At 62.5% G+C, this 55,184-nt stretch carries 55 protein-coding genes and 1 tRNA gene (2 of these 56 only partly in view); 26 read left to right on the top strand and 30 right to left on the bottom strand.

Going from position 1 to position 55,184, the window contains the following annotated elements:
• The 4 genes from J2X24_RS06115 to ygfZ all read right to left on the bottom strand — a co-directional run.
• On the bottom strand, window positions 1-461 hold the 5' portion of the coding sequence (locus J2X24_RS06115; protein WP_209718099.1) for a DUF805 domain-containing protein. 136 nt of this gene lie to the left of the window's left edge; only the first 461 of its 597 coding nucleotides appear in the window; the start codon lies at window positions 459-461; its stop codon lies off the left edge, out of view.
• 10 nt (window positions 462-471) lie between these two features.
• The gene (locus J2X24_RS06110) at window positions 472-1,062 is read right to left on the bottom strand and encodes a DUF805 domain-containing protein (RefSeq protein ID WP_209718097.1); all 591 of its coding nucleotides are present in this window, start codon (window positions 1,060-1,062) and stop codon (window positions 472-474) included.
• 27 nt (window positions 1,063-1,089) lie between these two features.
• Window positions 1,090-1,644 (bottom strand): DUF805 domain-containing protein, encoded by a 555-nt coding sequence (locus tag J2X24_RS06105; protein ID WP_209718095.1) that lies wholly within the window; start codon window positions 1,642-1,644, stop codon window positions 1,090-1,092.
• A 231-nt stretch (window positions 1,645-1,875) separates the two neighbouring features.
• Entirely contained in the window at window positions 1,876-2,703 is an 828-nt protein-coding gene (ygfZ, locus tag J2X24_RS06100) for a CAF17-like 4Fe-4S cluster assembly/insertion protein YgfZ (protein WP_209718093.1), read from the bottom strand.
• Between the two features lie 80 nt (window positions 2,704-2,783).
• Here ygfZ and J2X24_RS06095 point away from each other — a divergent pair, with 80 nt between their 5' ends.
• Window positions 2,784-3,785 (top strand): glycosyltransferase family 9 protein, encoded by a 1,002-nt coding sequence (locus tag J2X24_RS06095; RefSeq protein WP_209718091.1) that lies wholly within the window; start codon window positions 2,784-2,786, stop codon window positions 3,783-3,785.
• 76 nt (window positions 3,786-3,861) lie between these two features.
• The gene (locus J2X24_RS06090) at window positions 3,862-5,190 is read left to right on the top strand and encodes a dihydroorotase (protein WP_209718089.1); all 1,329 of its coding nucleotides are present in this window, start codon (window positions 3,862-3,864) and stop codon (window positions 5,188-5,190) included.
• A 91-nt stretch (window positions 5,191-5,281) separates the two neighbouring features.
• Here J2X24_RS06090 and J2X24_RS06085 read toward each other — a convergent pair whose 3' ends face one another.
• Both J2X24_RS06085 and J2X24_RS06080 read right to left on the bottom strand, forming a co-directional pair.
• Complete coding sequence (locus tag J2X24_RS06085; protein ID WP_209718087.1) at window positions 5,282-6,103, bottom strand: hypothetical protein; 822 nt, start codon at window positions 6,101-6,103, stop codon at window positions 5,282-5,284.
• Window positions 6,104-6,171: 68 nt separating this feature from the next.
• Complete coding sequence (locus J2X24_RS06080; protein ID WP_209718083.1) at window positions 6,172-7,647, bottom strand: hypothetical protein; 1,476 nt, start codon at window positions 7,645-7,647, stop codon at window positions 6,172-6,174.
• 209 nt (window positions 7,648-7,856) lie between these two features.
• Here J2X24_RS06080 and J2X24_RS06075 point away from each other — a divergent pair, with 209 nt between their 5' ends.
• From J2X24_RS06075 to J2X24_RS06060, 4 genes are all read left to right on the top strand, one after another.
• Window positions 7,857-8,606 (top strand): enoyl-CoA hydratase-related protein, encoded by a 750-nt coding sequence (locus J2X24_RS06075; protein WP_209718079.1) that lies wholly within the window; start codon window positions 7,857-7,859, stop codon window positions 8,604-8,606.
• A gap of 78 nt (window positions 8,607-8,684) precedes the next feature.
• Entirely contained in the window at window positions 8,685-9,215 is a 531-nt protein-coding gene (locus tag J2X24_RS06070) for a GNAT family N-acetyltransferase (protein ID WP_209718077.1), read from the top strand.
• Window positions 9,216-9,246: 31 nt separating this feature from the next.
• Window positions 9,247-10,470 carry a CCA tRNA nucleotidyltransferase gene (locus tag J2X24_RS06065; protein WP_209718075.1) on the top strand — a complete coding sequence of 408 codons (1,224 nt, stop codon included), beginning with the start codon at window positions 9,247-9,249 and terminating at the stop codon, window positions 10,468-10,470.
• Between the two features lie 30 nt (window positions 10,471-10,500).
• Window positions 10,501-11,226: a type 1 glutamine amidotransferase gene (locus tag J2X24_RS06060; RefSeq protein WP_209718073.1), complete on the top strand. Its 726-nt coding sequence runs from the start codon at window positions 10,501-10,503 to the stop codon at window positions 11,224-11,226.
• Here the strand turns inward: J2X24_RS06060 and hemF are convergent, their stop codons facing one another.
• Window positions 11,227-12,105, bottom strand: coding sequence for an oxygen-dependent coproporphyrinogen oxidase (gene hemF / locus J2X24_RS06055; RefSeq protein ID WP_209718071.1), 879 nt, complete (start codon window positions 12,103-12,105; stop codon window positions 11,227-11,229).
• 18 nt (window positions 12,106-12,123) lie between these two features.
• On the bottom strand, window positions 12,124-12,585 hold the full coding sequence (locus J2X24_RS06050; protein ID WP_209718069.1) for a tRNA (cytidine(34)-2'-O)-methyltransferase: 462 nt from the start codon (window positions 12,583-12,585) through the stop codon (window positions 12,124-12,126).
• A 428-nt stretch (window positions 12,586-13,013) separates the two neighbouring features.
• On the opposite strand from J2X24_RS06050, the gene petA reads away from it, so the two are divergent.
• Genes petA through J2X24_RS06035 form a run of 3 tightly spaced genes read left to right on the top strand, consistent with a single transcriptional unit; the run spans window position 13,014 to window position 15,729 of the window.
• Window positions 13,014-13,556: a ubiquinol-cytochrome c reductase iron-sulfur subunit gene (gene petA / locus J2X24_RS06045; RefSeq protein ID WP_209718066.1), complete on the top strand. Its 543-nt coding sequence runs from the start codon at window positions 13,014-13,016 to the stop codon at window positions 13,554-13,556.
• 11 nt (window positions 13,557-13,567) lie between these two features.
• Window positions 13,568-14,857 carry a cytochrome b gene (locus tag J2X24_RS06040; protein ID WP_209718063.1) on the top strand — a complete coding sequence of 430 codons (1,290 nt, stop codon included), beginning with the start codon at window positions 13,568-13,570 and terminating at the stop codon, window positions 14,855-14,857.
• 5 nt (window positions 14,858-14,862) lie between these two features.
• Window positions 14,863-15,729, top strand: a complete 867-nt coding sequence (locus J2X24_RS06035; RefSeq protein ID WP_209718060.1) for a cytochrome c1 — start codon at window positions 14,863-14,865, stop codon at window positions 15,727-15,729.
• 197 nt (window positions 15,730-15,926) lie between these two features.
• Here the strand turns inward: J2X24_RS06035 and ychF are convergent, their stop codons facing one another.
• The 9 genes from ychF to lgt all read right to left on the bottom strand — a co-directional run bounded on the left by ychF (window position 15,927) and on the right by lgt (window position 25,671).
• Window positions 15,927-17,039 carry a redox-regulated ATPase YchF gene (gene ychF, locus J2X24_RS06030; protein ID WP_209718058.1) on the bottom strand — a complete coding sequence of 371 codons (1,113 nt, stop codon included), beginning with the start codon at window positions 17,037-17,039 and terminating at the stop codon, window positions 15,927-15,929.
• A gap of 70 nt (window positions 17,040-17,109) precedes the next feature.
• Window positions 17,110-18,429, bottom strand: a complete 1,320-nt coding sequence (locus J2X24_RS06025) for a glycosyltransferase (protein WP_209718055.1) — start codon at window positions 18,427-18,429, stop codon at window positions 17,110-17,112.
• A 150-nt stretch (window positions 18,430-18,579) separates the two neighbouring features.
• Window positions 18,580-19,218 carry an aminoacyl-tRNA hydrolase gene (pth, locus tag J2X24_RS06020; protein WP_209718052.1) on the bottom strand — a complete coding sequence of 213 codons (639 nt, stop codon included), beginning with the start codon at window positions 19,216-19,218 and terminating at the stop codon, window positions 18,580-18,582.
• Between the two features lie 133 nt (window positions 19,219-19,351).
• Window positions 19,352-19,954 (bottom strand): 50S ribosomal protein L25/general stress protein Ctc, encoded by a 603-nt coding sequence (locus tag J2X24_RS06015; protein ID WP_209718049.1) that lies wholly within the window; start codon window positions 19,952-19,954, stop codon window positions 19,352-19,354.
• A 163-nt stretch (window positions 19,955-20,117) separates the two neighbouring features.
• Window positions 20,118-21,386: a hypothetical protein gene (locus J2X24_RS06010; protein WP_209718046.1), complete on the bottom strand. Its 1,269-nt coding sequence runs from the start codon at window positions 21,384-21,386 to the stop codon at window positions 20,118-20,120.
• A 243-nt stretch (window positions 21,387-21,629) separates the two neighbouring features.
• Window positions 21,630-22,565, bottom strand: coding sequence for a ribose-phosphate pyrophosphokinase (locus J2X24_RS06005; protein WP_209718043.1), 936 nt, complete (start codon window positions 22,563-22,565; stop codon window positions 21,630-21,632).
• 159 nt (window positions 22,566-22,724) lie between these two features.
• Window positions 22,725-23,501: a peptidoglycan editing factor PgeF gene (gene pgeF / locus J2X24_RS06000; RefSeq protein ID WP_209718041.1), complete on the bottom strand. Its 777-nt coding sequence runs from the start codon at window positions 23,499-23,501 to the stop codon at window positions 22,725-22,727.
• A 178-nt stretch (window positions 23,502-23,679) separates the two neighbouring features.
• Window positions 23,680-24,747, bottom strand: a complete 1,068-nt coding sequence (locus tag J2X24_RS05995; protein ID WP_209718038.1) for a class I SAM-dependent methyltransferase — start codon at window positions 24,745-24,747, stop codon at window positions 23,680-23,682.
• Window positions 24,748-24,750: 3 nt separating this feature from the next.
• Window positions 24,751-25,671 (bottom strand): prolipoprotein diacylglyceryl transferase, encoded by a 921-nt coding sequence (lgt, locus tag J2X24_RS05990; RefSeq protein ID WP_209718346.1) that lies wholly within the window; start codon window positions 25,669-25,671, stop codon window positions 24,751-24,753.
• A 182-nt stretch (window positions 25,672-25,853) separates the two neighbouring features.
• Between lgt and J2X24_RS05985 the strand changes: the two genes are divergently transcribed.
• The 3 genes from J2X24_RS05985 to proC are packed head-to-tail and all read left to right on the top strand — an operon-like array spanning window position 25,854 to window position 27,492.
• Complete coding sequence (locus J2X24_RS05985; protein WP_209718034.1) at window positions 25,854-26,111, top strand: accessory factor UbiK family protein; 258 nt, start codon at window positions 25,854-25,856, stop codon at window positions 26,109-26,111.
• Between the two features lie 11 nt (window positions 26,112-26,122).
• On the top strand, window positions 26,123-26,689 hold the full coding sequence (locus tag J2X24_RS05980; RefSeq protein WP_209718031.1) for a type III secretion system chaperone family protein: 567 nt from the start codon (window positions 26,123-26,125) through the stop codon (window positions 26,687-26,689).
• Window positions 26,690-26,691: 2 nt separating this feature from the next.
• Window positions 26,692-27,492: a pyrroline-5-carboxylate reductase gene (gene proC, locus J2X24_RS05975; protein WP_209718027.1), complete on the top strand. Its 801-nt coding sequence runs from the start codon at window positions 26,692-26,694 to the stop codon at window positions 27,490-27,492.
• A gap of 118 nt (window positions 27,493-27,610) precedes the next feature.
• On the opposite strand, the gene J2X24_RS05970 is transcribed toward proC, so the two are convergent.
• A complete protein-coding gene (locus J2X24_RS05970; RefSeq protein WP_310002542.1) occupies window positions 27,611-28,651 on the bottom strand; it encodes a phytase in 1,041 nt (346 codons plus the stop codon).
• Window positions 28,652-28,783: 132 nt separating this feature from the next.
• On the opposite strand from J2X24_RS05970, the gene J2X24_RS05965 reads away from it, so the two are divergent.
• On the top strand, window positions 28,784-31,027 hold the full coding sequence (locus J2X24_RS05965; protein WP_209718022.1) for a TonB-dependent receptor plug domain-containing protein: 2,244 nt from the start codon (window positions 28,784-28,786) through the stop codon (window positions 31,025-31,027).
• A gap of 51 nt (window positions 31,028-31,078) precedes the next feature.
• Here the strand turns inward: J2X24_RS05965 and J2X24_RS05960 are convergent, their stop codons facing one another.
• Window positions 31,079-32,434 carry an ATP-binding protein gene (locus J2X24_RS05960; RefSeq protein WP_209718343.1) on the bottom strand — a complete coding sequence of 452 codons (1,356 nt, stop codon included), beginning with the start codon at window positions 32,432-32,434 and terminating at the stop codon, window positions 31,079-31,081.
• A gap of 36 nt (window positions 32,435-32,470) precedes the next feature.
• Window positions 32,471-33,163 carry a response regulator gene (locus J2X24_RS05955; RefSeq protein WP_209718019.1) on the bottom strand — a complete coding sequence of 231 codons (693 nt, stop codon included), beginning with the start codon at window positions 33,161-33,163 and terminating at the stop codon, window positions 32,471-32,473.
• 205 nt (window positions 33,164-33,368) lie between these two features.
• Here J2X24_RS05955 and J2X24_RS05950 point away from each other — a divergent pair, with 205 nt between their 5' ends.
• Both J2X24_RS05950 and J2X24_RS05945 read left to right on the top strand, forming a co-directional pair.
• A complete protein-coding gene (locus tag J2X24_RS05950) occupies window positions 33,369-35,462 on the top strand; it encodes a PAS domain-containing hybrid sensor histidine kinase/response regulator (RefSeq protein ID WP_209718016.1) in 2,094 nt (697 codons plus the stop codon).
• A gap of 87 nt (window positions 35,463-35,549) precedes the next feature.
• On the top strand, window positions 35,550-36,836 hold the full coding sequence (locus J2X24_RS05945; RefSeq protein WP_209718013.1) for a NupC/NupG family nucleoside CNT transporter: 1,287 nt from the start codon (window positions 35,550-35,552) through the stop codon (window positions 36,834-36,836).
• 13 nt (window positions 36,837-36,849) lie between these two features.
• Here the strand turns inward: J2X24_RS05945 and J2X24_RS05940 are convergent, their stop codons facing one another.
• The gene (locus J2X24_RS05940) at window positions 36,850-37,305 is read right to left on the bottom strand and encodes a PaaI family thioesterase (RefSeq protein ID WP_209718010.1); all 456 of its coding nucleotides are present in this window, start codon (window positions 37,303-37,305) and stop codon (window positions 36,850-36,852) included.
• A 27-nt stretch (window positions 37,306-37,332) separates the two neighbouring features.
• On the opposite strand from J2X24_RS05940, the gene J2X24_RS05935 reads away from it, so the two are divergent.
• The 5 genes from J2X24_RS05935 to J2X24_RS05915 all read left to right on the top strand — a co-directional run bounded on the left by J2X24_RS05935 (window position 37,333) and on the right by J2X24_RS05915 (window position 41,329).
• Window positions 37,333-37,581 carry a DUF3253 domain-containing protein gene (locus J2X24_RS05935; protein ID WP_209718006.1) on the top strand — a complete coding sequence of 83 codons (249 nt, stop codon included), beginning with the start codon at window positions 37,333-37,335 and terminating at the stop codon, window positions 37,579-37,581.
• Window positions 37,582-37,752: 171 nt separating this feature from the next.
• Window positions 37,753-38,889, top strand: coding sequence for an MlaE family ABC transporter permease (locus J2X24_RS05930; RefSeq protein ID WP_209718003.1), 1,137 nt, complete (start codon window positions 37,753-37,755; stop codon window positions 38,887-38,889).
• 13 nt (window positions 38,890-38,902) lie between these two features.
• Window positions 38,903-39,715 (top strand): ABC transporter ATP-binding protein, encoded by an 813-nt coding sequence (locus tag J2X24_RS05925; RefSeq protein ID WP_209718000.1) that lies wholly within the window; start codon window positions 38,903-38,905, stop codon window positions 39,713-39,715.
• 13 nt (window positions 39,716-39,728) lie between these two features.
• Window positions 39,729-40,664, top strand: a complete 936-nt coding sequence (locus tag J2X24_RS05920) for an MlaD family protein (protein ID WP_209717997.1) — start codon at window positions 39,729-39,731, stop codon at window positions 40,662-40,664.
• Complete coding sequence (locus J2X24_RS05915; RefSeq protein WP_209717994.1) at window positions 40,661-41,329, top strand: ABC-type transport auxiliary lipoprotein family protein; 669 nt, start codon at window positions 40,661-40,663, stop codon at window positions 41,327-41,329. Before J2X24_RS05920 ends, J2X24_RS05915 begins: the two co-directional genes overlap by 4 nt.
• A 6-nt stretch (window positions 41,330-41,335) precedes the next feature.
• On the opposite strand, the gene J2X24_RS05910 is transcribed toward J2X24_RS05915, so the two are convergent.
• The 6 genes from J2X24_RS05910 to J2X24_RS05885 form a co-directional block, all read right to left on the bottom strand.
• Entirely contained in the window at window positions 41,336-41,977 is a 642-nt protein-coding gene (locus J2X24_RS05910; protein ID WP_281064929.1) for a 3-oxoacid CoA-transferase subunit B, read from the bottom strand.
• Window positions 41,974-42,702 (bottom strand): CoA transferase subunit A, encoded by a 729-nt coding sequence (locus tag J2X24_RS05905; protein ID WP_245344458.1) that lies wholly within the window; start codon window positions 42,700-42,702, stop codon window positions 41,974-41,976. Before J2X24_RS05905 ends, J2X24_RS05910 begins: the two co-directional genes overlap by 4 nt.
• An 80-nt stretch (window positions 42,703-42,782) precedes the next feature.
• Entirely contained in the window at window positions 42,783-44,006 is a 1,224-nt protein-coding gene (locus J2X24_RS05900; protein WP_209717988.1) for an NAD(P)/FAD-dependent oxidoreductase, read from the bottom strand.
• Window position 44,007: 1 nt separating this feature from the next.
• Window positions 44,008-44,943 (bottom strand): bifunctional 5,10-methylenetetrahydrofolate dehydrogenase/5,10-methenyltetrahydrofolate cyclohydrolase, encoded by a 936-nt coding sequence (locus J2X24_RS05895; RefSeq protein ID WP_209717985.1) that lies wholly within the window; start codon window positions 44,941-44,943, stop codon window positions 44,008-44,010.
• Window positions 44,944-44,958: 15 nt separating this feature from the next.
• Entirely contained in the window at window positions 44,959-45,789 is an 831-nt protein-coding gene (gene hutG / locus J2X24_RS05890; RefSeq protein WP_245344457.1) for an N-formylglutamate deformylase, read from the bottom strand.
• Window positions 45,790-45,816: 27 nt separating this feature from the next.
• Window positions 45,817-46,677, bottom strand: a complete 861-nt coding sequence (locus J2X24_RS05885; protein WP_209717982.1) for a glycoside hydrolase family 16 protein — start codon at window positions 46,675-46,677, stop codon at window positions 45,817-45,819.
• A gap of 80 nt (window positions 46,678-46,757) precedes the next feature.
• Here J2X24_RS05885 and J2X24_RS05880 point away from each other — a divergent pair, with 80 nt between their 5' ends.
• On the top strand, window positions 46,758-48,587 hold the full coding sequence (locus J2X24_RS05880; protein WP_209717980.1) for a monovalent cation:proton antiporter-2 (CPA2) family protein: 1,830 nt from the start codon (window positions 46,758-46,760) through the stop codon (window positions 48,585-48,587).
• A 57-nt stretch (window positions 48,588-48,644) separates the two neighbouring features.
• Window positions 48,645-49,073, top strand: coding sequence for a DUF6766 family protein (locus tag J2X24_RS05875; RefSeq protein WP_209717977.1), 429 nt, complete (start codon window positions 48,645-48,647; stop codon window positions 49,071-49,073).
• A gap of 20 nt (window positions 49,074-49,093) precedes the next feature.
• On the opposite strand, the gene J2X24_RS05870 is transcribed toward J2X24_RS05875, so the two are convergent.
• From J2X24_RS05870 to J2X24_RS05860, 3 genes are all read right to left on the bottom strand, one after another.
• Window positions 49,094-49,744 (bottom strand): YoaK family protein, encoded by a 651-nt coding sequence (locus tag J2X24_RS05870; RefSeq protein ID WP_209717975.1) that lies wholly within the window; start codon window positions 49,742-49,744, stop codon window positions 49,094-49,096.
• Window positions 49,745-50,297: 553 nt separating this feature from the next.
• A tRNA-Val gene (locus J2X24_RS05865) sits at window positions 50,298-50,372 on the bottom strand.
• Window positions 50,373-50,430: 58 nt separating this feature from the next.
• Window positions 50,431-51,105: an HAD-IA family hydrolase gene (locus J2X24_RS05860; RefSeq protein WP_209717972.1), complete on the bottom strand. Its 675-nt coding sequence runs from the start codon at window positions 51,103-51,105 to the stop codon at window positions 50,431-50,433.
• 87 nt (window positions 51,106-51,192) lie between these two features.
• On the opposite strand from J2X24_RS05860, the gene glmU reads away from it, so the two are divergent.
• The 4 genes in view from glmU to J2X24_RS05840 are tightly spaced (at most 36 nt apart) and all read left to right on the top strand, a layout consistent with a single transcriptional unit that may run on beyond the window.
• Entirely contained in the window at window positions 51,193-52,566 is a 1,374-nt protein-coding gene (glmU, locus tag J2X24_RS05855; RefSeq protein WP_209717969.1) for a bifunctional UDP-N-acetylglucosamine diphosphorylase/glucosamine-1-phosphate N-acetyltransferase GlmU, read from the top strand.
• Complete coding sequence (gene rpiA, locus J2X24_RS05850) at window positions 52,563-53,255, top strand: ribose-5-phosphate isomerase RpiA (RefSeq protein WP_209717965.1); 693 nt, start codon at window positions 52,563-52,565, stop codon at window positions 53,253-53,255. The genes glmU and rpiA overlap by 4 nt, the downstream gene beginning before the upstream one ends.
• 36 nt (window positions 53,256-53,291) lie before the next feature.
• Window positions 53,292-54,665 (top strand): glutathione-disulfide reductase, encoded by a 1,374-nt coding sequence (gorA, locus tag J2X24_RS05845; RefSeq protein WP_209717962.1) that lies wholly within the window; start codon window positions 53,292-53,294, stop codon window positions 54,663-54,665.
• Window positions 54,662-55,184, top strand: partial view of an O-antigen ligase family protein gene (locus tag J2X24_RS05840; RefSeq protein WP_209717959.1) — the beginning only. 857 nt of this gene lie beyond the right edge of the window; only the first 523 of its 1,380 coding nucleotides appear in the window; the start codon lies at window positions 54,662-54,664; its stop codon lies off the right edge, out of view. Before gorA ends, J2X24_RS05840 begins: the two co-directional genes overlap by 4 nt.

Genomic DNA, 55,184 nt, shown 5'->3' with positions numbered 1-55,184 from the left:
AGCGGCCAGTAGGCGTCCCACAGCCGGGCAAAATCAAGGGACGGACCGGCCATGGCCTCGGCCGCCTGGCTGGCCTGCATCGTGGTTCGCATGATGTCGCCGGACTGGAAGATGTAAGCCAGTTGCTGTCCGGCCATGCTCAGGCCGGTCGGGAGGATGACCCACCAGCCGGAACGGTTGATGTCGTGCAGGCGGCGAACCTGCACGGCCAGTGCCGGCAGGAACAGTACGAGGCCAACCAGGGACATGACGCCGACGCTGGTCAGGATATGGATGAAGATTTCCACGCCCGGCGTCTGTCCCTGGAAGACCGGAACAAGCGGCGTCAACATCCAGGCGTAGAGGCCCCCATAGACGACCCATAGCAGCAGGGTAAAGGCCCAGAATTCGGCGCGGCCGCTGCGGCCCTTGAAATCGGCGTAGCGGGCCAGGGGGCGAAGCGGCAGGAGAAGTCCCGACATTCTGGCCTCCTTAGAACACGGCCGTGTTGCCGCGGCCCTTGGGATCGGGGCCGAAACGGTTCGGGCCCGGCGTACCGTCGGTGACATAGAAGATCAGCATGACGATCTGCGAAATCAGCACGGGCAACAGGATGCACAGCGTCATGGAGCCGAAGAGCTTCATGGCGATCTCCAGCCCCTGCGCGTCGGTGATTTCATTGCCGCCGTTACTCGCGCTGATCATCTGGAACAGGCTGGTCCCGAATACGATGAAGAACAGGATGAAGCCCACGATCATCACGATGACCGGCATGACGATCCACCATCCCGACCGGTTGATGTCGTGCAGGCGGCGAACGCCGACGGCCAGTGACGGCAAAAGAAGCGCGAGGTTGACCAGTTGGATGACCGGCATCGCCGTCATATAGCGTTGCATGAACAGTTCCGGCTGGTTTTCGGCCAGGTGGATCGAGCTTCCGATCGTGAACAGCAGGACACCGCCCAGCGCGATGCCGATGATGATGCGGAACAGCACCCAAAGCCAGAATTCGCTGCGCCGGGACCGGCCATTGAAGTCGGCATATTTCACCAGCGGTTGAAACATCAATGGCACTTTGCTCATGGCATCCCCCTTGGACAGTTCAGCAACTCAGAAAACGCCGGCGTCGGCCGAGGCGCCTTTCGGATCGGATCCGAAACGGTTCGCACCCCTGGTGCCGTCCGTGACGTGGAACACGAAGGTCACGACGCTGGCCAGCCAGGCCGGAAGCCAGACCCAGAGAAACATGGGCGCCAGGGCCGTGAACATGTCCATGATGGCGGTTTCATCCTCGGCCTTGATGGCCTGCATGTCGATGTCCTTCATGGCGGCGATAAAGGCCGTTCCGTTGAAGACAAAGTAGATGATCAGGGCGACGATCAGCACGGCCAGCGGAAAGATCACCCACCAGCCAGTGCGGTTGATATCGTGAAAGCGCCGGACGCTGACGGCGAGCGTCGGCAGGAACATGGCCAGCGAAAACAGATTGGTGGCGGCTTCCATCGGCGCCTTCAGGCCGGCAATGGCACCGACTAAACCCAGTGCGATGCTGACGAGGAACTGGAAGAGGAAGAAAAGCCAGTATTCGCTGCGGCGGGCGCGACCGTTGAAGTCCACATATTTGACGAGCGGCTGAAACATCAGCGGTGTAGCGGTCTTGGCCATTGGTTTCTCCCGTTATGCGCGGGAGGTGCCACCAGACGTCCCCCGAAGCGCCCGAGCAGAGACTAAGCCGTTTTCTTGCATTCGGCAACCTCGGGCAACAACGTGATCACGATCCTTCAAATAAAGACACATGCCCAGTTACACAGGCTACGACGGCTGGGATGGGTTATTTCAAGTGTTAACCATAAGGTTTAATACGAGAAATTTGTGTAAAACGTATGTTTTACGGGGCTATTTTGTGTGTACTATCTCGGCCAGCCAGGGCGCTATGTTCAGTTTCAAAGTCCCTGAGGAGGTCTGCAGATCGCCGTCCATGCGGTCAAGGCGCATCAGGCCCAGGCCGAAAGCACCGGCCTGGCCCAGGGTTTCGCCGGCACGCAATTCACCTTTCAACACCTCGGCGCCGGCCGGATGGGGCAGGGACGCGACGTAGCCGAGGATACGGTTCTTGATCTGCCCGCGCCGTTTCATGCGCGACGTCAGTTCCTGTCCGACATAACAGCCCTTGTGAAAATCTATTGCATCGAGGACGTCGAGATTGGCGTCGATGGCGTAGAGTTCGTCCTTGCCGAAGTCATGGCCCGGGTCGCTTAAAGAGCGGGCCATGCGGAATTCCGCCCAGGCGGCGGCATCAGTCGTGGCGTGGTGCTCACCGTAGGCGAATCCGAAACCGGCGGCGATGATGTCCCCCCGGGCGTCGGGCGAAAAGCCGGCCGGTAGGGTGTCACCGAAGGCTACGAACACCGCGCGTTCCAGGGGCTCGATCGTCACCCTGGCGCGCAGCCTGTACATGTTCAGTTTGGCCAGCAATTCATCGCGTGCCGACAGGGGCACGTCGAGCCACACCTCCTCAGGGGCCACGGCCTTGATGATGCAGTCGGCGTACATCTTGCCCTGCGGACGCAGGAAGGCGCCATAGTACAGACGGTCCTCGCCCGACAATGCGGCGGCGGCAATGCGGTCGATATGCGCCGTGCACAGGCCTTTGAGAAAGCTGGCCCAGTCGGGGCCGGTCAGGCGCACCAGGGCGCGGTGGGGCAGTTCGGCGATGGCTGTCATGTAACGGTGCTTTTATGGCGTAGGGGACTTCTATAGCGCATGCTTGCGATTTAACGCCGATACCTTAATTAGTAGAGTGAATGAAGACGGCATTCCCGATCCTCCTGCTGGCGATTGCAGAGCCCGCGAAAGCGCTGGCGCTGAGCGGAGTCGTGTGCCGTTTGCGCCAGGAAATTCCGAATGCCCGCATTACCCTGGTTACGACCAGGCTGTCGGCGGAACTGTTCCAAGATGATGACCTGGTCGACGAGTTGCAAGCGATCGACGGCGCGATTTTTCAACTGAAGACGCTGGGGGTCCTGACCGATCTCAGCCGCCGGTCCTGGGGCCTTTGCGTCGATATCGGCCCGACGATGATTTCGCGGCTAATCCCGGCCAAGACGCGATTTACCCTGAACGCCAACGATCCGGCCGGGCCGTTGACGCAGCTGTGCCGCGCGCTCCGGCTGGACGAGGCGGAGGTCGCACCCTCACTGCGTGTATCTCCCGCGCGCCAGGCAGGCGTGCGGACCTTTCTCGACAATGGACGCGGCATCGCGCCGCTGATCGTCATGGCGCCCGGCGCCGGCTGGCTGGGGCGGCGCTGGCCGACCGAACGCTTCGCGGTGCTGGCCACGCGGCTGATGCGCAATGACGGGCCGTTCGCCGGCCACAGCCTGCTTATTCTCGGCTCGCAGGACGATTATGAAACCGCCGTGGCGCTGCGCATGGCCACGCCGCGCGCCCGCGTGCTGGAACTGACCGGAAAGCTCGACCTCTTAAGCGCCTACGCCGCGCTCAGGCATGGCTCGGTCTTTGTCGGCAATGACGAGATCTGGCTGCACCTGGCAGCGGCATCAGGCATCGAGACCTTCGCGCTGATGGGGCCGTCGGACGACGCGGTGGCGCCGATCGGCGACAATGTCCATATCATCCGTGGACCACGCAGTTTCTCGGCCATTCAGGCCGCTGACCCAAAGTTGAAGCTAGACATTTGTCACATGCTCGATTTATCGATCGACACGGTTTATGACGGCATCGTCCGGGTGACGGAATCAAACGGCCGCGCGCGTAAAGCCGCCGCCGAAGCCGTCGCCGAATAGCTTCTTTATCTTTGTCGCGCTTTTAGTCCAAAAACCGCATGACACTTTTTGGAAAGCGCTTGCCTTGGAGGGCGCCATGCCCCGTACTTTCGACCTGATCATCCGCAACGCTGATATCATCAACCACGCCGGCCGCGGCCGTGGGGACATCGGCATTTCCGGCGGTAAGTTCACGGCCTTCGGCGACCTGTCCCAGGACGGCGCCGCCGAAATCTTCGATGCCACGGGCCTTTTGGCCATGCCGGGCGTGATCGATACCCAGGTGCACTTCCGCGAGCCTGGCCTGGAGTGGAAGGAAGACCTTGAGACCGGCAGCCAGGCCGCTGTGCTCGGCGGCGTGGTCGCCGTGTTCGAAATGCCGAACACCAATCCGACCACCACGGACCCCGACGCCTTCGCCGACAAGCTGAAGCGCGCCCATCACCGGATGCATTGCGACCATGCCTTCTATGTCGGCGGCACGCATGAGAATATCCATAACTTGGCGGAACTTGAGCGCCTGAAGGGCTGCTGTGGCGTCAAGGTGTTCATGGGCGCATCGACCGGCACGCTTCTGATCGCCGACGATGCCGGCGTCGCTCAGGTCCTGGGCGCCGTTAATCGCCGCGCCACCTTCCATTCCGAGGACGAGTACCGGCTGGCCGAGCGCCGCCCGCTGGCGCGCGAAGGCGACTGGACCAGCCACGACTTCGTCCGCGACGCCCAGTCCGCCATCCAGTCGACCCAGCGCTTGGTGCGGCTGGCGCGCGAGGCCGGCAAGCGCATCCACGTCCTGCACGTCACGACGCGCGAGGAGATCGAGTTTCTGGCCGGGCATAAGGATATCGCCACCGTCGAAATCACGCCCCAGCACCTGACGCTGGTCGCGCCCGAGGCCTATGAGCGCCTCAAGGGTCTGGCGCAGATGAACCCGCCGATCCGCGACCAGTATCACGTCGACGGCCTGTGGCGCGGCATTTCGGGCGGTATCGCCGATGTGCTGGGGTCGGACCATGCCCCGCACACCCTGGAGGAAAAGGCCAAGCCCTATCCGCAATCGCCGTCGGGCATGCCGGGCGTGCAGACACTTCTGCCGGTCATGCTCAACCACGTCGCCAATGGCCGCCTGAGCCTGGAGCGGCTGGTCGACCTGACCTCGGCGGGCGCGCAGCGCGTCTTCGGTGTCGCCGGCAAGGGCCGGATGGCGGAAGGGTATGACGGCGACGTCACCCTGGTCGATCTCAAGGCCAGGCGCGTTCTCCAGCATAAGGACATGCGCTCGCGTTGCGGCTGGACGCCGTTCGACGGCATGGAGGTCACGGGCTGGCCCAAGGCGACCATCATTCGCGGCACGGTCGTCATGCGCGACGACGAGATCATCCGGCCGTCGCAGGGCGAAGCATGCCGCTTTATGGAATCGCTGTAGCGATATCCTGAAAAGTGCCAAGAAGCGTCTCTGCGGTTTTCAGGTAAAATATCGCGACAAGGCAAAAGATCAGGTCCGAATGATGCGGGCATCATTCGGACCTGATCCCCAGCCGCTCCTTGAGCGTTGGATCGGCCGGCTTGAGCGGGCAGGCAGCGATGACGGCCTGACGCCGCGCGGCGTCCTTTGTGGCGTCGATGGCGCGCGACACGAAGAGGTTCGGAGACAGCGCCTGTTCGACCGGTCCGGCCCACTGTGTAGTATCCAGCGCCAGCCCGGGCAGACACTGGATGGCGGCGGGGCGAGACAGGACTTTGAACAGGTCGATAAGGTTCGCGGAGCGATCCGCGCGCTGATGCAAAAGCCACGCTGTGCCGCCGTGCACGATGACCTCGGCATTGACGGGCAGGAAAACGCGCCCGTCGCCTAAAGGATGACCTTCGCTGAAGACGGCGGACTTCGAATCCTCGATGGCGTAGATCGTGACGTAGCCGCGATGGGCGCCGTTGGCCAGGCCGACGCGAAGGCCGTCGAGGTGGCCGGCCGACAGGGTCTGACGCGCGGCGCTGGTGTTGAGCAGGACGGCGCGTCCGGGCGCCACGGTTCGCCACAGAGCTTCGCTGTAATCAGAGCCGGTCGCTTCGCTGACCGCCAGAAGCGGCAGGGTGCGGACGGACGCTTTGGCCATGGGGCGCCAACGGCCGTCTCTGAACGCCAGACAGTCCGTTTTGGCGCAGTCTCCCGGCCGGACCTGCAGGCTGACCATATCGCCATCGGCAAACAGCACCGCCGTGCCGGACGGCGGCGGCGGGACGGCTTGCGCGGCCGTGTCGACCGGCTTTGGCGCCATAAGGTCACAGCCGCCGAGCGCCACCATCACCGCCGCCAGACAAGCCAAATGAAATCGGACCATCGTCTTAAGTTCCCAAGAAAAAGGCCCGCAAGCTGTGCCTGCGGGCCTGAAACATTGCCTTCAACGAACTAGTTGTCGGCGAGATAGGTGCCGTTGCCGGCAATGGTGCATTGCTGCGGGTCTTTGTGGGCCTTCGCAATGTGGCAGGGGGTGGCGAGCGAAATGCTGTTGCGATCCTTTTCGACCACGATGATGTAGCCGCGCTTGTTGACGCAGGCGATTTCCGCGATCAGGCCGCCTTCGACGCCGGCGGACTCGCCGAGGTACTTGACCTCCTTGATGTCGCAGCCCTTCTTGGGCTCGGCGATCTTGATGAGCTTGTCAAGCTGGCCCTTCAGCATGTCGTCGGTCGTCAGCGTACAGGTGCGGTTGCGCGTCTTGACCAGATAGCAGTCGGTGACGGACACGCCGGCGGTGCTGCCCGGCTGCGGCACGAAGCCGATGAGGCCCCAGGGCTGTTCCGGGCACTTGAACTCGACATAGTCGCGCTTGGTGTTTTCCTGGCTGCCGATCACGTTGAAGTCGGAGACGGTGCAGGTGTAGCCCGCCTTCTTCAGAATCGAGCTGTAGTCACCGCTGGCGCCGGCCGCGGCGTCTTCGGCCTTGGTCAGCTTGCAGCCACCCAGGGAGGCGGCGGCGCTGCACTGGACCAAACGGTCGAAGCTATTGTCGCTGAGCTTGGCACGGACGATGAAGCCCGGCTGGTTGGAGCAGCCGAATTCATAGAAGACCCCGTTGCCTTCGGTGGTGACGCCGACAAAGCGGACGTCGCTGACCTGGCACTTGCTGTCGGCCGTGGCGGCCAGCGGCTTCAGGGATTCGATAATCTGTTCGCGGGTGCTGAGGGTGCAGGTGGCGGTGGTGCCTTCCTGGCCGATGCAACTCCGGAAGCCGATCGGGGCGTCAGAGGCGAGTTGCGGGTAGTCGATGATGCCGCCGACCTTGCTGCCGCAGCCGACTTCGTAACGGTCGAAATAGGGGGCGGCCGTGCTGGATCCGATCATCTTGACTTCGCTGATTTCGCAGCCCGGCAGGTAGGGCTGGACGACCGGGGTCAGCCACTTGTAGTGCGGCTTGTTCTCCGGCAGTTCGCAGCCGATATTCTTGGCTTCCTTCTGCTGCGCGCGCCAGGCGGCCGTGCAGGTGAAGGGGCTGTAGACTTCGGTCGGCGATGCCACGATGATGATGAAGCCCGGACCGGTCTTGCACGCGATCTCGTAAATCGTCGCCTTGACCTTGGTCTTGTCTTCCTTCTCGTAATCGTGCGGCCCACGCGGATAGGCATTGATCGGTTCACAGGCAATCTTGGCCGCGGCGACTATGGCCGGGGCGTCAGCCATGGCCTTGGCTTGCTGCGCGGGGTCGATCGTCAGCCCGGGGCCAGACTTGCCATCGGCTTTCTTGGTCTTGGCCTGGGAATTTGGCCGGTCTTCGTCGGGATTTTGAGCGTATGCCGCTGTGGCGGTCAGGCTGGCCGTGGCGGCGATGACGCCCAGGCTTAAGCCCAGTACACGCAGCATGGCGGCGAATTTGGCGATGTTCATGAGGCGACTTTCATAAAGTTGCGCGAAACCTGTAAGCTCCGCCACGTTCGGGCACGGGCGGCTATTATTAAGACATCCATTATCTACAGGATGTGGCGGACACAAGGCAAGATGTCACAGGTTGGGATCGTGCCGCGTATTGACGTTGCGGCATGGTTGCCGTGCACGTAAACTTGGTTTAGCCTGGGAGTATAAAACAGGAGCGACGCATGGGCGATATCATCAGCGCTGTCGACGGCGGCATCATGCGCCTGCGGCTGAACCGGCCGGCCAAGAAGAACGCCATCACGCGCGCCATGTATGAGGATCTGACGGCCGCGCTGGACCGGGCGGGCGCCGACGACAATGTCCGCGCCGTTGTTATAACGGCCGAGGGCGGTGATTTCTGCGCCGGCAATGACATACTGGATTTCGCGCAAGGCGTCGGCGATTTTCAGTCCGTGCCGCTGGACGACCTGCCGGTCTTCCGCTTCCTGCGCGCCCTGACCTTTTTTGAAAAGCCGCTGGTCGCCGGCGTGCAGGGCCAGGCCGTCGGCATCGGCGTGACCCTGCTGCTGCATTGCGACCTGGCGGTCGCGGCTGACGATGTGCGCCTAAGCCTGCCGTTCCTGAAGCTGGGCCTGGTGCCGGAGGCCGGCTCGACCCTGCTGCTGCCGCAACGCATTGGCCATGCCCGGGCATTCGCCTGGATGGCGCTGGGCGAAGCCATGGGGGCTGAGGAGGCGCATCGGCTGGGCCTGGTCAACGCCGTGGTGGACGGCAGCGCGCTGAGCCAGACGGCCGACGACCTGGCGTCAAAACTTGTCCGACTGTCGCCATCGTCCCTGGCGCACACCAAGCGCCTGATGCGTGATCCCGAAGCACTGTGGCAGGTCGTCAGGGCCGAGGGCGAAATTTTCCGCCAGCAACTGCAAAGCCCGGAAGCGGCGGCGGCCTTTATGGCCTTCCTTAATCGCTAACATTCGGCGATGGGATGTGATTTGACGTAAAGGTAGATTGCGCCTATTTGCGCGTCCTCTTTTTGAAGGTGCATGGGTATGCCTTTGGACAGCGGCAGCGCGCAGGATCTGTATGTGGTGGGCCTGGAGCCCGGCGGTCTGGATGACCAGATCCTGGCCCTGACGGACCGTGCCTTCGGGCCGGGCCGCTACGTCAAGACCGCCGAGCGTCTTCGTGAAGGCTGCAAGCCTTTGTCGAACATGAGCTTTGTCGCGCTCAAGGGCGATCAGGTTGTTGCCTCGGTACGGCTGTGGCCGATCGTCGTCCGGAATGAGGATGCCGGACAATCCGACACCATAGCCTTTCTTGGCCCTATTGTTGTCGACAGCGCTTTTCGCAGCGGCGGCCTGGGCAAACGTCTGATCGGCTTGTCGCTTGAGGCGGCGAAGACGGCGGGCCTGCGCGCCGTGCTGCTGGTTGGTGATGCTGAGTATTTCGCGCCATTGGGTTTTGAGCGCGCCAGGGACATGATCATGCCGGGACCGGTCGATCCGCGCCGGGTGCTTATCCACTACACCACTCCGGGCGATATGCTGGCCGGTCAAGTCGTCCGCGCCGACGCCGTTTGATCTTGCGCGTCTGAGCGCCTAATTAGGCGAAATGACTCGTATCGAACTTTCGGGCGCCATGCAGGCTCCCGCGACCCGCGCCGTTTTCGCAGCCCTGGAAGCCAGGGGCGGGAAGGGCTGCGTCCGCTTTGTCGGCGGCTGCGTGCGCAACGCCTTGATGGGCCGGCCGATCAGCGACCTCGACCTGTCGACGCAACTGCTGCCCGATGAGACCGAAGCGGCGCTGGAAGCCGCCGGCATTCGCAATGTGCCGACCGGCAAGGCCTTTGGCACCATCACGGCCGTGGTCGATGGCGAGCCCTACGAAATCACTTCACTTCGCGAAGACGTCGAGACCGATGGCCGCCGGGCGGTGGTCAGCTACACGACCGACTGGGCGAAGGACGCCGAGCGCCGCGACTTCTATCTCAACGCCCTCTACGCCGATATCGAAGGGACCATCTCTGACCCGACCGGGTTCGGCCTCGATGACGCGCGGGCGGGTAGGGTGCGGTTTATCGGTGCGCCTGAACAGCGTATCCGCGAGGACTATCTGCGAATCCTGCGCTTCTTCCGCTTCACGGCGGGCTATGCGATGGACATCGATGAAGCGTCACTGAAGGCCTGCGCCGCGCTGAAAGCCGGGATCGACGGACTTTCGGGTGAGCGCATCTGGCAGGAAGTGTGCAAGACGCTGGCTGTCGGCAATCCACTGCCGGCGTTCGAGGCCATGTCGCGTGAAGGCATCCTGCTGCACGTTCTGCCGGGTTGGCAGCACACCGCCGGAAAGCTGCCGGAACTGTCGGCCATGATCGCGAGCACGCCGGACGTCGTCCGTCGTTTCATGGCGCTGCTCGATGGCGGGATCGGGCTTGATCTCGCCCATTTGACACCGTTGCGCGAGCGGCTGAAATTCTCCAATGCAACCTTCGACCGGCTTTATGCGGCCGGTGTGGCGACAGCCCGACTGGCGGATGCCGATGAAGGCCTGCTCAAGCGGCTGATCTATAGCCTGGGCCGCGAGGCCGTCGAAGACGCCGTCTGCCTGATCGCCGCGCACCTGGGGCGCTCACCCGACGCCATGCTGGGCCACCTCGGGCATTTGCATGTGCCGGACTTTCCTCTGAAAGGCGCCGACCTGATCGCGCGCGGGCTCAAGCCGGGGCCGGAACTGGGCCAACGTCTTAAGCAAATCGAAACCGAATGGCTCAATCATGATTTTTCACAAAGCGTGATTGAGGATGCTCTTGACGCTATTGGCAAAAGGCCGATGTAATTCCCGGTATTCCAGCCAGCCAGATGTACCATGCGTAATTCCAGCTATATCGCGATTTTGGAGACCGGCGTTCCGCCTGCCGATCTCGACAAGACCTACGGCACCTATGTCGATATGTTCTCCGGCACGCTGGCCCGAGAGGGGCGTACCTTTCGCGCGTTCCGGGCGCTGGATGGCGAACTGCCTGAACCTGACGCCGACCTTAAGGGCGTTGTGATCACCGGCTCCCCGGCCGGCGTCTACGAAGGCGATCCCTGGATCGTCAGCCTGATCGACTGGCTTAGGACGCTTGATCGCCAAGTGCCGGTGGTCGGCATCTGCTTCGGTCACCAGATCATGGCCCAGGCCTGGGGCGGTCACGTCGAGAAGTCCGCCAAGGGGTGGGGCGTCGGCCTGCACGAATATGAGATCCACGCGCATGATGTCTGGAAGCAGTTGCTGGGTACGGACGCGGAACACACCGCCATCCGCATCGCCGTCACACATCAGGACCAGGTCGTGAAAACGCCTGACTGCGCGATTGTCCTTGCCGGCTCAGAGTTCACGCCCAACGGCGCGCTATTTTACACCGACCGCAAGGCATTGTCTTTCCAGTGCCATCCGGAATTCTGCGAAGGCTTTGCCAGCGACCTGCTGCTCAGCCGCCGTGGTATCCGTATCGATGCCGCTCTGGTGGACCACGCCGTGGAAACGTTGAAGGGGCGGAGCCACCGTTCCGATGTCCTGGGAGCTATCTCCAGGTTTCTCGAATCGTAATTACGGCCACTTCACCACTGGCGGCATGGACGACATGATCGACGGCACATAGCCGCCGGTCTTCAGACCGAAAATCGTGCCGCGGTCATAGAGCAGATTGAACTCGACATAACGCCCACGCTGGACCAATTGTGCTTCGCGGTCATCCTCTGTCCATGGTTGGTTGATACGCCCGCGCACGATGTCCGGATAGATGTTCAGGAAGGCCTGGCCTACGGCCTGCGTGAAGGCAAAGTCGGTGTCGTGGTCGCCGCTGTTCAGATGGTCGTAGAAGATGCCGCCGACGCCGCGCGGCTCCTTGCGGTGGGGCAGGTAGAAGTACTCATCACACCACGCCTTGAACCTGTCGTAATAGGCCGGATCGAAGCGGTCGCAAGCGTCCTTGAACGCGGCGTGGAACTTTACGGCATCCGGCGCGTCCTGGTGACGATCCGCCACCATCAGGGGCGTCAGGTCGCCGCCGCCGCCGAACCAGCTCTGGGTCGTCGAGATAAAGCGCGTATTCATATGCACGGCCGGCACGTGCGGATTGGTCATATGCGCGATCAGCGAGATGCCGGTGGCGTGGAAGCGCGGGTCTTCGGCGGCGCCGGGAACGGTCTTGGCGAAGTCGGGCGAAAACGTGCCGTGGACGGTTGAGATGTGAACCCCGACCTTCTCGAACAGCCGGCCCTTCATGATCGACATTTCGCCGCCGCCGCCTTCCGGGCGATTCCAGGGCGTGCGCACGAAACGACCTGCGCTTTCACCGTAGAGCTCAGCGGGGGCTTCGTCTTCGAGGCGTTCAAACGCGGCGCACAGGGAATCGCGTAAGGTCCGGAACCAGGCCGCGGCCTGCTGGCGCCGGGTATCGAGATCGGAAGGGGCGGTGTCGGTCATGGTGCTGGCTATACTGCGTCAGGGGCGGACCGGGAAGCGCGCTGTTTGCCGCAGGGCTTCGCCCATGGCCATGGCCGCTGCCGTGATGACATTGATGGAGCGCGCACTCGCGCTGATGGGGATGAAGAGGCGATGGTCGGCCACGGCGTGGACTTCGTCCGGCACGCCGGCGCTTTCGCGTCCCATCAGCAGGACGTCATCCTCCGCGAAGGCGAACGCGGTATAGGGGGCGGCCGCCCGCGTCGTGAACAGAATCAGCCGGGCGGATGGGGGGAGGCCAGCGCGAAATGCCTCCCAGCCGGAATGGTGCGACACTTTAGCGCACGATCCGTAATCCATGGCGGCGCGCTTGATCGCCTTGTCGCTCAAAGGAAAGCCGCAGGGCTCGATCACGTCCAGTTCGACCTCCAGGGCCGCGCACAGGCGGATGGCGGCGCCCAGATTCTGGGGAATATCGGGCTGAAAGAGCGCAAGACGCATGAAAACCACACTTTGGATGAGGATTTTGCCGGACGGCGCGCCGACGCGCCGCACGTGGCCTTTAGCACATGAGACGGAGATGGCCGCAATTCGATGCGAAAAATGGCAAAAGGCGGTTTGTATCTATGACGCAATTGTGGTTATAGACGGATTTGCCGCCCCAGGGCGGTGTCCTTTTCCGTTCTCCGGAGCTTTCCGACAATCGTGAGGCGTGCGTTTACCCAGGCGCGTGCCCAGGCCGGACAAGCTTTTGGCGCGCCGTTCGGCTGCTGTCGGGGAGGTTAAGGGAGCGTTTGAGCTTTTTTAAAATTCGTCTATGTAGCTTCGGCATCCGGAGCGGCAGCGACTCGCGGAATCGGCGCTTCTGAAGACCTTCCTTATGGGAGGCCGTCTTCATGGGGCGTTTTGGTATTGAATGAGGTGGCAAGGTGAGCGAGGCATCGCACAATTCCGTCACGACCGGGGCAGACCCCAGCCGTCGTGACTTTATATATATCGCGGCCGGCGCCGGCGCCGCGGGGGCCGCCGGCATGGCGCTCATCCCGCTGATCGGTCAGATGAATCCCGCCGCCGATACCCTGGCGCTGGCCTCCATCGAATACGACCTGTCCAAGGTTACCGAAGGCATGCAGGCCGTTGTCAAATGGCGCGGCAAGCCTCTGTTCGTCCGCCACCGCACGCCGGCCGAAATCAAGGCCGCACAAACCGCCGACGTCAAGGGGATGCGCGATCCGCAGACCGACGCCGAGCGCGTCAAGGAAGGCAAGGAACAGTATCTCGTCGTCATCGGTGTCTGCACCCACCTGGGCTGCGTGCCGAACTTCGGCGGCGGTGAGTTCAACGGCTGGTTCTGTCCCTGCCACGGTTCGGACTACGACACGTCGGGCCGTATCCGCAGCGGCCCCGCGCCCCTGAACCTTGAGGTGCCTCAGTACGAGTTCCTCAGCGATACCAAGATCAAGGTCGGTTAAGGGAGAGCCACATGAGTGACCATCAATCGACCTACCAGCCCAAGACGGGCATCGAAAAGTGGCTGGACTCGCGCCTGCCCATCGTCCGCCTGGCCTATGACAGCTTCATCGACTATCCGACGCCGAAAAACCTGAACTACTGGTGGACCTTCGGCGCCATCCTGTCGCTGTGCTTGGGGATCCAGATCATTACCGGCGTCGTCCTGGCCATGCACTACATCGCCAGCACCGACCACGCCTTTAACTCGATCGAGCGTATCATGCGCGACGTGAACCATGGCTGGCTGATCCGCTATATTCACTCGAACGGCGCGTCGATGTTCTTCTTCGCGGTCTATATCCACATGTTCCGCGGCCTCTACTACGGGTCGTACAAGGCGCCGCGCGAAGTGCTGTGGCTGCTGGGCTGCGTCATCTACTTCCTGATGATCGCGACCGCCTTCATGGGCTACGTCCTGCCGTGGGGCCAGATGTCCTACTACGGCGCCGTCGTTATCACTAACCTGATCGGCGCTATCCCGGTTGTCGGCCCGTCGATCCTGATCTGGCTGCAGGGCGGCTTCTCGGTCGACCAGCCGACGCTGAACCGCTTCTTCTCGCTGCACTACCTGCTGCCGTTCGTCATCGCCGGCGTCACCGTCCTGCACATCTGGGCGCTGCACGTCACCGGCCAGAACAACCCGACCGGCGTCGAGATCAAGTCTAAGGAAGACACGGTTCCGTTCACGCCGTTCGCCACGATCAAGGACGCCATGGGCATCATCCTGTTCCTGATCATGTTCGCGGTCTTCGTCTTCTTCGCGCCTGAAGTCCTGGGCCACGCCGACAACTACGTGCCGGCTAACCCGCTGCAGACACCGGCGCACATCGTGCCCGAATGGTATATGCTGCCCTTCTACGCCATCCTGCGCGCTATTCCGGACAAGCTCCTGGGCGTCATCGCGATGTTCGCGGCCATTGCCGTCATCTTCGCCTTGCCGTGGCTGGATACGTCCAAGGTCCGCTCCATGCGTTATCGCCCGGTCATGCGCTGGTTCTACGTCCTGTTCGCCATCACCTGCGTGGCGCTGGGCTGGTGCGGCGGCCAGTTGCCGACCGACCTTGTCATCTCCTTCGGTGCTGACAAGGCGGGTACGCCGATTGGCCTGACCGTGACGACCCTGTCGCAGTTCCTGACCGCCTACTACTTCGCTTTCTTCCTGATCATCATGCCGTGGATCGGCCTGAAGGAAGAGCCTCTGCCGTTGCCGGCTTCGATCTCCGAAGCCGTCCTGGCCGCCCACAGCAAGAAAAAGGGCTAAGTCATATGTCTTCGTTTTTGACAAACAGCCTGAAACTTCTGTCCGGAGCGATCGTCGCGGTCGCGCTCGTGACCAGCGCGCCGGCCCTGGCCGCCGGCGGTCATGGCCGCAAGCCCGTCGATCCAGGCTTCTCCTTCGAAGGTCCGTTCGGCACCTTCGACCAAGGGGCGCTGCAGCGCGGCTACAAGGTCTATCGTGAGGTCTGTTCGGCCTGTCACAGCATGAAGCTGGTGTCGTTCCGCAACCTCGGCCAGAAGGGCGGTCCCTTCTACGATCCGAAGTACAAGAACCCGAACGACAACCCGGTCGTGAAGCAGATCGCCTCGGAATTTGAAACCGCGGAAATCGATCCGGACTCCGGCGACGAAGTGATGCGCAAGTCCACGCCTTCGGACCGTTTTCCGTCGCCGTTCAAGAACGACGAAGCGGCCAAGGCGTCCAACGGCGGCGCCATTCCGCCCGACCTGTCGGTCATCAACAAGGCCCGCAACGGTCACGCGCCCTATATCTATTCGATCCTGATCGGCTATGAACCCAAGCCTGTCGGCCTCGAAATCCCGGACACGCAGCACTACAACGCCTATGTCGCGGGTAGCCTGGCGACCCAATGGAAGGGCGATCCGCACCACGTCCCGGCCGGTGGCGTTCTGGCCATGCCGCCCCCTCTTACGGACGGTCGCGTTACCTTCGACGACGGTACGCCGTCGACGCTGAAGCAGCAGGCTAAGGACGTCACGACCTTCCTGGAATGGGCCGGCGATCCGCACATGGTCGCGCGCAAGCAGACCGGCTTCGCAGTGATCCTATTCCTGATCCTGCTAGGCGGCGTTGTCTACCTCGCCTATCGCCAGACCTGGAAAGGCCACCACTAATTGGTGGCCACGCCCCAGTGGTCTGCAAATGGCCATCTGTCTGCGAGCCGGTGCTCACGTACTCAAGTACGCTCCGCTCCGGTTCTCGACAGCTAGCCATTTTCGACTCACCAGGCCGCGCCCACACCGCGCTGAAATAAGAAAGAAGCCCGCCGGATCGTTCCGGCGGGCTTCTTTGTGCTTGATGAGCGTGTGGCTCAGACGTTGAAACGGAAGTTCATGATGTCGCCGTCCTTGACGACGTACTCCTTGCCTTCCTGGCGGAACTTGCCGTTTTCCTTACAGCCGGCTTCGCCGTTGAACTTGACGAAGTCGTCATAGGCCATGGTCTCGGCGCGGATGAAGCCCTTCTCGAAGTCCGTGTGGATGACGCCCGCAGCCTGGGGCGCCGTATCGCCGACATGGATCGTCCAGGCGCGCGCTTCCTTGGGGCCGACGGTGAAGTAGGAGGCCAAGCCCAGCAGTTTGTAGGCTTCGCGGATCAGGCGGTTGAGGCCAGGCTCTTCGAGGCCGAGTGTCTCCAGGAATTCCTTGCGCTCTTCCGGATCGAGCAAGGCGATTTCCGATTCGATCTGCGCCGAGATGACGACGCTGTTGGCGTGGTCGGCCTTGGCGCGCGCCGCGACCTTGTCCGACAGCTCGTTGCCCTTGTCGGCGGCGCCTTCCTCGACGTTACAAACATACAGTGCGGGCTTAGAGGTCAGCAGTTGCAGCATCTCCCATGCCTTGGTGTCTTCCTTGGATATCTTGCCCTTTTCATAGGCGATACGCGCCGGCTTGCCGTTACGCAATTCTTCCAGGGCGGCATTTATCAGGCCGACCGTGATGGCGGCTTCCTTGTCGCCGCCCGACTTGGCGCGCTTTTCCAGTTGCGGCAGGCGCTTTTCCAGCGACTCGAGGTCGGCCAGCATCAACTCGGTCTCGATGATTTCGAGATCCGAAATCGGATCGATGCGGCCTTCGACGTGGGTGATGTCGGTATCGACGAAGCAGCGCGCAACATAGGTGATGGCGTCACAGTCGCGGATATTGGCCAGGAACTGGTTGCCCAGGCCTTCGCCCTTGGAGGCGCCGCGCACCAGGCCGGCGATGTCGACGAAGTTGATCCGCGCCGGGATGATTTCCTTTGAGCCGACGATCTTGGCCAGGACGTCGAGACGCGGCTCCGGCACGGCCACGTCGCCGGTATTGGGCTCGATAGTACAGAACGGGTAGTTGGCGGCCTGGGCGGCGGCGGTCTGGGTCAGGGCGTTGAACAGGGTGGACTTGCCGACATTGGGCAGGCCGACGATAGCGACTTTAAGGGCCATGAAAGAGCGGTCCTGAGAGGAAAACAGTTGGGCGCTTCCCTAACATCCACCCTGCACAAAAGAAATGATTTTATCGGGTAAGCAGTTTCGCGGCCGTTTGCGCGCCGTCTTCATTGGCGATGACCGGTTGGCAGCGCGCGGCGCGGCCGGCAAATCGGGAATCACGCAGAAGGGATTTCAGGTGCGAGACCGCGCTTGAGACGTGCCAGTTGGTATAGGGCAGGACCGTCGCCAGACCCATTTCGGCCAGGCGGCGGGCATTGTCGAACTGATCCCCGAACACCGGCGTAACCAGTTGCGGCCGGCCGCTGGCCAGGGCCTGGGCGGTCGAGCCCACACCGCCGTGATGGACGACAATGCTGGCGCGCGGGAAGAGGCGCGAGTGGGGCGCATAGGCGGCGACAAAGACCTGGTCACCGAAGTCTTCGTCCAGCAAGGGGCTTTCCGGGCCGGCCAGTACCACACAGCGCACCTTCATGCGTTTTGCCGCGGCTATGGCGCGGCGAAAGAAGCGTTCCCCGCCGTAGACGACCGCGGTGCCCAGGCTGAAGACGACCGGTGCCGGGCCGGCATTCAGAAAATGCTCCATGGCGGGGGCAAGCGCGGTTTCCTGGCCGCTTTCGCTGTCAAAGAATGGAAAGCCAACGATATGGGTATTGGGCGGAAAGTCGGGCTGCGGCCCCGCGAATTGCGGCGAATAGAGCGCCAAGGTCCGGTATTCCGAGACGATGCCGCCCAGTCCGATATGCGGCTCCAGGCCATGCCGGTGATAGACCTCGCGGACGCGGTTCTGGCTGGCGGCCATGAACACCTCACCGATCGACATCATGGCGCGGTTCCACATCCGGGCGGCCGCCGTCTTCGGATGGAGGATGAAGGGCGCCTTCTTGACCTGCGGCGGGTCCCAGGCCGACATCATCACGGTCGGCTGCAGCGCCACGCTGGTGAACGGCTTGCCGGCCAGGCGCGCGGCAATATCGGCGCCATAGGCGAAGGACGAGCCGATCACCTCATCCGCGTGGGCGACCACGGCCTGGATGTCCTGAATGGATTTTTCCAGGTAGGGCGCGATCAGCCGCTTGATCATGAAGCTGTGGTCGCCGGACAGGCGGCGAATGATTTCCTCGGGCTTGAGACGCAGGTCCTGGACATAGTCCTCGCGGCACGCGCCGTAGTCGACGAAGTGCAGCCCGGCCGCCTCGACCTTGGCGCGATAGTCCGGATGCGAGGCCAGGACGACGCCGCAGCCGCGCGCCACAAGCGCCTGTCCCAGCGCGATGAAGGGATGCAGGTCGCCCAGCGAGCCGTGTGTCGCCAGCACGAAGCGACGAATGGGCGTTTCCGCTGTCTTCGTGTCGGCTTTGTGGTTGAAAGTTGCGTCCCTGGCCACCGGATATCACCTTGATTACCACCCCAGGACCCCAGCGATCGCCGGGAATTTGCGGGAGGCGGCGAGGAATTCCAATCAGGCAGGACATGCGCCTTCATTGGTTTACCGTAAAGGTATTTGCGCGATGGGAGCAAACCGCGCAAGGCGACGTCAGACCGCGTCAGATCCCCTGGCCGCCAGTTGCCGGGTGTCGAGCTTCGGCGCCGGCGCCAGCCGCATGACTTCGGCCTGGTAGCGGTCGGCGGCGTCTGGCGCACCGGAGTACAGCATGGGCAGGGCGCGCACGCAGGCGTCGTTGAGCGCGGTCAGCCAGGCCTGGTCGGCCCTGGCGAAGTCCGACAGTACCCAGCCGTGCACCATCTCCTTGGCGCCGGGATGGCCGATGCCCATGCGGCCGCGCAGGAAGTTCGGGCCCAGGTGCTGCATGATCGAACGCAGGCCATTGTGGCCAGCATGGCCGCCGCCCATCTTCAGACGGAAACGGCCGGGGGCGAGATCGAGTTCGTCGTGAAAGACGGTGATCTGTTCGGGCTTCAGCTTATAGAACTGCAGCGCCTTGGCGACGCTGAGGCCCGAGACGTTCATGAAGGTCTGCGGCTTGAGCGCCAGAACCTTGAGCGGCCCCTTGGCGGTCTCGATAATGCCTTCGGAGGTGATGCCGTCGAACTGCTTCTTTTCCGGACCGAAGGACGGCCCGCGGATCAGTTCGTCAATCATCATGAAGCCGATATTGTGCCGGTTCTTCGCATATTGCGGACCGGGATTGCCGAGGCCGACGATGAGATGCATGATGGCTCCGAAAACATATGGGTTTGGGGTCCTTGGACCCCATATCTTTTTCTTCAATAAAAAAGCCCCGCCCATAAGGCGAGGCTTTTTTATTGAAAAGGGAAGGCCTTGGGGTCCAAGGACCCCAAACCCATTAGGCTTCCGCAGTCGCTTCAGCAGCGTCGTCGCTCTTGCTGGCGCTCGAAGCGGTGACCGAAGCCACAACCGTTTCGCCCTTCAGGACCGGCGTCACGTCGGACGGCAGCTTCAAGTCGGAGACGTGGACCGACTGGCCGATTTCGTAGCCGGTCAGGTCGACGATGATGTCTTCCGGGATGTGGTCGGCCGGAACCTGGATTTCCAGGTCGTGGATGGCGACGTTCAGCGCGCCGCCCTTCTTCAGGCCCGGAGAGGCTTCGTGGTTCTTGAAGTGCACCGGCACGGCGATCTTGATCTTGGCGTGTTCATCGACGCGCAGCAGGTCGAAGTGCGTCGGGACGTCGGTGACCGGATGGAAGTCGATCGATTTCACGATGACCTTCTGGGTCTCGGTGCCGTACTTCAGAGTCACCAGGTGGCCGGCCAGCTTACCGGTGTACAGCGACTTGCGGAATTCGTTCAGGCTGGTCGCGATCGGCACGGGACCGAGATTGCCACCATAGAGAATGCCCGGGATCTTGCCGGCGTTGCGAGCTTCACGAGCGCCGCCGGTACCGGTGCGCTCGCGCACCTCGACGTCCAAAACGATATCGACCATAACTTAAAACCTCAATAGAAATACGCCGGTACCACAATTGGCCCGGCGGTCCGAATTTCTGGAGGCGGCCTCGATACACGACAAAGGCAGTATGTGCAAGCGGTGCAACGAAAAATGGGCCAGAGATTACCTCCGGCCCATCGTCTTAAGTCACATCATCCAATCAGGTGGACTTCTTCTTCGCCGAGGTCTTGCCCGTCGACTTCTTGGATGAAGACTTCTTGGTGCTCTTCTTGGCCGGCTTCTTGTTCATGTCGGCATAGGAGACGGCGTTGGCGTGCGATGCCGACACCGTGCCGTCGTCATTGAAGCCGATGCGCTTGACCGGTGCGAAGCTCAGCGCGTTGCTGGACATCTTGCCAAGGCACTGGCCGGTATCCATCAGGATGTGCTGGCCCAGGCAGAAGATGTCTTCATAGTACGGCTTGGACACAGCCAGGCACTGATAGAGGTTGAGCTTGGACATATCCAAGCACTTTTCGCCGATGTCATCATCAAGCATGGCTACTACGGCGTCGGAGCGCGCTTCGCCGCCTTCACCCAGGATGGCCAGGGCGGCGATGGTCAGCGAACGGTTGACTGCGTTGGTATAAGGCGTGTTGAACAGGTCGGGGCGGCCGAAATCGACCGCCGGTTCCATTGAAGGCGTGGCGGGCATCATCGACTGGTTGACCTGCGTTGCCGCCGGGTTGCCGGCGCTGTCGGCGGGAGCGGGTGAGGCGTTCAATGTGGCGTCACCCGTCGCGGCGCCCGTCGTCGCGCGCGTCGTCAGGCCCGAACCGCTGAGGGCCGCGGCCAGCAGGCGCGAGCTTTCGTCGGTACGGATGCTTTTGAGTGTGACCGAATTCTGCTTGGCCAGCGCCAGGCGTTCATCGCGGCCGGTGACGAATTCCTTGGACCACTTCTGGCGCTGGATGTCGTAGGCGGCCTGCTTGACACCCGAACCGGCCTTGTAGACCGACTGGCCGTCGCTGGACAGGGCCAGGATGACGCGGCGCGCGGCCACATCCGCTGCCGGCAGACCGGCGGCGTAGTGGGTGTCGCTCAGCAGCTTGGAGGTCATTTCGGCGCGCGCCGTCGGATCGGCCGCATAGGCGCGGAGCGCCGCGCGGAAGCTCGGCTCCTGCATGGCGGCGATGGCGCCGTAAGCCACGGCGCCGCGTGCCAGCTGTTCAGGCTCATAGGCCGAAGCAATTCTCAGCTTGGCCTGCACATCGTTACCGTCAGGGAAATTAGCGCTGACGGCGCGGGCTTGCTGGATATAATCGACATAGGCGGCTGCGGCGTCGGACACGCCGGAGGCCAGGGCGACCGGAGGACCTGCGGGTGCCGGCGGCGGGGGCGGAGGGGGCGGCGGTGCGTCCGTCGCACAACTCGCAAGACTGAGGGCGAGCAGGCTGATGGCAAGACCCTTAGCGACCGTGAACTTCATATACGCAACTCCCTGAAACTTTATCGAGGTGGGGACCCGGGATGAGGCAGGGCGCACACCGGCGCCATGCAAGGCGGCGCGATGCCGCGCCGTGAAATTGTGGCAGACTGAAACGCGATAAAGCGCCGAAATTAAGGCTTTTGACCTTTGCCGGCGCTTTAAATCAGCACGTCCAGAAGGAACACGCAATAAGTTTACAAGATGGAAAAGACGCTATTTTTACAAGCGCCATATCTCGCCGCGTTAATCAAAAAGTTTTGATACGGATTCTTCGTTGGCGATGCGGCGGATGGCTTCGCCGATCAGGGGGGCGACGCCGACCAGGCGGATCTTCGGGTTCTGGCGGATGGCTTCGGTGGCCTCGATCGAGTCCGTGATGACCAGTTCGGTCAGGACGGAGTTGGCGACGCGTTCCAGCGCCGGACCCGACAGGACGCCGTGGCTGACATAGGCCGAGACCGAGCGGGCGCCGCGGTCCATCAGCGCCTTGGCGGCGTGGCACAGCGTGCCGGCGGAATCGACGATATCGTCGAACAGGATGCAGCGGCGGTCGGTGACGTCGCCGATGATGTTCATGACTTCGGATTCACCCGGGCGCGGACGGCGCTTGTCGACAATGGCCAGGTCAACATTCAGGCGGTCGGCCAGGGCGCGGGCACGCACCACGCCGCCGACGTCCGGCGACACGATCATCAGCTCGTGCGGGTCGGAATAGTTCGCTTTGATGTCCTTGGCCATGAAGGGAATGGCGACCAGGTTGTCGGTCGGGATGTCGAAGAAGCCCTGGATCTGGCCGGCGTGCAGGTCCATGGTCAGGACGCGGTGGGCGCCGGCGCGGGTGATCAGGTTGGCGACCAGCTTGGCCGAGATGGGCGTGCGGCCGCCGGTCTTGCGGTCCTGGCGGGCATAGCCAAAATAGGGGATGACCGCCGTGATCCGCTTGGCCGAGGCGCGGGTCAGCGCGTCGATGCAGATCAGCAGTTCCATCAGGTTGTCGTTGGCCGGGTAGCTGGTCGACTGGATGACGAAGACGTCCTCGCCGCGCACATTCTCGTCGATCGTCACGAAGATTTCGTTGTCCAGGAAGCGTTGGACGCGCGCCTTGGTCAGCGGCATGTCGAGATAGTCGCCTATGGCCTGACCGAGGGTGCGGTTGGAATTGGCGGCAAGCAGCTTCATTTTACAAAATCCCTAGAGCTTCCAAACCGACAGGTTTGGCAAGGGCGACGCCCGCCCGAGCTAATGCGAGGAGCCTGCGCGGCCTCTGAGCGCATAGAGCCCGGCTTTTAGCAGGCGAGTTTACAGGTTCAAGGTTAAATTGTCATACGACGGAGAATTTCATGCTCGGAGCATTATGCAGGAAATCAGCCGGCCGTAATCCGGTTCTCCGTTCAGGAAGGCGCGGCGATTGGAGAAGAAGAGCGATGCATCGGCGCGCGTGTCGTGGCCGGTCGTGGCCGCCAGGAGGACGCCGGCGCGCTTGACGCGCATCAGGCAGTAGCCCGGCAGGTCGAACATGCGCTTGTCAGGCGACGCGCCCGGGACGAAGAAGGCCGGGCTGTCGGGATCGGCGTTCGCGAAGGTTTCGGCATAGTCGGCACCGACCTCATAGGAGGCTTGCGCGATACACGGGCCGATGACGCAGCGGATTTCGTTGAGCCTGGCGCCCCTGGCCTGCATCAGGTCTAGCGTGGCTTCGATCATGCCGTTGAGCGCGCCCTTCCAGCCGGCATGGCATGAGCCGATGACGCGGTTTTGCGGATCGGCGAACAGGATCGGCGAGCAGTCGGCGGACAGGGCCGACAGGATCAGGCCGGGCGTGGTGGTGACCAGGCCATCGGCTTCGGGACGATCCTCGGTCCATGGCCCGTTGACCTCGCGGGCGATGTTGGAATGGACCTGGTAGAGGCTGAGCAGGTGGGCGGACGGGCGGTCGAAGGCGGCAGCCACGCGCCGGCGGTTTTCAGTGACGGCGTCGGGATCGTCCTTGGAGCCCTGGCCAATGTTCAGGCTGTCATATATGCCTTCGGAGACACCGCCGCGGCGCGTGAAGAAGCCGTGCTGGATGCCCGGGAGGTCAAGCAGGGGGTGGAGAATGCGGGGAGGCAGAGTCATATCGGCACCTGTCAAAGGCCCCCACCACCACGCCCTCCGGGCGCGGTCCCCCTCCCCATTGGCATGGGGAGGAATAAGAAGGGGAAACGCTCAGTTAGTCCTCCCTGTCGCGCAGCGATGGGGAGGGGGACCGCACGAGACCCGTGCCTGCACGGGCGAGATGCGGTGGTGGGGCCTTTTACGAGCCCGGGACTTCCGCTTCAAGTCCGATGAGGGGAATTGACGCCGGATAAGCGAAGGCCAGGACTTTGAACAGTTCGCCCATCTGGTCGGGAGCGACAAGGCGGTCGTATTGCCGCTGGAGCTTGTCCGCTTGAGATGGGTTGGACGCCTTGAGCGCTTCCAGCCGTGCGTCTATGCCCATGTACCGGAGAAACGCGGCTTGAGGCGTGATGTTCGATGTCGTGATGCTGGCGCGAGCCGCAGCGGCCGCGACCGCAGGGAAGTCGGCCCAAACCGTCAAGTCGTGGTCGCCTGGGGCTGCGAGCGGATCGTGTTTCTGGTGGCGGTGGAGCGCCTGGAGTGTGTCGCCAGGCTCGGTGTGTGCCCGGCCATAGTCGATCAGCAGGGCCGCGCCGCTGTTCGCCTTCAGCTTATCGCACAGGGTGCGTGTAAAGCGGACCTGCTCGGGGCTATATTCAAAAAGATCGCCGTCATTGCAATTCGATATTTCCGGAAGTTCGGATTTTTCTGGCGCCAAACCAAAAACCAGCACGCCTGCGCGCACGCCGACCATACGCTCATGCCAGCCGTCGTTGACGCGTACGTATTGGCGCGCCGGCAGGCAGTCGAGGACTTCATTGGCGACGATGATCAGCGGCAGGTCATCCGGCAAGGCTTCGACGACGGGCAGGAACTCGGCGTCGGGTACGGCCGTGGCCTGCCGGGCGCGCAAAACGGGGGAGGGCTCGACCATTGTAATCCGGGCCGACGTCTTGAGGCCTGGCACACGCGCCGTGACGCGCAGGATATCGCTCATCAGTGTGCCGTCGCCGCCGCCGATTTCGACCAGCCGGAACGGGGGCGACCCCATCGCCGTCCAGGTTTCAGCGACCCAAACGCCGATCATTTCGCCGAACATCTGCGACACCATGGGCGCGGTGATGAAGTCGCCGTCGGCGCCAAGCCCGGGGCGTCGCGTGTAATAGCCGTCAATCGGATCTAACAGGCACCGCGCCATATAGTCGGCGACGCTGATCGGACCTTCCAGTGTGATCTGTTCGATCAGCCTTTGCTTCAGACTCAAGGTTCAGGCCGCCGTGCCGTTGTCGGCCGGAGTGGGCGTCTCATCGTCGGTGACCTTGACAGGCTCGGGCTCAGGTGTCGGCGTCTTGTGGGCGCGCCAGATCAGCCAGGCGCCTGCGGCGACCATGGGCAGGGACAGGAGGGTGCCCATAGTGACGACTTCCTTGAAGAAGGGCAGCATCTGGGCGTCGGGATTGCGGACGCTTTCCAAAAGAATGCGGATAATGCCGTAACCGGCGATAAACACGCCCATGATCATGCCGGGCTTGTGCAGTTTCTTCAGGCGGAAGGCCAGCAACCAGGCAAGCGCGAACAGCAGCAGGCCTTCGCCCAAGGCTTCGTAAAGCTGGCTGGGGTGGCGCGCGACTTCGCCGGCAGGGCAGACGCCATTATATTGCTGGAGGACATGTTTGTTACAGAAGACCATGCCCCACGGCGCGTCGGTGGGCCGGCCCCACAGCTCGCCATTAATAAAGTTGGCGATGCGGCCGAGAAAAAGGCCGATCGGCGCCGCCATGGCCATCAGGTCGCCGAGGTTGAGCATCTGGGGCAGGGTGAAGCGATTGGAACGCGCCCACAGGATGGTCGCGACCACAACGCCCAGGAAGCCGCCGTGGAAGGCCATGCCGCCGTTCCAGATTTGCAGCACTTGTATGGGGTCCTTCCAGATGATCGACGCATCGTAGGCCAGGATATAACCGATGCGGCCGCCCAGGATGACGCCTCCGGTGAGCCACAGGATCAGGTCATCGATCTGGTCAGACGTGACCGGAGGTTTGCCGTTCGGCCACAGCTCGGCTTTACGTAACAGCTTGCCGGCGTAGAGCCAGCCGAGCACAATGCCCGCGACATAGGCCAGGGCGTACCAGCGGATGGCCAGCGGGCCGACGTGGAAGATGACCGGATCGATGTCCGGCAAGCGCAGTGTCATGATGCCCCGGTCTCCTGAGTTTGCGTGTGGCGTTTTTATCAACTTCATTTGTCGCCGTCGCGACAAATTCGCGCTGACGGCGGCAAGAATCATGAAAAACTTTGTTGCACGCGCGATATGGCCTATAAGACATTATATTGAAAGCGTGACAAAGCGTTCGGCAGGAGAGCTTCCCCATGCAAAGCCAGCATCCGTTCTTTGACGAAATGGCCAAGCTGACCACTTCCGCGATGGGCCTGGCCCAGGCCGCGGGCGACGAGGCCAAGGCGGCCTTCCGGGCCCAGGCCGACCGTTTCGTGGCGGACATGGACCTGGTGCGCCGTGACGAGCTGGACGCGCTGAGGGCTGAAATCACCGCGCTCCGTGAAGAAATTGCCGCGCTCAAGGGCGCAAAGACGGCCAAGGCCAAGACCGCCGCCGACCCGTCCATCTGATAAGGACTATCATGAATACCCCCCAGGCCTATGACAGCGATGCCGCCTTCGATCCGCTCGATATGGTGGAATCCATCCTCGCCGAGGAAGGGCTTGAATTCGAACGTACGCCGGAAGGCGATCTCGGCTTCGCGCTGAGCGGTGACTGGCGCACCTACGAAATGTGGTTCTCGTGGCGGCCGGAAGGTGAGTGCCTGCAACTGTGCTGCTCGCTGGACGTCGAAACCGGCGCCGGCCGCGCGCTGACGCCGGACCGCCTGCCGGGCCTTTACGAACTGCTGGCCCTGGTCAACCAGCACGTCTGGTTCGGCCACTTCGAGGTCTTCCGAGACGCCGAGGCCGAGACGCCGGCCGGCACCGAAAAGGCCGGCATGGGCGCCTATGACATCGTCTTCCGCCACACGGTCGCGCTCAATCCGATCGAACGCGCTTCGGTGACATCCAGCGCACACATGATCAACAGCGCCGCCGAGGCGGTCGACCGCTTCTATCCGGCCTTCGACTTCTGGTTCAAGGGCGTGGAAACGGCCCGGGATGCCTTTGCCGCCTGCCTGTTCGAGACGCGGGGCGAGGCCTGAGCATGCTGCCAAAACCTATTCTTCTCATCGGCGCGGGCGCGCTGGGTTCTTCCATGCTCAAGGGCATGCGTATTGGCGGGCACGTCCAGCCCGCGGACATGATGATCCTGGACCTGAAGCCGGGTGAGGAAGCTCAAGGATGGGCGGCGGACGGCGCAAAGCTGAACCCGCAGCCGGACCAGTGGAAGGCCGCCGGCACGATCATCCTGGCGGTCAAGCCGCAGGGCTGGCACGCTGTGGCTCAGATTCTGCGTGGCAATCTGAATGCCGAAGCCGTGCTGGTGTCGGTCATGGCGGGCGTGCAGATCCCATCGCTGCAACAGGCGTTCGAGGGCCACGCCATCGCGCGGGTCATGCCGACGACGGGTGTGGCGACCGGCAAGGGTGTGGCCAGTATCTTTGCGGACAGCCCGAGGGCGCTGGACGCGGCGTGCGGCCTGTTCCAGCCGATGGCGTCGACGGTGGTTCTAAAGGACGAGGCGCAGATCGATTCGGCCACGGCGGTGTCGGGCTCGGGGCCGGCCTATGTCTATGCCTTCGTGCGGTCGCTTGAAAAAGCTGGCCGGGCGACTGGCCTGTCCTACGGCCATGCGCGCGACCTGGCGCGGGGGACGCTGATCTCGGCGGCGCGTCTGCTGGACTCGACCGGCGAAGAGCCCGACGACCTGATCAAGAAGGTGGCGTCGCCCGGCGGGACGACGGAGGCGGCTTTGAACGTGCTGTGCGCGCCAGGCAATGGCCTCGATGAGCTTATTCTCGAGGCTGTGCAAGCCGCGCACAAGCGGTCCAAAGAACTCGGCTAAACTTTTGGGTGAAGGGTCCTTCGGACCCTTCTTCTTTCGCGTATTTATCCGAAACCCGCTGCGCACTTTTGGCTACGCCGAACTTCGTTTCGGAATGCGCTCGCCTCGCCCGAGGCCCTTAATCCAACTTAAGGGCCTGCTTGACGTTATTCCAATCGACGATCTTGAAGTTCTGCTTCACGCGCGCCGAGGTCGGCGCTTCACCGTCAGTGTCCGAATCGTCCTGCATGACCACGACGCCGTTCGGATAAGGTCCGACCGGACCGCCGAGCGCCGCCACGCCGTCGGTGCCGGTGACCGCGTCGATGCCGTTGCCGGGATAGACGGAGAAACGGCCGGACGCGACGGGGGCGGCGCCATCGATTCGCCAGACGGCAAAGGCGCTGTCGCCCTGGGACGAGGCGATCAGATAGGACTTCGTGCCTTCGCGCAGGATGGTCAGGCCTTCGACATCGGCCTTGAGCATATCCGAGGGGGCGGCAGCCAGTTGGACGCGATTGGCACCGACGGCGTTCCAGTCGTTCAGATCGTATTGCCAGACGCCCTTGGCCTCTTCACCGACATAAAGCCGGCCGGTCTGGTCGTCGATGACGCAGCCTTCGGATTGCGAGCCGACGGCGAAGCGCTTTTCGTCCGACAGGGAATACCCGCCGGCGGTGTTGAGCCTGGCGATGGCGACGTCGCCATTGATGCCGATGACCGCGACGACGGTCGCGCCTTTGACCACGCCCATGCAGAAGCCATAGGCCTCGGATGTCGCCAATGGCAAAAAGGCCAGGGTTTCGAGCTTGCGCGCGGGTGTCAGGCGAAACAGGGCGACACCGTTCCTGACGCGGTCCGAGGCGGCGACAAGTGCGCCGTCAGCAGTATTGCGCAGGTCAACATTGTTGAGCGGGCCATGGGCGACGAAGTCGGCGACCGAGCCGTCGATATCATAGAGATAGAGGCCGGCCTTCTTGTCGGTTGCGATGATCAGGGCGTCGGCGGAATTGGCCGGATTGACCCACACTTCGGGATCGTCGGCGCTGTCGAGATTCTTGCTGCCGACGGCGGCGGTCTCGGCACTGGCCTGGACCGGTGTACCGGTTCCGTTGGCGACTAGTTTCGAGTCTGAAATCAGCTCCGAATGTATAGTCTGACAGGCTGGCAATAAAGCCACAATTGTCACTGTCATAAAAGCTTTAAATACTTTTTGCAATTCCATCACATTCCTCGCCTAACAGCACATCTGAGCTTCTTTACCAAGTTCCGCCGGGACTTCTACAATCTTTCTTCAAAAAAGGGGAACTAAATGAAATTGTCGAAATCGCTGGCGGCGAGCGTCGCCGTCCTGCCGCTGATTGCGGTAACTTGTGCCGTTCCGGCCTTTGCCCAGGATGCCCCCCAGACGACGGGCACTGAGCTGGCCGCCAAGGAGACGACGACAGAGGTTATCGTCACCGGCCGCATCCGCTTCCGTGACCGCGCGGCGACGGACAATCCCACACTGGTTTACAAGCAGGACTATTTCCAGCGTTTCGAGCCCGTTTCGGTCGGCGAAATGCTGAAGCGCGTGCCGGGCGTGACCTTTACCTCGGACATGCTGGAATATGACGGCGTGTCGATGCGCGGCCTGCCGGCCGGCTATACCAAGGTCCTGATCAACGGCCGCGCCGCGCCTGGCGGCGGCAAGGATCGTTCCTTCTTCGTCGATCGCATCCCGGCGGAACTGGTCGATCGCATCGAAATCATCCGCAGCCCGTCGGCCGACCAGCCGTCGGACGGCATGGCCGGCTCGCTGAACGTCATCCTCAAGGACGGCGCGATGCTGAAGGGCGGCCTGGCCAAGATCGGCGGCCTGATCAACGAAGACGGCGAAGTCCGTCCGTCGGGGGCTTTTGCCTATGCCGGCGGTGACAGCGCCACCAGCTGGTGGGTCGGCGCCAATTACCAGGGCCGCCGCAACCCCAAGGAAAAGGTGTCGTGGCGCTATGACGCCGAGGGCGGCGAGCTTGACAATATCGAGTATCAGGACGACACGCGCGACGGCACCGACATTTCGCTGAACGGCGAGCTGACGCACCGCTTCGGCGGCGGCTTCGTCCGCTTCGGCGGTTTTGCCGTCGACACCGACCGTGACGAGGACGAAACCTCGCTGACCTATGAGGATGGCGGCACAGCGTTCGAAGAAGCCGAAATCCAGGCTGAACGCATCAAGCAGAAGACCTACACCCTGAAGGCCGACGGTGAGTTCGAAGTCGGTCCGGGCAAGCTGCAGCTGGACGCCGGCTGGAACCGGTTCACGGAAGACTCGGCGGCCAGCGTCTGGGTGACCGAAGAAGAAGACCTGACCGAGCAGGAATTCGACGAATATACCAAGACCGATATCGAGGACACGGAAACGTCGTTCGGCGCGGCCTACGTCGTCAAGACCGACGGCTGGCGTCTGAAGTTCGGCGCCGACCTGCTGCAAAAGGATCGTGACGGCGCCGAGGTCGAGTGGGACATCGAGGATGGCGAGCTGGACGAACCCGATCCGGCCGAGGGCGCTGTTTACGCCATTTCCGAAAAGCGCACGGCGCCCTACGTCCGCATGACCTTCTATCCGACGGACAAGCTGACCATCGACACGGGCCTGCGCTATGAAATGACCGACCGTGAGGTGACCAGCGACGGTGGTACGGAAAGCTATGACGAGAACGTACTGGCGCCCTCGCTGCACTTCACCTACCGCGCCACGCAAAGCGACCAGTTCCGCCTGTCCTTCGCCCGCACGATCCGCCGCCCGGATTTCGACTTCCTGGCGCCTTACGAAGTGACCGAGGAGCCGACCGACGAGGATGCGCTGGCCGGCAATCCGGCATTGAAGAACGAGAAGGCCTTCGGTATCGACGCGGGCTATGAACGCCGTCTGGGGCAGCAGGGCATCTTCGGCGTCAACCTGTTCTACCGCGATATCGAGGACGTCGTTTCGCTGGTGAACACGGGCGAGGATGTCGAGGATGACGGCGACCTCTTCCGCCTGTACCAGCCGCGCAACATCGGCAAGGGCAAGACCTGGGGCGTCGAGTTCGACTTCTCCTCGCCGCTGACCCGCTGGGGCATGCCGGATACGGGCGTGTTCTTCAACTATACCTGGATGGACAGCGAGATCACCGACCCGTTCACCGGCGTCAAGCATCGTTTCGACAACCAGCCGAGCTATGTCTACAATGTCGGCTTCATCCAGACCCTGCGTTCGATCGACTCCAGTTTCGGCGCCAGCCTGTACGACCGCGACATCGGCTATGCCTACGCCTTCGACGAAGACTCAACGGTGGAGTACGAGCCGAGCCTGGAAGCCTTCTTCGAAAAGCGCCTGGGCAAGCGCTGGGTCGTCCGCCTGTCGGCGCATAACATCCTGAATGCGTCCAAGGATGAGACCTTCCGCAAGTTCGACGGCGATTCGATCGACGAAATCCTGGAAAACCGGGTCAACAACGATCTCGACGAATACGAAGTCGAAACTGAAAAGTCGGGCGTGCTGTACCAGGTCACCCTGCGCGCGACCTTCTGATCTTATAACAACTCAAGCCTTGCGCCCGCTTCCCCGCGAAGCGGGCGTTTTTTATGCCGGCAGGGTGATGGTCGCCCGCAGACCGCCCATGGGCGCGGTATCGAGCGTCAGGTCGCCGCCATGCCCGCGCACGATGTCGCGGGCGATGGCGAGGCCCAGGCCCACGCCCTGGATATTCTGGTTGCGCGAGTCGTCGAGGCGGGAAAACGGCTTGAAGGCGTCCTCGCGCTTTTCGGGGGCGATGCCGGGGCCGTCGTCATCGACATGCAGGGCCAGGGTGCGGCTGTCCTTTGCCGTGGTCAGTTCGGCCATCAGCCGGACGTGCTTGCCGTAGTGGAAACCATTCATGACCAGGTTGGTCAGGGCGCGCTGGATCGACAGGGTGCGGATGCGGACAGATATGTCTTCGACCGGAAGGTCGATGTCGAGCGCGTGGCCGGCGCGGCGCGTGCTGTCGCGGATGCCTTCGACCAGCTCGCGCACGGTAACAGTGTCGGTATCTTCGTTGATCTCACCACGTGCGAAGGCCAGGTATTCGTCGATCATATAGGCCATTTCCGACACGTCCTGCTTCATGCGCTGGGCGGCGGCGTCCTGCTCGGTCATGGCCAGTTCCAGCTTGAGGCGGGTCAGCGGCGTGCGCAGGTCATGGCTGACCGAAGCCAGCAGGGTGGTGCGCTGCTCGATCTGGCGCTGGATGCGCTCCTTCATCTCCAGGAAGGCGTTGGCGGCGGAGCGGACCTCGGTGGCGCCATAGGGCTTGAAGGCCGGATCGTCCTCGCCGCGGCCGAACTTTTCCGCGGCTTCGGCCAGGCGTTCGATGGCGCGGACCTGGTTCCGGATGAAGAGGGTGGCGACGGTGGTCAGGACGAAGGTCGCGCCGACCATCCAGAAGATGAAGATATAGCCTGTCGTGGCGAATGCCCGGTCCTTGGGCGTGATGATGCGCAGCGTACCGCCCTTGACCTTGACGCGGATGTCGAGGTGGCCGGGGTAACGCGTCGTGTCGAACCAGTAGGGGTTATCGATGCGGCTGCGCAGGGCCCGGTCTATGGCGCGGTCGAGCGGCACGAAGATCGACTGGCGCTGGCTGTCGGGCAGGGTGGCGTTCTTCTGCAGCACGATCGACAGCTGCATGGGGATGCGCGCCTGTTTCTGGATGTGCTCGAGATTGGCGGAGGTCGGGTTTTCCTCATAGGCGCTGACGGCCCAGGCGACGTCGCCGGCCATGGCTTCGGACAGCTTGGCGGTGACGGCCTCCCAGTGCATGTCGAAGAACATCCAGGTGATCAGCACCTGCATGACGATGATCGGCAGGACAATGATCAGCAGGACGCGCGCCATCAGGGTGCGCGGGAAGTTGCGCTTCAGGAAACGCGACCAGAAGCGGAAACGGGGCAGTTTCATCGGCCTGGCGCGGCTGGTTTCCGGCGCTGCCATGGATCAGTCGGGCGCCAGCATATAGCCCTTGCCACGTACGGTCTGCAGGTAGCGCGGGTTCTTGGGGTCCTGCTCAATCTTGCGGCGCAGGCGCGTGACCTGGACATCGACGGCGCGGCCGGTGGTGTCGACGCTGTCCTTGGCAAGGTCCATGCGGTCGACGGGCACATTGGCGCGTTCGGCCAGGTATTTCAGCAACTGCGATTCGGCCTCGGTGAGCCGGATCGGGCTGCCGCTCTTGCTCAGTTCGGCGCGTTCGAGATCAAAGATGAAAGGGCCCATGGCGACCGACTTGGGCAGGGCAGACTTGACGCCGGTGCGCCTGAGAATGGCTTCGATGCGCAGCAGCAACTCCTGCGGCTCGAACGGCTTGGCAAGATAATCGTCGGCACCGAGGCTGAGGCCCGTGATGCGGTCGGTGGAGTCGCCGCGCGCCGTCAGGATGAGAATGGGCACGGTCGAGTTGGCGCGCACCCATTTCGATAGCGAGAAACCGTCTTCGCCCGGCATCATGACGTCGAGGATGAGAAGGTCGAAGTCGAGCAGTTGCAGCATGCGCTTGGCCGCATCGGCGTGGGCGGCCGCCGTGACGCGGAAGCCGTGCCGCGACAGGAACTCCTTGAGCAGGGTGCGGATGCGGTCGTCATCGTCGACGACGAGAAGGTGGCGGACGGTGGCGTCGTTCAGAGTCGTCATGTCTGCTCGCGGCATGGTAGTGTTGGCCCGAATGGACGGATTCGGTGCATTTTTGGACACTGTAAGGCCACTGATCCCGATTGTCACACTTAATACGTCCGGCAAAGTCATGGTTTTTCAGCGAATACCGGATTTCACGCGTGGCGGGACGATTGCCAGGGGCATACCGCTTTCCATTTTCGTCCATTGCGCGTTATAAAGCCGCATGACCAGGGAGCGGGTATTCAGCGAGATCAAGTCGGCGCAGGATACGGGCCTGTTCGAAACGCTGGCCAATTCCCTGCCGGCGCTGGTATGGGTCGCGGATGCGTCCGGCGCCTGCATCTGGTTCAACCGGCAGTGGCTGGATTTTACCGGCCGCACGCTCGAACAGGAGCTGGGCGACGGCTGGGTCGATAGCGTCCATCCCGACGACCGCCAGCATTGCGTCGAGACCTATCACCGCAACCTGTCGGCGCGGCAGCCCTCACAGATCGAGTATCGCCTGCGCCACCATTCGGGCGACTACCGCTGGATTCTCGATCGGGGCGGACCGCGCTTCGATGCCGGCGGCGTCTTTATCGGCTTTACCGGCGCCTGCATGGACATCGAAGACCGCAAGCAGGCCGAGGCCGAGCGGTCGCGCTTTTTCGACGTCGCGACCGATATCCTCATGACCTTCAAGGTTGATGGCTATGTGTCGAGCGTCAATCCGGCGTGCGAGCGCATCCTGGGCTGGACCGCCGATGAGATACTGAAGATCCCCCTGTCCGAACTGGTCCATCCCGACGATGTCGAGCGGACGCGCGCCACCGGCCCCCATGTTCTGGGGGGAGGGGAACTGATCAATTTCGAAAACCGCTATCGCCACAAGGACGGCAGCTATCGCTGGCTGACCTGGCGCGCGCGGCCGGATCCGGAAGGCAAGCTGATCTACGGGGCGGCGGTCGATATCACCGACCGCAAGGCGGCGGAGACGCAGTTGCGGATGCTGAACGAGACTCTGGAGGTCAAGGTCGCGGAACGGACGCGCGAGCTCGCCGCGGGAGAAGCCGCCACGCGCGCCGCCAAGGAAGAACTGCGCCGGCATCGCGACAATCTCCAGGAACTGATCATCGAGCAGACGCGCGACCTGATCGCCGCGCGTGACCAGGCCGAAGCGGCGAACCGCGCCAAGAGCGAGTTCCTCGCCAATATGAGCCACGAAATCCGCACGCCGATGAACGCTGTCATCGGTCTGTCGCACCTCCTGGCGCACAGCGAGCCCTTAACCGCGCGCCAGCGCGAATTTATCGACACTCTGGGTAAGAGCGCCGAGTCACTGCTCGAACTGATCAACGACCTGCTGGATGTCTCGCGGCTGGAGGCCGGTGCGGTCACGCTGGAAACCATTCCCTTTACCCTGTGCCCGCTGGTTCAGGATGTGGTGCGGATGATGGAAGGGGCCTGCAAGGACAAGGACCTGTCCTTCGCGGTCGAAGGCGGCCTGACCGACCACAGGCCTTTCCTCGGTGACCCGGGCAAGCTGAAGCAGATCTTGGTCAACCTGTGCAGCAACGCGGTCAAGTTCACCGAAAGCGGCGGGGTGCGCATCATCGTCAGTGACGCGCGGGCCGGCGACGGACGCGATACGGTGACCCTGGCGGTCGCCGACACCGGCATCGGCATCCCGCAGGCCAAGCTAAACACCATTTTCGACAAGTTCAGCCAGGCCGATTCCTCGATCAGCCGCAAATACGGCGGCACGGGGTTGGGTCTGGCGATTTCGCGCAGCCTGACGGAACTGATGGGCGGCGAACTGACGGTCGAAAGCCGGGAGGGGGAGGGATCGATCTTCACCGTCAGGCTGACCCTGGAAAAGTGCGATGCCGCGACGCCCGAAGCCCCGCGCAAGGCCTTGATCGATGCGGCGGCCACACGGCACTGCGTACTGCTGGTCGAGGACCGGCCGGCCAATGTGCTGGTCGCCACAAGCCTTCTCGAAGCCCTGGGCTATGATTGCGATGTCGCCGGAACCGGCATCGAGGCGCTTGAGCGGCTGGCGGAGCGGCAGGATTATGCCGTTGTCCTGATGGATGTCCAGATGCCCGGTATGGACGGCCTGGAAGCCACGCGCCGGGTGCGGGCCATGGCCGGTGCGGCAAGCCGGATCGCCATTATCGGCATGACGGCCCACGCCCTGGCGGGCGACCGCGAACGCTGTCTTGATGCCGGTATGGACGACTATATCCCCAAGCCGTTCGCGCCGGCCATGCTGGAAGCAAAATTGTCGGACGTCATCCAGCGCGTTCGCGGCTCGAGCGCCAGACAGCCGGCATAACGCCGCCGTGCAGAAATTGCTTGCAATCTTACGCCTGTTATCGAAAGTGCCGTCGTGCGCGCGTATCGGCGTACTGGGGACTAGTTCATGCCATTTACCTACGGCCCGGAAAACCTGCAGAGCCTCCTGGGCATCGTCGTCATGCTGGCCGCGTGCTGGCTGCTTTCCGAAAACAAGAAGCGATTTCCGGTCAAGCTGGCCGTCGGCGCCATACTGGTCCAGGTCGCGCTGATCGTCCTTCTGTTCGCCTTGCCGCAGTCGCACGCCGTGCTCGACAGCGTCGGCGCAGGCATGCAGGCCCTGTCGGACGCGACCATGCAGGGCGTGCAGTTCGTCTTCGGCTATATGGGCGGCGGCGACCAGCCCTATGCGGTCGTCAACCAGGGCGCCCTGTTCGTCTTTGCCCTGCGTGTCCTGCCGCTGATCATCGTCATCGGTGCGCTGTCGGCGCTTTTGTGGCACATCGGCGTATTGAAGGCGATCATCCGTTTCTTCGGCGTCATCTTCGAGAAGACGATCGGCCTGGGCGGCGCGTCGGCGCTGGGCGTCGCGTCGGGCATCTTCGTCGGCAACGTCGAAAGCCTGATCATCATCCGCGCCTATCTCGACAAGCTGACACGTTCGGAACTGTTCATTCTCGTCGTTGTCGGCATGGCCAATGTCTCGGGCTCGACCATGGTTGCCTACGTCCAGATCCTGTCGGGCGTCCTGCCCAATGCCGCAGGCCATATCCTGGCGGCCTCGATAGTCTCGGCGCCGGCAGCGGTCCTTCTGGCGCGGATCATCGTGCCGGAACGCGAAGGCCATGAGCACGAAAAGGTCGATTACGGCAGCTCGCTGAAGTACGACAGCGCCATCGACGCCATTTCCAAGGGCACGGCCGACGGCATGACCGTCGCCATGAGCATCGCCGCCATCCTGATTGTCATGGTCGCCCTGGTCGCCCTGGTCAACCTGATGCTGGCCGGCCTGCCGTTGTGGGACGGTCAGCCGGTGACGGTCGATCGCGTGCTGGGCGTGCTGTTCTCGCCGCTGGCCTGGCTGATGGGCGTGCCTTGGAAGGAAGCCCAGACCGCCGGCTGGATACTGGGCGTCAAGATGGTGCTGACCGAGTTCGTCGCCTTCCTCAAGCTGGCGGCCATTCCGGCCGACGGCATGTCGGAACGCACGCGTATCCTTATGACATACGCCGTGTGCGGCTTCGCTAATATCGGTTCGGTGGGGATTACGGTCGCCGGCTACGGCGCCATGATGCCCGACCGTCGCCCGGAACTGCTGGAGCTGATCTGGAAGGCGCTGGTGGCCGGCTTCCTGGCGACTTGCCTGTCAGCAGCGATCGTCGGCGCCCTGCCGAACGCGATCTACGGCGTTTGACCCTTTTAAGCCTTTAGCCGTCGCGGCTGCCCTGTGGCGACTTGCGCGCCAGGATGCCGGTAAAGCTCATCAGAAGCTTGCCATTGGCGTGCAGTTCGCCACGCCCGAAGACCAGCGTTTTGCCCGCGCGGGTGATTTCGCCCGTGGCGATGATGATGTCGTCGAGCCGTCCCGGCACCTGAAACTGCGAATCAAGCTGCACCGTCACCGCGCCGCCGCCTTCGAGATGCGGCAGGGCGAAGATGAACAGCGACGTGTCGGCCAGGGTTAGCAGACAGCCGCCGTGCACGGTTCCGCCGCCGTTCAGGTGACGCTTTTCGGCCTTGAAGGCCACTTTGACCTTTCCCGTCTCGTCGCTCTGGTAGTAGTAGGGGCCGACGAGAGCGTTGAAGTTCTCATTGATCTCGGCCACGGACCAGCCGGCGAACTCCCCTTCGGTGACGGTGTGAAGATCGCGTTCGCTGGCCATAAGCTGTTACTCCGGAAGGAAAAAATCATGTCGTCTCAGATCGAGGAGACTCTGCTGGACCTCTTATCGCAGGTGCGAGAGGGCGAGTCCATAAGCCCGAACCAGGTGGCGAAGGCGCTGGACGCCGAAAACTGGCAGCGCGAACTGCCGAAGGTGAAGGCGGTCGCGGTCGGCCTGGCGCGTCAGGGACGCCTCGAGTTCGTGCGCAAGGGCAAGCCCGTATCGCCGGATGGCCTGAAGGGGATTTACCGGCTGCGACTGGCCGTCGACGGCTAAACCTTCCCGCGCGTGGCGAATCCCACAGCTTTTTTATATGCTAAACGTCAGATGCATACGGATACGTCGTAAACACACCAGGGCGATCTTGCGAATTTATCAATCTCCATCATGTATAAAGGATGCCGTACCCGACGTGAGGCTCCTTTTTAACCATGATCGCCGCCGCTGATGTCCAAGGCTGACTATACCTTAGACGCGAGGTCTGAGGATGCCGGCGCGGCTACGCTCAGCCTGAAGGGGCAGTGGGTGATTTCCCGGCTGCAGGGCATGGCGGACCGCCTGCGCGCCTCGGTCAAGGGCCATGACCGCGTCCGCATTGTCGCCGACGAACTGGAAAGCCTCGATACTGCCGGCGCCTATCTTCTGCACGCGGCGCTGGACGGCAAGATCGACGGCGAGCCCTTTGCCGGACAGGAAAAGTTCGCTGGCCTCTTTGAGCTGGTGCGTGCACCGGAAGCCAAGAGCGATGACGTTCCGGCCCCAAAGCCCGAAGTTTCAAAGCCCACGCTTTTCCCGATCCTGACCTGGCTTGGCCGCATGGTCATCACCTTCTGGCGCGAATTCATCGCCCAGGCGGTATTCATCGGCCACCTGATCAGCCTGACCCTGCGCTCGATCATGCGTCCGTCGCGCATCCGCTGGGCGGCGCTGTTCAGCCTGATGCAGCGCGCCGGCCTCGAATCGATCCCGATCGTCTGTTTGACCAACCTGTTCGTCGGCGCGGTCATCGCCTATCTCGGCATCGTGCAGTTGCGCCAGTTCGGCGTCTCGGTCTTTGCCGTCGAACTCACCGGCATCGCGGTCTTGCGTGAATTCGCGCCCCTCATCGCCGCCGTGCTGCTGTCGGGCCGCAGCGCGTCAGCATTCGCGGCCGAAATCGGCGCCATGAAGATGAACCAGGAAATCGACGCCATGGAGGTCATGAGCATCGATCCTTACGAGGCCCTGGTGCTGCCGCGCGTCCTGGCCATGGTCATAATGATGCCGCTGGTCAGCTTTATCGGTTCGCTCTTCGGTCTTCTCGGTGGCGCCCTGGTGGTCTGGGGCGTGCTGCACTACAGCCCGGAATTCTTCGTCGAACGCGCCTATGACTATGTGCCCTTCGTCAATTTCTTTATCGGCATGGTGAAGGTACCCTTCTTCGCCGCGGTCATCGCCATCGTCGGTTGCCGCCGGGGCCTGGTCGTCAAGGAAGACGTCATTTCGCTGGGCCGCCAGGTGACGACCGCCGTCGTCCAGTCGATCTTCATCATCTTCATGCTGAACGCCATGTTCGCCCTCCTGTTCCAGGACCTGAACTTCTGATGGGGGGGATCGAATGAAAGTGAAGGAACTGCCTGAACTGAAAGGCGCGGCCGAGGCCGATCCGATCGTCGTGACCGGGCTGATCAACCGCTTCGGCGACAAGGTCATCCACGAGAAGCTGGACCTGACCGTCAATCGCGGCGAAATCCTGGGCATTGTCGGCGGCTCGGGCTCCGGCAAGACCGTGCTGCTGCGCTCGATCCTGGGCCTGCACCGGCCGTCGGGCGGTGAGATTTGCCTGTTCGGCCACAAGCTGGCCTCGGCCAATGAAGCGCTGCGCCGCCAGATTCAGTCGAAGACCGGCGTATTGTTCCAGAGCGGCGCGCTGTTCACCGCGCTGACCGTCGCCGAAAACGTCATGGCGCCGATCCTCGAATATACGCGCCTGAACCGCAAGGATGCGCGCGAGATCGCGCTGCTCAAGATGCGGCTGGCCGGCCTGCCGATGGATGCCGCCGACAAGATGCCGTCGGAACTGTCCGGCGGCATGATCAAGCGCACGGCCCTGGCGCGTGCATTGGCGCTTGACGCCGAACTTCTGTTTCTCGATGAGCCGACCGCCGGCCTCGATCCCATAGGCGCTGCCGCCTTCGACACCCTCATCAAGGAACTGGCCGCGAGCCTCAACCTGACGGTTTTCATGATTACGCACGATCTCGACAGCCTCTATACTATCTGCGACGAAGTCGCGGTCCTGGCCGACCGCAAGGTCGTCGCCAAGGACAGTATCGAGGTGCTGGAAAAATCGGATCACCCGTGGATCCACGACTATTTCCATGGTCCGCGTGGGCGGATCAAGGATTCCGACGCGTCGCGGCTCGGCTAAGGAGAAACGCACTATGGAACGTCAAGCGCATTACGCCGTGGTGGGACTGGTGACCTTCGTCCTGTTCGTCGCCCTGGTAGTGTTTACCTTCTGGTTCATCAAGTTCGACTTCAACCGCAATTACGGCGTCTACAATGTCGAATTCAACACCAAGGTCGACGGCCTGACCAAGGGCGCCGAAGTCCACTTCAACGGCATCAAGGTCGGGGAGGTCACCGATCTGCGCCTGGGCCAGGCCAATACCCACCAGGTCATCGCCGAAGTGCGGCTGGACGCCGGCACGCCGGTGCGTACCGACTCGGTCGCGACCCTGGAGCCGCAGGGCATTACCGGCCTGTTCTACATGCAGATTTCGCCGGGGTCGGCGCGTGCGCCCTTGCTCAAGCCCAATCCGGACGGACCGCCGCCGGTCATCCACTCCGAAGAAAACGCCCTGTCGAAGCTTCTGTCGGGCTCGGGCTCGGTCATCGAAAACACCTATGAAAGCCTGAACCGCGTCAACCGGCTGCTGTCGGACCGCAATATCCAGACCTTCTCGCGCAGCCTCGAAAACCTCGAAAACCTGACGGCGGACCTTAAGGACCGCGAGCAGATCATGGATGACGCCCACGAAGCGATTGTCAGCGCCGGCCAGGCGGCCGATGCCGTTGAGCGCCTGGCCAATTCAACCAATACGGTGGTGGGCACCGATATGCCGCAGACCCTGCGCAAGATCGATGTCGCGGTAGACAACTTCGCCGTGGCGTCCGAGAACTTCAGCAAGGCGACGGCGTCAGCGCAGCAGCCGCTCGATACCATCCAAACCACGACCTTGCCGGAAATCCAGGAGACGCTGCGTAACCTCAACGAAGCGTCGGATTCGCTGAAGCAACTGGTCGATAACGTCAACAGCGACCCCAAGGGGCTGCTGGTCAAACCCGAAGCCAAGGAACGAAAGGTCAGCCAATGATGCGCGCGCCGTTTATCAAGGTCGCTGTGGCGACCGCCGCCGTGCTGATGCTGACGGGGTGCGTCAACGTCCTGCCCAAGACCAAGCCGGTCCAGCTCTATCGCTTCGGCTATGATGCCGAAAAGATCGAGAAGGTGACCCTGGCGCCGGCGCCTGCCAATGGCGTGCTGGTGCCGGTCAATCTGGGCGGCATCGACTTTCCGCAGGAATCGCAGGGCGACCGCATCCTGACGACCGAAGGCAACGAAGTCGCCTATGTCGGTGGTTCGCGCTGGGCGGCGCCGGTGCGTCAGCTGTTCCAAGACGCAGTCAAGGAAGGGTTTTCACGCTCGGCGACGACGGTCAGGCTCGATCCGCGCGGGCCGTCGGCGGCGCAATACCGCCTCGATCTGACCGTGCATCGCTTCGAGAGCGCCTATGGCCGTGGCCGGCCGACCGTGTCGGTGGCGCTCGACGCACGCCTGACGCGTCTGGCCGATCGCGCCGTCGTCGGACAGCGCTATGTGACGGCCGACGTCGCCGTGCGCCGCAGCGACATGTCGCTGATGGCGGAGTCCTACGATGAAGCGACGTCGCAGGTGGTGGCGGCGCTGATCGGTTTCACGCAGGAAACCGTCGCCGCCAACCCGGTGCCGGACAACAAGGTTCAGGTTCCAGCCAGGTAAGCTGGCTTAAAGCTTGACCTCGTAAGCGGCCTCTGTGAGGGCCGCTACTTCATCGAGCGTCACGCCGGGCGCCAGTTCGGTGAGGACCAGGCCGGAGCCGTCCGGCTTGACCTCGAACACACCTAAAGTCGAGATGATCAGGTTGACCACGCGCGTGCCGGTCAGCGGCAGGGTGCAGGCCTTGAGCACTTTCGATTCGCCGTGCTTGTTGGCGTGTTCCATGACGACGACGACGCGCTTGACGCCGGCCACCAGGTCCATGGCGCCGCCCATGCCCTTGACCAGCTTGCCCGGGATCATCCAGTTGGCGATGTCGCCGTTTTCGGCCACTTCCATGGCGCCGAGGATAGTCAGGTCGATATGGCCGCCGCGGATCATCGCGAAGCTGTCCGACGACGAGAAGAAAGCCGTCTCGGGCAGCGCCGTAACCGTCTGCTTGCCGGCATTGATCAAGTCGGGGTCGACTTCGTCGTCGTACGGGAAGGGGCCCATGCCCAGCATGCCGTTTTCCGACTGGAAGGTAACCGTCATGCCTTCGGGGATGTGGTTGGCGACCAGGGTCGGGATACCGATGCCGAGATTGACGTAGAAGCCGTCCTTCAGTTCTTTCGAAGCGCGAAGGGCAAGATCATCGCGGGTCCACATCAGATGGTCTCCTTCTGGCGGACAGTCCGCTGCTCGATACGTTTCTCAAATGTGCCCTGGACGATGCGGTCGATATAGATGCCGGGCGTGTGGATATGGTCGGGATCGAGCGAGCCGACAGGCACGATCTCCTCGACCTCGGCGACGCAGACCTTGCCGGCCGTGGCCATCATCGGATTGAAGTTGCGCGCCGTCTTGCGGAAGATCAGGTTGCCGCGCGCGTCGCCCTTCCAGGCTTTGACGATGGAGAGGTCCGCGACAAGGCCGGTTTCCAGTACATAATCGCGGTCACCAAAGCGCTTGATGTCCTTGCCTTCGGCGACGACCGTGCCGACGCCGGTCGCGGTATAGAAGCCGGGAATGCCAGCGCCGCCGGCGCGGATACGTTCAGCCAAGGTGCCTTGCGGATTGAACTCCAGCTCCAACTCGCCGGCCAGGAATTGCCGCTCGAACTCCTTGTTCTCGCCGACATAGGAACTGATCATCTTCTTGATCTGGCGCGTGGTCAGAAGCTGGCCCAGGCCGAAGCCGTCGACGCCGGCATTGTTGGAAATGACCGTCAGGCCGGTGACGCCCGAGTCGCGCAATGCCGCGATCAGGTTTTCGGGGATGCCGCACAGGCCGAAGCCGCCGGACATGACGGTCATGCCATCAAACGTCAGGCCTTCGAGCGCGGTCCTGACGTCGGGCCATACCTTGGAAATGGGTTTGAAATCGGTGTCGGGCATATCAATCTCCAATGCACGATTTGAGGCACCTAAGCCGAAACCGATACCCCTGTCACGCGATAATTGCTGCGTTGCAGCGGTTATTGCAGAAGGGGTTTGAGCGGCGCGTCCGGATCGGCCAGGATAGCGATATCTAGGCCGGTCTTCCCTTTTGAAATCAGCAGCTTGGCCGCCATGAAATCGGCAGGTCGCGTAACGCATTCGGCTGAGCGCAGGCGGCCGTCGCCATCGATATGGAAGACGCTGAAGGTGCCGGAGGCAGGATTGCCACGAAGGACTGGCGTCGTGCCCGGTACACCCAGGCCGGCGATCTGGAGCTTGTGATCGTATTGATCCGACCAGAACCATGGCGTTTCGACCACAGGCGGCTTGAAGCCGGTAATGGCAGCGGCCGCCTGCTTGGCCTGTTCCAGCGCGTTGGGCACGCTTTCGAGCCGGAACCGGCCGTCATAGAAGGGCAGGGTGCGTGAGGTCACGTCGCCGATGGCGAAGATGGTCGGATCAGAGGTGCGCGCCTGTTCGTCAACGATGATGCCGTTGCCGGTCTCAAGCCCGGCAGCAACCGCCAGGTCGTCAGCCGGTAAGGCGCCGATGCCGACCAGCAGCAGATCAAAGGCGTGCCGTGAACCATCGGCCAGATGGACGATCTTCTTGTCGCCATCGCCAAGGCTCAGTTCGCTGACATGGGCGCCGGTGACCAGGTTGACGCCGTGGGCGGTATGGGTCGATGTAAAGAAGCTGGACAACGTTTCGGACGCCACCCGCGCCAGGATGCGGGATTCGCGCTCGAAGACCGTGACCTCGCAACCGAGGTAGCGCGCGGAAGCGGCGACTTCGAGACCGACATAACCGGCGCCGATCAGGCCGATGCGATGGCCGGGCGCCAGGACCGATTTCAGCCGTTCGGCGTCGTCAAGCGTCCGTAGCAGGTGGTGCGGGACGTGTTCGACGCCCTTGGCCGGGAAAGGACGCGCCTTGGATCCGGCGGCAATGATCAGGTGGTCATAGGCAATGTGGTCGCCGGATGCGACGGTGACGATCTTTGCGGCGCGATCGATAGCGTAGCAACGTGTGTTTAAACGTGCTGTAACGCGCTGATCGGCATAAAAATTTTCGCCGCGCAGATAGAGGTCTTCCAGAGACGCCTCGCCCTTCAGCCAAGCCTTGGACAGGGGCGGGCGCTGATATGGCAGGTAGGGCTCTTCGCCGATGAGCGTAATGTCGCCTTCGAAACCGTACTGGCGCAGAAAACCTGCCGCCGCCCCGCCGGCATGGCCGGCGCCGATGATGACCACTCCGGCCATGTCAGACGCCTTCCGGCACCGGCAGGTGATTCTGCAGGCAGAAAGCCTTCAGCGTATTGTTGAGCAGGCAGGCGATGGTCATCGGGCCGACACCTTTCGGCACCGGAGTGATGGCCAGCGCGCGGCCCTTGGCGGCGTCGAAATCGACGTCGCCGACGACCTTCGATTTGGGGCCTTCCGGGGTATCGACTGTGATGCGGTTGATACCGACGTCGATCACATAGGCGCCGTCCTTGATCCAATCGCCCTGAACAAACTGCGCGCGGCCGACGGCGGCCACCAGGATATCGGCGGAGCGGCAGACCTCGGCGAGGTTGTTCGTCTTCGAATGGGCGATGGTGACCGTGCAGTCCTGGGCCAGCAACAACTGCGCCATCGGCTTGCCGACGATGTTCGAGCGGCCGACGATGACGGCGTTCTTGCCGGCCAAGGTATCTCCGTACTTTGCCGCGGCATCCTTCAGCAGCATCAGCGAACCCAGGGGCGTGCACGGCACGATGCCGTCGAGGCCGACGGCCAGCTTGCCGGCATTGGAAATGTGGAAGCCGTCGACATCCTTCATCGGATCGATGGCGTCGATGACCTTCAGAGATGACATATGCTTAGGCAGGGGCAACTGGACCAGGATGCCGTTGACCACGGGATCGTGGTTCAGTTCGGCAATCAGCGTGAGCAGTTCCGATTCGGACGTGCTGTCGGGCAGGCGAATGGTGCGCGATTCCATGCCGATCGCCTTGGTCTGTTCGCCCTTGTTCTTGACGTAGAGTTGACTGGCCGGATCTTCGCCGACAATGACGACGACCAGGCAGGGCGGCGTCGGGTGCTGGCCCTTGAGCGTGGCGACGTGGGTGGCCAGACGTTCGCGCAAAGAGGCCGCATAACCGGCGCCGTCAATGATATGGCCGCGATTGTGGATAAGGTTGGAAAGGGCGGACATCTGTCCTCCTTGAAGTCAGAGACGGGGCAGGGCTTCGAGCAGGGCTTCGACCAGAGGCCGGAGCGTGTGACTGAGAGGCGCTGCGATGTCGGCGTCATACAGGTGAGGCGCCGCCATGTTCAAGTAGGTGTCCTGAACAATTTCGATCTGGACGGCGTGGATGCCTTGTGCGGGCTGGCCGTAGTGGCGGGTGGTGTAGCCGCCCTTGAAGCGGCCATCAATGACGTGACTGTAACGGCCTTCGGCGTCGCCCCATAGGCGGATGATTTCGGCCACGGCAGGCGAGGCGGAACGGCCGTCGTTCAGGCCGAAGTTGAGGTCGGGCAAGCGGCCTTCGAACAGGTCGGGGATGGATGGCCGGATCGAATGGGCGTCGATCAAAAGCGCGTAGCCGTGGCGGGCGACGGCGGCGTCGAGCGTGGCCCTCAGTTGGTCGTGATAGGGCCGCCAGTAGACGTCGCGTCGTCGGATAACCTCGCCGGCATCGGGCGTGGTGTGGGCGTAGATCGGGCGGCGGTCGAAATCGCTCAACGGGCAGAGATCGGTTTCGAACTTGCCGGGATAGAGGCTGGCATTATCTGGCGCGCGGTTGAGATCGATGACGTAGCGCGAATGGGTGGCGAACAGGGTCGAAGCGCCAAGGTCGCGCGCGAAATCGAACAGGCGGTGGACGTGGTAGTCGGTCTCATGAACGCCCAGGCCCGTCGCATTGAACTGGCCGGTCAAGTATGGGGGGATATGGGTGCCGACATGCGGCGCTGACACGACAAGCGGTCCCAACCCTTCGACAAAGTCGAACAGGGCGATTTCATCCGTGATCTGACGGTGGGCCTGCATGGTTGCCATTGAGACGATTGCGCGACTGTCTGTCAATCACTGCTTTTGCCAGACGCGGACATAATCGATTTCCATGCGGGCAGGGAAGGCAGAGTCGTCGATGCCCTGTTGACCGCCCCAGGCACCGCCGATCGCGACATTGAGTAACAGATATTCAGGCCCGTCATAGGGCCAGGTCTTCCAGTCCGCATCCTTGGGTTTGTCCAGGCGATAGAAGGGCTTGCCGTCGACCAGCCAGGTCAGGCTTTCGGGCCGCCAGTCGAGCTGATAGTTATGAAACGCGCTGCATAGCGTCTTGATTTCGATCTCGCCGCCCTTGGGCGATTGTGTGTCGACTGAGTGCCGCGAATGCGCGGTGCCGTAAATCGTCGTTGGCTTGAATCCCACGGATTCCATAATGTCGATTTCGCCGGTATCTGGCCACTGGCCTGTGCCCAGCATCCAGATGGCCGGCCAGTGACCGCGTCCGCACGGCAGTTTGGCGCGAATATCGAAGAAGCCGTAGGTCCATTCGGCCCGGCCACGTGTGATAAGCCTTGCCGACGAGTACTTTTGGCCGCCGAAGTCGGCAAAACTCGACAGGTCTTCGCGGCGCGCTTCGATGATTAGCTTGCCGTCCTCGATGCGGCTGTTTTCGGGACGGGCAAAGCCATAGTACTGCGCTTCCTTGTTCCACCAGCCGGCTTTGTTGCGGTCGGTGTCGTAGTCCCACTTGCTCGGATCGGGCAGGATGCCTTTGTCGAACTCATCCGACCAGACCAGTTGATAGTCGTTGCCGGGTGTGGCCGACGGCGGTGTCGTGGGCGCAGGCGTGGCTTCAGTCTGGGCGAACCAAACCGCGCCGCCGGCACAGGCCGTCAAAATTCCTGCGCCCGCGATGATCCAATGCCTTGTCATGTCCGCCACCCTGCTTAGATTGGCGAATCATAAGGCGCGGACACCGGCTTGCCAAGCGGCGTCATCCGAAACGAGGCGAAATGGATATCAAGCTTCTCACCATCACCTTCGTCTTCCTGATGGCGGGATGCCTGATCGTGCCCCTGGCCCAGCGCTTCCGCTTAGGCTCGGTGCTGGGCTACCTGATCGCCGGTATCGCCATAGCCCCTTTGGCGCGCACGGTCATCGGCGTCGATGCCGAAGGGATCATGCACTTCGCCGAAATCGGCGTCATCATGATGATGTTCCTGATCGGCATGGAGCTGGAACCCGCCGTCCTGTGGCGCCTGAGAAAATCGATCATTGGATTGGGTGGCTTGCAGGTGACCCTGACCTCGGCGGCCTTGATGGCGGCCGGCTTCATGATGGGGCAGACCTGGCAGGCGTCGCTTGCCATCGGCATGGCCTTGTCGCTGTCGTCGACCGCACTGGTCATGCAGATGCTCAACGAGAAGAATCTCACCCATACCCTGGTCGGCGAAACCTCGTTTTCGGTTCTGCTGTTCCAGGACATTGCGGTCATCCCGATCCTGATCATCATCCCCTTGCTGGCCGTCGGCACCGGCGGCGCCGTCCCCGCCGAGAGCCACAGCCTGATCGCCCACTGGCCGGTCTGGCTGCAGCCGCTGGCGGTGGTGGCGGTTATCGCCGGGGTGATCCTGGCCGGGCGCTACCTGTCGCGCTATGTCTTCCTGGCCATCGCCAAGGCCAACCTGCGCGAAGTCTTCACTGCCATTTCGCTGGCCATCGTCATCGGTGTGACCATCCTGATGGAGCTGATCGGCATGTCGCCGGCGCTCGGCGCCTTCATCGCCGGCGTGGTCCTGGCCAGTTCGCAGTACCGCCGCACCATCGAGACCGACATCGAACCCTTCAAGGGTTTGTTGCTGGGCCTGTTCTTCATCTCGGTCGGCATGGGCATGGATTTCAGCGTGCTGATGCGCCACCCACTTGCCATGTTGGGCGCGGTGATCGGGCTGATGACCGTCAAGGGGCTGATTCTCTACGTCCTCGGCAGCCGGTTCGGCGTGACCGGCGCGCAAGGCATTGGCCTGGCGATCGGCCTGGCGCAGGGCGGCGAGTTCGCCTTCGTCCTGCTGCAACTGATCGGCGGGCTGAACATCATCGATGCCGAGGCGCAGAAGTTCCTGATCCTGCTGGTGGCGCTGTCGATCGGCTTTACTCCGATCCTGGTCGCGCTGTTCAGCCGCTTTGTCATGCCGCGCTTCGTCAGCCAACTGCCCGAGCGCGCTTTCGACGTCATCGACGAAACCAACCCGGTGATCATCGCGGGCTTTGGCCGCTTCGGCCAGGTCGTCGGCCGTTTCCTGCTGTCGCAAGGGGTGGCCGTGACCGTCCTGGAAAAGAACCCGGACCAGGTCGAAACCGTCGGCCGGTTTGGCTTCAAGGCCTATTTCGGCGACGCCACGCGCATGGACCTGTTGCATAGCGCGGGGATCAGGGAGGCGCGGATGCTGATCGTGGCGGTGGACGATGCCGACGCCGCAGTCGACATCGTCCGCCAGGCCAAGGAGCACTATCCGAGGCTGCTGGTTTTTGCCCGCGCGCGCAATCGGCGTCACGCCTACGACCTGCACAAGGCGGGTGTAGACGCCTACCACCGTGAGATGCTAGATGCCTCGCTGGCCCTGGCGCGCGAGGCCATGGTGGCGTTGGGCCGGGACGCCGCCGAGGTCGAGCGCAAGGCGGCCAAGTTCCTGGCGCACGATATCCAGACGCTGAAAACGTCGTTCGAGTTCTTTGAAAGCGAACCGGAACTGATCAATTTCGCCAAGCTGAGCCGGGAGGAACTGGAGCGTATCCTGCGCGAAGACAAGCAGGATGGCGAGGCGCAGGAAGCTTCGAATTGAATTCTGACACGCCGGAAGTTTAGGCCTGCGACAAGGGGCGCTTCCGGAGATGTCAAAATGCGTCGTTACGCCTATGGTTGGATTACCCTTATCTTTTTCCTCGTGTCGATGGTCGGGCACTGGGTATTCGGCTGGTTCGCCTATCTCGATGAGGCCAAGAGCCACGCCGAAGCACCGGAGGTGATGGCCTATCTGATCGAGATGGGGCGGGATACCTTTGAAAACTGGCAGTCGGAATTCCTGCAACTGATCTGGCAGGTCGTGGGGCTGGCCTATTTCCTCTATGTCGGCTCGCCGTCGTCGAAGGAGAATGACGACCGCACCGAGGCCAAGCTGGACGCGCTGCTGGAACTGGTCGGCGGCGACAAGGGTAAGGACCTGATCAAGCGGATCGACGAAAGCCATTACCGCTATGCCGGCCATGCCGACCCGCACCGCGTTCCGCCCTACGACCCGGTTGAACGGGATATCAAGGAAGGGTCTTGAGGCGGTTGCGGGAGGTATCGCTATTGCGTCGCGCTACGCTCCCGCCGCCAGAATGTCAGGGTCAGAACCAGACATAGCAGGGCGCCGCCCCAGAGGCTGCGCAGGTTCAAAGCGGTGAAAGCGGCGGCGCCGAGACAGGCGCCGGCCACAAGTCCAGCCCAGAGAAAGAAATAAGGTTGCCATGCCCTGTCCTTTTCGCCGAGCAGGTAGCCCGCGAGCCGTTGCCCCAGCTTGACCAGCGCGCCTGTCATGTAGGTCACGCCGATGGTGACCTCGCCTTCGCGCACAAAGATATTGTTGGCCGCGCCCATGGCGATGGCCATGAGCGACACCGCGAGGACGCCAGCACCGGCCTCATGGGCGAGTGTTGCGGCGCATAGGGCCGCCGACATGAAGACAAGGACCGAAGTCGAAGGCGTGCGCGTGATGTAATGGCGAATGGCGCGACCCAGCATGACACCAAGCACAAACAGGGCGATAATCCCCAGCGGAATCAGCGCGACCTTCCATGAGGCTCCGTGGATCAGGTCGACCGCGGACCGCGTGGAATTGCCGCTCATGAAGGATACGAAGTAGCCGCCAAGGCTTAAGAATCCCAGCGCGTCGATATAGCCCGCGAGCAGTGCGAGCCCAACGGCTATTCCCTGAGATGTCCGGTCATGGGCGTGCATCGAAGGCGCGGATCTTCCTTGATATGGCGCCATGGGTGGATTCACAGCGAGTCCCGCATGATTTGCATAGGACCTGGCGTTTGCGCAACGGTATGGCACGTGCGCCTAACCACGATGTGCGCCCTGATCGGTGTTGAATGTCAGTTCGCCTGCCACGGATCGTGCAAGGTCAAGGGCAGGACTTCAAAATCCTTGGTTTTGCGTGTTGCAAGCCTGGCGCGCGCAACTGCGGCAATTCCGGCGATCATCATATCGGACGGATTTGACGGATGCCCTGCTGCGTCACGGGCGCCGCGCACCTTTGCGCCCCGCGGAGGTTCGAGCGAGGCGAGCCAACCGCGAGCGAAAGGCTGGAGCGCAGCGACTAGACCATGATGCGTTTAGGTCGAACCACCATCATGCTCTAGGTTTTTGTTTTATCGCGATATTTAGCCAAAAACCGCTGCACACTTTTTGGCATATCGCTCTAGCAACCAAGCGGGAGCGCAGGCTGCGCGCCGCCAAGGGCCTTTGGCCCTGAGCGCCAAAAACAAATTCATTTTTCGAAGAAAAATGGTGGACGCGACAGGGATTGAACCTGTGACCCTTCGCGTGTGAAGCGAATGCTCTCCCGCTGAGCTACGCGTCCGAACCATGGGGAGGCGCGGTATTAGCCCGCCTCAACGATGTGCGCAAGAGGCGGATGACTATTTTATCACCGTCTTTATGGCCTCGATCAGCGCGTCGTAATGATCGATCAGGACATCGCAGTCCAGTTCCTGGATCGGGCGCTCGCTATAGCCGAAGCTGACGAGGATGGATGGGACGCCAGCGTTGCGCGAAGTCATGAAGTCGGTCTCGGAATCGCCGACGAGGATGGTCTTTGTGATGTCGCCGCCGATATCATCGACGCAGGCCTGCAGGTGTCCGGCGTCAGGCTTCTTGTTGGGCACGCTGTCGGCGCCGCGGATCGAACCGAAGCGGTCGTGCAGGCCTAAACGCTTCAGAAGCTCGACCGACAGATAGGTATGCTTGTTGGTGCAGACGGCCAGCTTGGCGCCGGCCGCCGACAGGGTGTCGAGCGCATCGACAACACCGTCAAACGGCCTTGAGAAGGCGTCGATATGGGTTTCGTAGTGCTTGAGCAGGCGGTCGAGCAGCGGCTGTTCCTGTTCGGGCGTTAGCGGATGGCCGGCCAGTGCAAAGCCACGCCGCAGAAGTTCCAGCGCGCCACGGCCGATCAGCGGGCGGGCTTCATCGAGATGGTAGGGTTTGATCTCTTCTTCGCGCAGGACCAGGTTCAGCGCGCCAATGATGTCAGGCGCTGTGTCAACGAGCGTGCCGTCGAGGTCGAATGCGATGATATAGCCGTTGAGATCCATAATTTTCCTGAGCCTGAACAGTTTGCCGTCGAAATCGCCTTCGCTTTGGGCTAAATCGGCGCAATCCGCAATTGAAGAGTCGCTGATATGGCTGAAAATACCGCCGGTTCCCACGCTCGCCGCGCCGCCGTCATCCTGGCCGCGGGGCAGGGGACGCGGATGAAGTCGCCGCTGCCAAAGGTGCTGCACCGGATTGGCGGCCGCACCATGCTCGACCGGGCGATCGATGCGGCATTCGACGTCGGTTGCGAGCGCGTGATCGTCGTGGTCGGCAACCATTCGCCGTCCGTCCGCGCCACGGCCGAAAAGCGTGTCGGCGCAGAAAACATCGTCGTTCAGGATCCGCCCCAGGGCACCGGCCACGCCGTCAACTGCGCGCGCGCGGCGCTGAAGGATTTCGACGGCACGGTCATCGTCACCTATGGCGACAGTCCGCTGATGGCGGCGAAGGTTCTGGAGCCGGTCTTGGTGCTGGCCGCCGCCGCCGACCTGGCGGTGCTGGGTTTCGTCGCCGAGGACCCCGGCGCCTATGGCCGGCTAGTGCTGGACGGCGACCGGTTGAACGAGATCGTCGAAGCGCGCGAGGCCTCAAAAGAGCAGTTCGCCATCAAGGCTTGCAACTCGGGTGTCCTGGCCTGCGACCGTGAATTGTTGTTCTCGCTGCTGTCCGAAGTGAAGAACGAGAACTCCAAGCACGAATATTACCTGACCGATATCGTCGGGCTGGCGCGGGCGCGTAATCTGCAACCGCGCGTCACCATGGCGATGGAAACCGAGGTGCTGGGCGCCAACAGCCAGGCGGAACTGGCCGTCATCGAGCGCGTCTGGCAGGACAGCGCGCGCAAGGCCTTCATGGAAAACGGCGTGCATATGCCGGCGCCGGAAACCGTCTTCTTCAGCTATGACACCCAGATCGAGCCGGGTGTGACGATCGAACCCAACGTCGTGTTCGCCGAAGGTGTTTCGGTGGCTTCGGGCGCGGTTATACGGGCCTTTTCGCATCTCGAAGGCGCGAAGGTGGGGCCGGGCGCTTTGATCGGTCCCTATGCCCGCTTGCGGCCGGGTGCGGACATTGGCAAGGACGCTCATATCGGCAACTTCGTCGAAGTCAAAAACGTCACGATCGGTGAGGGCGCCAAGGCCAATCACCTGTCATACCTTGGCGATGGCAGTGTCGGCGCCGGCAGCAACATCGGCGCAGGCACCATCTTCTGTAATTACGACGGCTATTTCAAATACAAGACCGTAATCGGTGAGCGCGCCTTTATAGGTTCGAACTCCGCGTTGGTCGCGCCGGTGACAGTTGGCGATGGCGCGATGACGGCCTCGGGCTCGGTCATCACGCGCGACGTGCCGGCCGACGCTCTGGCTTTCGGCCGCGCGCAACAGACCGACAAGCCGGGCTGGGCGAAGGCCTTCCGTGACACAAAATCCGCCGAAAAGGCAGCGAGCAAGACATGACGGCAGACGAACAAAAAGAAGCGGTGGGCGAAGCGGCCCTCCAGTATGTCAAGGACGGCATGAAAGTCGGTCTCGGCACAGGCTCGACGGCCGCCTATTTCGTCAAGGCGATTGCCCGTGAAGTGAAGGCCGGGAAGAAACTGACCCTGGTCTCGACCTCGGTGCAGACGACGCAACTGGCGCAGAGCCTGGGCCTGACCATCCTCGATATCAACGATGTCGGCACGCTTGATGTCTGCGTCGACGGCGCGGACGAGATCGGTGAGGGCCTTGCGCTGATCAAGGGCGGCGGCGGTGCCTTGCTGCGCGAAAAGCTGATCTGGGAACAGGCTAAGACTTGCGTGGTCATCGCCGACGCCGGTAAGCATGTCGCGACGCTTGGCAAGTTTCCGCTGCCGGTCGAGGTCGAGCCGTTTGCCTACAAGGGCACGGTCAACCGGATCGGCGACGTCTTGCAGGAATTCGACATCGCCATGATGCCGGTAATGCGCAAGCGGGACGGCAAGCCCTTCCTGACCGATGGCGGCAACCTGATCTTCGATATTGCTTGCGGGCGGGTCGAGGAGCCGGCGGCCCTGGCCAACGCCCTGAAGTCGCTGACTGGCGTCGTCGACCACGGCTTCTTCCTCGACCTGGCCGAAGTCGCGCTCCTGGGTACCGAAAACGGCGTGAAGACCATATATCCGTAAGAGGATCATGCGCCGGGGCGCGAAGGGCTGAATGTAATGGCTGAGTACGATTACGATCTGTTTGTCATCGGGGCGGGATCCGGGGGCGTGCGCGCCGCCAGGCTGGCGGCCAATCTGGGCCTGAAGGTCGCGGTCGCCGAAGAAGACCGGCCGGGTGGCACCTGCGTGCTGCGCGGCTGCGTCCCCAAGAAGTTCATGGTCTATGCGTCTGAAGTGCCCGAGCAGGTGGAGTACGCGCGTGGCTTCGGCTGGGATGTCGAACTCGGCGCCTTCGATTGGCCGAAGTACCGCAACCACCAGGAAGCCGAACTGACGCGCCTGTCAGGCATCTATGGTTCGAACCTGGCCCGTGCCGGCGCCGAGATCATCGCCGCCCACGCCAGCTTCAAGGACGAACACACCATCGCGATGAACACCCACGCCGGTGAGTATCGCGAAGTGACGGCGAAGACCATCCTGATCGCGGTCGGCGGGTGGCCCTTCCTGCCGCAGCACTGTCCGGGCGTCGCCGAACACGCCCTGACGTCGAACGATATGTTCAAGCTGCCGAAGCTGCCTAAGCGCATGGTCATTGTTGGCGGCGGTTATATCGCGGTCGAGTTCGCCGGCGTCATGCACGGTCTCGGCGTCGAGGTGACGCTGATGTACCGTGGCGAGAAGATCCTGCGCGGCTTCGATAGCGAGGTCCGCGATCACCTGACCGCCGAGATGCGCCTGCGCGGCATCAACATCATGTGTCAGGTGGATCCGATCAAGCTGCACAAGGAAGGCGACGAAATCGTCGTTCATCTCAACAACGGCGAATTCTTCCGCACCGAGCAGATCATGTACGCTTCGGGCCGCAAGCCGAAGACCGAGGGCCTGAACCTGGCAGCGCTCGACATCACGCCCGACGTTCACGGCGCAATTCCCGTCGATGCGTTTTCGCGCACCAAGCATCCGCACATCTACGCCATCGGCGATGTCACCAACCGGCTGAACCTGACGCCGGTGGCCATCCGCGAAGCCGTCGCCTTTGTGGAAACGGCCTTCAAGGACAATCCGACCGCCTACGACTATGAGAATGTGCCGACGGCCGTCTTCTCACAGCCGCAGATCGGCACGGTGGGCCTGAGCGAAGACCAGGCCAAGGAAAAGGGCATCAAGTTCGACGTCTATGCGACGAAGTTCCGCATGATGAAGACGGCCTTCACTGGCGGTGAAAGCCGCGTGTTGATGAAGCTGATCGTTGACGCTGAGAGCGATGTCGTGCTGGGGTGCCACATTATCGGCGGCGATGCCGGTGAAGTCATCCAGCTGGCAGGCATTGCCGTCAAGGCGAAGCTGACCAAGGCGCAGTGGGATGCCACCTGCGCCGTCCATCCGACCGCTGCCGAAGAACTCGTGACCATCAAGGATAAGCGCCTATGAGCGTTCTTGGGACCTTGCCGCCCAAACTGGCTGACTTTTGGCAGAAATTCCGCGCCGGCTATGCCGAAGGCGTCCTGGTCAACTTCTTCATCTGGTTTGTCGTGTTTGCCTATTTCGCGCCGTCGGGCGTCATCCCGGCGGCGATGTTTATCGCGGGCCTGTGCAGCCTCGGCTACCTGTCACTGAAAAAGGGAGCCGCGATTCACAGCTTCTGGCCGGTGGCTGGGTTAACCCTGGCTATCCTGGTGTTCGCCTTTCTGCGGTCGGACTTTGTCGACCTGCTGCTGGCGGGCAAGAGCCTGGGCGACGCCTACTGGACGTCGACGCGCTACTTCCAGGCGCCGTTGATCAGCTGGTTCACGACCTGGGCCTTCATCTTTGTCGCCTGGCGGGTGAGTACAGCCCGGGGGCAGCGCGTCGCCGTCTTCATCGCCTGGATATTTATCGGTTTGGTCGCCATACAGCTTCTTGACTGCCTGGGCAACCTGGCCATGCGCAACGGTATGAACCAGCGTTTTT

It is taken from the genome of Asticcacaulis solisilvae (genome assembly GCF_017875235.1).
Lineage (GTDB): Bacteria > Pseudomonadota > Alphaproteobacteria > Caulobacterales > Caulobacteraceae > Asticcacaulis > Asticcacaulis solisilvae_A.
This window is presented reverse-complemented; position numbering and strand designations above follow the sequence as displayed.

Excerpts from the sequence above, each read along its gene's own strand:
- J2X24_RS06110 (WP_209718097.1), bottom strand. The coding sequence starts at position 1,062 with ATGAGCAAAGTGCCATTGATGTTTCAACCGCTGGTGAAATATGCCGAC.
- J2X24_RS06105 (WP_209718095.1), bottom strand. The coding sequence starts at position 1,644 with ATGGCCAAGACCGCTACACCGCTGATGTTTCAGCCGCTCGTCAAATAT.
- ygfZ (WP_209718093.1), bottom strand. The coding sequence starts at position 2,703 with ATGACAGCCATCGCCGAACTGCCCCACCGCGCCCTGGTGCGCCTGACC.
- J2X24_RS06095 (WP_209718091.1), top strand. The coding sequence starts at position 2,784 with ATGAAGACGGCATTCCCGATCCTCCTGCTGGCGATTGCAGAGCCCGCG.
- J2X24_RS06090 (WP_209718089.1), top strand. The coding sequence starts at position 3,862 with ATGCCCCGTACTTTCGACCTGATCATCCGCAACGCTGATATCATCAAC.
- J2X24_RS06085 (WP_209718087.1), bottom strand. The coding sequence starts at position 6,103 with ATGGTCCGATTTCATTTGGCTTGTCTGGCGGCGGTGATGGTGGCGCTC.
- J2X24_RS06080 (WP_209718083.1), bottom strand. The coding sequence starts at position 7,647 with ATGAACATCGCCAAATTCGCCGCCATGCTGCGTGTACTGGGCTTAAGC.
- J2X24_RS06075 (WP_209718079.1), top strand. The coding sequence starts at position 7,857 with ATGGGCGATATCATCAGCGCTGTCGACGGCGGCATCATGCGCCTGCGG.
- J2X24_RS06070 (WP_209718077.1), top strand. The coding sequence starts at position 8,685 with ATGCCTTTGGACAGCGGCAGCGCGCAGGATCTGTATGTGGTGGGCCTG.
- J2X24_RS06065 (WP_209718075.1), top strand. The coding sequence starts at position 9,247 with ATGACTCGTATCGAACTTTCGGGCGCCATGCAGGCTCCCGCGACCCGC.
- J2X24_RS06060 (WP_209718073.1), top strand. The coding sequence starts at position 10,501 with ATGCGTAATTCCAGCTATATCGCGATTTTGGAGACCGGCGTTCCGCCT.
- hemF (WP_209718071.1), bottom strand. The coding sequence starts at position 12,105 with ATGACCGACACCGCCCCTTCCGATCTCGATACCCGGCGCCAGCAGGCC.
- J2X24_RS06050 (WP_209718069.1), bottom strand. The coding sequence starts at position 12,585 with ATGCGTCTTGCGCTCTTTCAGCCCGATATTCCCCAGAATCTGGGCGCC.
- J2X24_RS06040 (WP_209718063.1), top strand. The coding sequence starts at position 13,568 with ATGAGTGACCATCAATCGACCTACCAGCCCAAGACGGGCATCGAAAAG.
- J2X24_RS06035 (WP_209718060.1), top strand. The coding sequence starts at position 14,863 with ATGTCTTCGTTTTTGACAAACAGCCTGAAACTTCTGTCCGGAGCGATC.
- ychF (WP_209718058.1), bottom strand. The coding sequence starts at position 17,039 with ATGGCCCTTAAAGTCGCTATCGTCGGCCTGCCCAATGTCGGCAAGTCC.
- pth (WP_209718052.1), bottom strand. The coding sequence starts at position 19,218 with ATGCATCTCATCGTCGGCCTCGGCAATCCCGGTCCGCAATATGCGAAG.
- J2X24_RS06015 (WP_209718049.1), bottom strand. The coding sequence starts at position 19,954 with ATGGTCGATATCGTTTTGGACGTCGAGGTGCGCGAGCGCACCGGTACC.
- J2X24_RS06010 (WP_209718046.1), bottom strand. The coding sequence starts at position 21,386 with ATGAAGTTCACGGTCGCTAAGGGTCTTGCCATCAGCCTGCTCGCCCTC.
- J2X24_RS06005 (WP_209718043.1), bottom strand. The coding sequence starts at position 22,565 with ATGAAGCTGCTTGCCGCCAATTCCAACCGCACCCTCGGTCAGGCCATA.
- pgeF (WP_209718041.1), bottom strand. The coding sequence starts at position 23,501 with ATGACTCTGCCTCCCCGCATTCTCCACCCCCTGCTTGACCTCCCGGGC.
- J2X24_RS05985 (WP_209718034.1), top strand. The coding sequence starts at position 25,854 with ATGCAAAGCCAGCATCCGTTCTTTGACGAAATGGCCAAGCTGACCACT.
- J2X24_RS05980 (WP_209718031.1), top strand. The coding sequence starts at position 26,123 with ATGAATACCCCCCAGGCCTATGACAGCGATGCCGCCTTCGATCCGCTC.
- proC (WP_209718027.1), top strand. The coding sequence starts at position 26,692 with ATGCTGCCAAAACCTATTCTTCTCATCGGCGCGGGCGCGCTGGGTTCT.
- J2X24_RS05965 (WP_209718022.1), top strand. The coding sequence starts at position 28,784 with ATGAAATTGTCGAAATCGCTGGCGGCGAGCGTCGCCGTCCTGCCGCTG.
- J2X24_RS05960 (WP_209718343.1), bottom strand. The coding sequence starts at position 32,434 with ATGAAACTGCCCCGTTTCCGCTTCTGGTCGCGTTTCCTGAAGCGCAAC.
- J2X24_RS05955 (WP_209718019.1), bottom strand. The coding sequence starts at position 33,163 with ATGACGACTCTGAACGACGCCACCGTCCGCCACCTTCTCGTCGTCGAC.
- J2X24_RS05950 (WP_209718016.1), top strand. The coding sequence starts at position 33,369 with ATGACCAGGGAGCGGGTATTCAGCGAGATCAAGTCGGCGCAGGATACG.
- J2X24_RS05945 (WP_209718013.1), top strand. The coding sequence starts at position 35,550 with ATGCCATTTACCTACGGCCCGGAAAACCTGCAGAGCCTCCTGGGCATC.
- J2X24_RS05940 (WP_209718010.1), bottom strand. The coding sequence starts at position 37,305 with ATGGCCAGCGAACGCGATCTTCACACCGTCACCGAAGGGGAGTTCGCC.
- J2X24_RS05935 (WP_209718006.1), top strand. The coding sequence starts at position 37,333 with ATGTCGTCTCAGATCGAGGAGACTCTGCTGGACCTCTTATCGCAGGTG.
- J2X24_RS05930 (WP_209718003.1), top strand. The coding sequence starts at position 37,753 with ATGTCCAAGGCTGACTATACCTTAGACGCGAGGTCTGAGGATGCCGGC.
- J2X24_RS05925 (WP_209718000.1), top strand. The coding sequence starts at position 38,903 with ATGAAAGTGAAGGAACTGCCTGAACTGAAAGGCGCGGCCGAGGCCGAT.
- J2X24_RS05920 (WP_209717997.1), top strand. The coding sequence starts at position 39,729 with ATGGAACGTCAAGCGCATTACGCCGTGGTGGGACTGGTGACCTTCGTC.
- J2X24_RS05915 (WP_209717994.1), top strand. The coding sequence starts at position 40,661 with ATGATGCGCGCGCCGTTTATCAAGGTCGCTGTGGCGACCGCCGCCGTG.
- J2X24_RS05905 (WP_245344458.1), bottom strand. The coding sequence starts at position 42,702 with ATGCCCGACACCGATTTCAAACCCATTTCCAAGGTATGGCCCGACGTC.
- J2X24_RS05900 (WP_209717988.1), bottom strand. The coding sequence starts at position 44,006 with ATGGCCGGAGTGGTCATCATCGGCGCCGGCCATGCCGGCGGGGCGGCG.
- J2X24_RS05895 (WP_209717985.1), bottom strand. The coding sequence starts at position 44,943 with ATGTCCGCCCTTTCCAACCTTATCCACAATCGCGGCCATATCATTGAC.
- hutG (WP_245344457.1), bottom strand. The coding sequence starts at position 45,789 with ATGGCAACCATGCAGGCCCACCGTCAGATCACGGATGAAATCGCCCTG.
- J2X24_RS05885 (WP_209717982.1), bottom strand. The coding sequence starts at position 46,677 with ATGACAAGGCATTGGATCATCGCGGGCGCAGGAATTTTGACGGCCTGT.
- J2X24_RS05880 (WP_209717980.1), top strand. The coding sequence starts at position 46,758 with ATGGATATCAAGCTTCTCACCATCACCTTCGTCTTCCTGATGGCGGGA.
- J2X24_RS05875 (WP_209717977.1), top strand. The coding sequence starts at position 48,645 with ATGCGTCGTTACGCCTATGGTTGGATTACCCTTATCTTTTTCCTCGTG.
- J2X24_RS05870 (WP_209717975.1), bottom strand. The coding sequence starts at position 49,744 with ATGCACGCCCATGACCGGACATCTCAGGGAATAGCCGTTGGGCTCGCA.
- J2X24_RS05860 (WP_209717972.1), bottom strand. The coding sequence starts at position 51,105 with ATGGATCTCAACGGCTATATCATCGCATTCGACCTCGACGGCACGCTC.
- glmU (WP_209717969.1), top strand. The coding sequence starts at position 51,193 with ATGGCTGAAAATACCGCCGGTTCCCACGCTCGCCGCGCCGCCGTCATC.
- rpiA (WP_209717965.1), top strand. The coding sequence starts at position 52,563 with ATGACGGCAGACGAACAAAAAGAAGCGGTGGGCGAAGCGGCCCTCCAG.
- gorA (WP_209717962.1), top strand. The coding sequence starts at position 53,292 with ATGGCTGAGTACGATTACGATCTGTTTGTCATCGGGGCGGGATCCGGG.